Here is a 56511-nt window from a genome sequence, read left to right as displayed (position 1 = left end):
CTCAAAAGAACACCACCCACCTTGAAAAGGATTATCAGTCCTAAAATAACAATAAGAACCAGTATAATTTCCATTAGAATCTTTGATCTCTCCTTTTACAGCTTTTAAACTAATTTAGATCTACTATTCAATAATAAATATTTAAATTTATTTTCAACAAAAATTTTAGTTTCAATAATTTCAATTTCAGTTTTAATTTCACCAGTATCAACGAGAATTATTTCTTAATGAGAATTGTTTTTATTAATCTTACTAATTTAATAAAAAAAGTTTCTAATAAAAATGAAGAAATAATGGGATGATATTTATCTCCCAATCTATTCCTTGTTTATTTAAAGGCTTGTAACCATTATTTCAGTCCTTTTTACAGACTTTCTGGTAGCATGCTGCTTGGAGGCCGTAGTTTTTGACCATTCCTGCCATTTCGCGCTGGTCCATTTCCTTGTCTTCGAAGGATACTGCGTCCTGGCTGTAGAGGCTGCATGGTGATTCCCTTCCAAGGATCCTCATGCCCCCCTTGTGGAGTTTGACCATTACTTTGCCTGTCACACGTGTTTGCATTTTATCTACGATTGCATCAAGATCTTCACGTAATGGTTCGTGCCACAGTCCGTTGTAAACGAGTTCTGCATAGGTCTGTGAGATTGTTTCAGCAAATTTTAGCTCTTCCCTTGTGAGGCTTATCTGTTCAAGGGCCTTGTGGGCTGTGATTATAAGCATTGCTCCTGGTGTTTCGTAGTTCTCCCTGGATTTAAGGCCTATTATCCTGTCCTCCACGATGTCAACCCTTCCGATTCCGTGCATACCTGCGATGCGATTGCACTCCCTGATAAGCTGGACCGGTGTCATTTTTTCACCATCGATGGCCACTGGAACTCCTGCTTCGAATTCCATTTCAATGATCTGGGCGTCATTTGGTGCGTCTTCACTTGAACGTGTCCAACTGAAGGCTTCTTCTGGTGTTTCAACCATTGGGTCTTCGAGGATGTCTCCCTCTATGGATCTGCCCCAGAGGTTTTCATCGATACTGTAGAGCTTGTCTGATGGTGTGGGTATGCCGTGGGACTTTGCATATTCCATCTCTTCTGTTCTTGTGAGGTTTAAATCCCTTACAGGTGCTATTATATCGCAGACAGAACCGGATCTTATGGTTGATTCGAACCTGAACTGATCGTTACCCTTACCTGTGCATCCGTGTGCTATGGCTGCGGCTCCCTCTTTCTCTGCCAGTTCAACGATTTTCATGGCTATTAATGGTCTTGCAAGTGCGGTGCTCAGAGGGTAACCCTCGTAAAGTGCATTGGCCTTAACTGCTTTGAATATGAATTCACTTGCAAATTCGTCCTTTGCATCGATTGTGTAATGCTTTGATGAGCCTATCTTGTTTGCGACCATTCCAGGTCTTTCTATTTCATCTTCAGGTTGGCCAACGTCAACGCAGGCTGTGATAACTTCCATGTCGTACTTTTCTTCCAGTAATTTAACGCACACAGAGGTGTCCAATCCACCGCTGAATGCCAGAACAACTTTCTCCATTCAAAATCACCTTGATTTGGTTTTATATGAACTTAAACGTATATCATTCAGTTATATCCTTTGTTGATCAAGAGTGTAGCATGATCCATCAAAAAATATAATTCAAAAAATCTACCAAATAGTAACTACAATAATAGTAACTATAAGAATATTGGAATATTTTATAATTTATAACTTGGCCCTATTCCTGCTGGTGCATTTTATCACATGGTGTAAACATGAAACCTGAAATGATCATACTCTCCTCAGAAACAGGGGGAAACATAACTGAAAACGAACCTCTCACTGAATACATTCCAATGGGATCAACAAGCTCCCGGATTATTCGTGCAGCAAAAAGGGGAACACCTCTCCTTAAGGTCGGGGAAGGTGAACCAAGGGTCATGCTAACGGCAGGAATTCATGGAAACGAGCTTCCACCCCAACTTGCAGCCCTTAAACTTGCAAATGAACTGGAGAACATGGAAATCCATGGGACTGTTTACTTGATACCATTTGCAGTACCCCACTCAACCATGAAAAATTCCAGAAGGTTCAGGGGATTCGACATGAACCGTTCAGCATCCAAGGGGGGTTCAGCTTCAAACGACATACTGATGGCAGTTAAGACCTTTAAAATAGATTCTGTTGCAGATTTCCACGCCACAAAACTCAGGAGTAATCCTGGGGTGGAGAGTGTTTTCTGCTCAAGAAATCCCTGCCCTGAAAGCCGTGATATAGCTGAACACATAACCCATGAAACAAAATCCAAGTTACTCCTTCATGAACATGCTGGAACCCTCTACAGTGGGGCTCTTGAGGATGAGTGCAACCTCATGGGAACGCCTGCTGTGACATGTGAGGTAGTGTCAGAGAACTGTCAGGTTAACCCTGGAAGCCCTGAAAGGTCATACCGGCAGATGTTATCTTATTTAAGGTACTTTAAAATCATTGAATTATGATCCCTTTCATTTAACACTTTTTTTATTTTTAAAATTTTTATTCAATCTTTTATTTAATAAAGAAGATAAAACTGAAATTATTTACTATCATTTTCAGGATCCTTTCATGAAATTTAGGGAAATCCTTTTTTATGAGGTTTTACAGAGTTAAATCTGATAAAAATGCCTTCTTACAAAAAACACGTTTTATTCTCAATATTGATGGCCCTACCATTTTTCCCAGATGTGTTCTACCTCTCACTTGCAGTGCTGGGAGCCTCAATGTTGGATATGGACCACGACGTCAACAGGAAGAACCTGACCATAATGGCCTTAATTGGTATGGTGATAGCTCTAACACTTTATATACTTAAACTACCCTTTTTAATAGGTTTGATACTCATTATCCTAGCTGTGATATTTTATGTGTCCAAACACAGGGGATTCATGCACTCAATCATGGGGATATGTTTAATTTCATGTTTCATGGCGGTATTCGTCATGGGATCCAGCTTGGTGCTTCAGGATCTAAGTCTACCTCTGAAACTATCTCTGATACTTATATCCCTTTTACTTGGTTTCATAATCCTTAACAGGAAGTTAATGCCCATTTTTGCAGTTTTGGTGTCTATAGGAATAATCTTAACCCCAACTTCCCTCTTGAACTCAGTTAATATTTATCAAGTATTTGCTGCGATTCTCCTGGGATGTGCAAGTCATGTGATACTGGACATGTCCACACCTGCAGGGATCAGGCTTTTGTCCCCAATTTCGTCCAGAAAATACCACAAAAAAGCTGCTTTTGGGCTTTTTAGTCTATGGATTGGTTCTGTTTTCATATATTTCTTCTTATTGAATGGATCGTGGCTGAGTCTATTCTGAAATCGTTGGGGATATCATGTTTTTGTTGTTATTTTTGAATTTTAAAATCAAATAATAAATATGAAAAATTAATTTAGTTATATTTATATATCATGTTTTATAATGAAGAATCAGTTAAAGGTGGGTAAGGCAGCCGATGTTATCCGGTTGTCATCTGTTTTAGCAATGCTATTTACCCGTATTTTCAGTTATTATAAATGGAAGGAGTTATTCGAAAATGTTCTTAGTTAGAATATACTATGGAATTGCTTATTTCGTTGTTCTCATCTTTGAAATATTAAAGGCGGAGCTTGATGTTGCTGTAAGGACTGTCAACGGTAAGGTGGAACCCACCGTTGTTGAAATTCCAACGGTGCTCAAGAGGCCAGTTTCACAGGCAATCCTTGCAAACAGCATAACCTTAACTCCGGGAACACTTTCTATTGACTTGGACTCTGAAAATCAAGTTTTGAAAGTTGCAACAATATATCCAAGGGCAATTGAAGATGTAATTCCATTTGAACCATACATAAAAGGGATGTTAGAATGAACATACTCGTCTTATCAGAATACATCCTAATGGCGGCCCTGGCAATCTACGCAGTGGCCACCATAAGGATCACAACCAGAAAAACCATAGCAATGGGTCTTGTAGGGCTCTTAGGTCTGAGCATAGCAGTTGTGACCATACTCGTCCTGATCCAGCACATTTACGGACTGGGTTTCTGCAGGGACATAGCAACAGCTTTGGTGTTCCTGGGACCCATTGGAACCATAGCATTCGCAAGAGTTTTGAGGGGTGATTAAGTGCAGGACCTTATAACCTTGATACAGGCAGCAGTACTGATACTAATGGCGGTACTGGTGCTCCTGGCAACATTTGGACTTTTAAGATTCAAGGATGACATCAAACATGTTACCTATGCCAGAATACACATACTGGGAGTTACAGACACAGCATGTATAATAGCACTTCTTGCACTTAACGAACCACTTCTTGCTGTGGCCTACTTCATTCTCGCACCATTTGCAGCTCATGCAATAGCCAATGGCCATTACTACGGGGAGGAAGAAAAATGATAGAGTACATATTCATGGCCGTAACAGTTTTAGGTGCCATAATAACCCTTATGCAGCGCGATCTCCTTAAAGCAGCCATATTAACAGGAATTCCAGGAGTTGGCTTGGCCCTTCTTTACCAGTACCTCCAGGCACCAGACGTTGCACTGACCCAGGCAATTGTGGGCTCAGCCATAGTACCGGTGTTCTTTGCACTGGCAGTTTACAGAACACGCAGGGTGGAGGAATAAAATGATTATGGACACTCAACTAGCATCGCTCTTAACAGCAGGAGCATTAATAGTTATTGGACTATTCGGTACAATTTATCTGGATAACCTTATAAAAAAAGTTATAGCACTTGCATTCATAGGTGACGGTGCCAATCTTTTCCTCATTGCAATGGGGTACAAGGCTGGGGGAATAATTTACATCTTCCTTCCAGGAATGGCAAGTAACTGGTTCTCACAGAATGCATCATACCCACTGCCATACGCACTGGTTCTCACGAGTATCGTTATCGGTGCAAGTACCCTGGCAGTCATGCTGGGAATAATCATCGTGCTTCACAAAAAATACGGATCTATAAGTGCATCAAAGGTCCTTGGAGAGTAATTGAAATGCCTTCAAAAGACTCATCAAACATTACAAGCTTCAAAGGAAGTACAGAAATTAGAACTAACATGAAATTTATGTGCAACATTCAGAACAGTTGTAATTGGGCGTTTATACAAAATGGAGGGATTACATGGATTATATGAATTCATTAATCCCGTTGATGGTTATAATACCAATCACTTGTGCCCTGTTCCTGAACCTGCTGCATGAAAGGGACAGAACCATCAAGGTACTGTCAGTGATCATTGCACTGGCACTGCCAATTGTCCCACTTTTTGCAAACTATGGAACCCATTACTTCGGTGGATACGCACCGCTCATCCAGAATGGGGCCATAGCAACAGGGTTACCTGCATTCATAACAGGTTCAGCACTCAACGTGTTCCACCCTGCAATAACCTACGTATTTGGAAGTGCACAGAAGCTCTTCATATTCATAGTGGGAATTGTGGCATTGTTCTCAATATTCCTATCTCTTTACGAGGTTAAAAGGCCTTCTGGAATGTATGGATACCTTTTATTCATGCTTGCAGCTTCAATAACTGCTTTGATACTCACAGATGACATATTCAACCTTTTCGTTTTCTTTGAGATAGCAGCACTGGCACAGGTTGGTATAATCCTTGTTTCAAAGGTTAAGGGCAGCTATGAAACAGCCCTCAAGTACATGATACTTGGAAGTATAGCTTCTCCAATGATGCTCCTTGGAATAGCATTCCTCCTTGGAGTTACAGGAAACGTTAACATCACAGATATTGTTTATGCGATTAAACATGGACTGGTGGATCCCAAGAGCCCAGTACTTCTAATGGCATGCGGCCTTATAACCTTTGGATGGCTCTACGGTTCAGGACTTCCACCGTTCCACTCAATAAAGTCAGCGGTTTACAGCAAAGCACTCCCAAATGGAGCTGCATTGCTTCAGGCATTTTCGGTTGTGATGTTCGTAGCCCTTGGAGTCATAATATTAAGGATATTTGGTTACCTCCCATTCTCAAAGGTCTTCATAATAGGAATATCCCTCCTTGCAATGGTTCTGGGTATAACCATGGCCCTGAACCAGACCGATTTCAAACGTATCATAGGTTACCTTGCAGTGGGTGAACTTGGATACATTGGAATAGGACTTGGACTTGGAACTGCAATGGGAGTAACAGCAGGACTCTTCCAGGCTGTTAACGAACTTGTAGTAACTGCATTCCTATTCATAGGTTTCGGTACCGTACTCTACAAAACCAGGGAAAGTGATGTGAGAAAACTGGGAGGCATGATGGTACAGTCACCAAAAACAGCCTTTTTGGTTATGATAGCAGGCTTTGCAATGGCAGGAGTCCCTCCATTGAACGTTTTCCAGAGTAAATTAATGCTCTGTCAGGCTGCTGTGGATGCAGGACTACCCGAGCTCGGTATAATAATGATAGTCCTGAGTATCGTGACCTTCATGACCTTCATGAGGGCATACTACGCCATATACCTGAGACCAAAACCAGATGACCTTGAGATCAAAAACGAAAAAATACCAAGGGTAACACTCCTTGCAATGGTGGTGTTCCTGATAATATGCATAGTATTTGGTCTGTTCCCAGGTCTTGCAACCAATTCTCTGCAGGGACTTGCGGTGAACATTGCATAGTAACAGAGGGATTCTATGAGCATCTATGATATTATAGTGAAAAAAATAAAGGATATTCGAATTGAAACAGATGAAGAAGGACCATTAACAAACGTGTCAACTTCATCCATGTTGGCCGGGGAAATAGCCATAGTATCCACCCTTCTCCTGGCAGTTATCATGCTCAGGGTTGTAAGCAAGGTACTGATGATCTTTGCATTCATTATCCTCCTTGTGCTTGTTGTGGTGGCAATGCCTATCATGCCTAAACTCAAACGAGAACAGAACGATTCACTGGCTAACATGACATTTTACGTTGTTGTGGCACTTGGAATTATCATAACATTATTCTATTGGGGGAATCTAAATGTCTGAAGGATTAAGAAACATAATAGCAGGGTTTTCGCTCTTGGTATTTGCAATGGCACTTTTTGAGTCCATATTCCACTTCAGCAGCATGATCTATCCTGGAATAAGCTACATCTACAACTGGGTCGGACCACAGATAGCTCCGAACATGGTAACAAACGTTGTATTTGATTGGAGGGGCTACGACACCCTGGGAGAAGCCCTCATACTTGTAACTGCTGTTGTTGTAACCCTTCTCATATTTGGAAGGGGTAAAGTGGATCTTGGAGGAGATGATTAAATGAGCACAATACTCAAACTCTTCGCACTTCCAGCATCACTCATACTGATGTGTTACGGTATTTTAACCATACTCGGAGGACACATAACTCCTGGAGGAGGATTTCAGGGCGGTGCAATAATAGCAGGAGCATTGATCTTCTGTTTAGTTGTGTACGGTTTAAAGGAAAACCCAATACACTTAACACACAACTTCATGGCATCCCTTGAAAGTGTAGGGGCCATTGCATATGTTTCATTGGGACTTGCAGGACTCTTCACATCAGGATTCTTCCTTTACAACCTTGGTGTTAATCTCTACGGTATCGTACCTCCATTCATACAGCACATATTTGACTACCCTGACCCGATACATGCGGGTATCATTCCCTACCTGAACTTCGTTGTGGGTCTCAAGGTCATGGTGGGACTGACTGCAGTGGTTGTAACCTTCCTCGAGAGTAAGAAACTGCTTGAAAACATGAACGAAGAGGAGATCTAAATGGTGGTTTACGCAGGTCCATTGATACTAGGATTTCTATTGGGATTCATACTTGGAACAAGGATCAAGGAAAATCCCGAAAGCAAGCTGAAATTCGATGCATCGGTTTACATCGTTACATTGATATTTGCAGTGGCCATGGCATATTTCCTCGGTGCATTTCCCTACTACACAGATGCTCCCCTTGCATCAGGATTCGTAGCAGCATTCATAGGAATAATAGTAGGTAAACTACTATTTGGAAGGGAAAGAAGCACTGAAAATGAAGACTGAAACAGCATCAATAGGGATGGAAAAGAAGAAATCCCATTAGAATCCTTTAAATCGATTCATCCTCATGGAATCATTCATTAAAATTAAGGATGGTAATTGAAGCTAAAAATAAATTTAAATACAAGTCAAAATCATGAAATTGAAGATAAAACAGGGGATAAAGGGGATTTAGAATAAATTCATAGAATAATTTCAACATCTAATGGAATGGAAGGTAATATTAATGTTCTTATCGACTAAAAAATGTGAAGGCCTTGGGGAATGTATCAAGGAATGTCCAACAGAGGCAATAAGACTCATAGAAGGCAAAGCATTCAGCTGCATCACCTGCGGAGCATGTGCAGAGGCCTGTCCAAATAGGGCCATATTTAAAAATAGATATGGTGGCTACGTTGTTGACAGGGCAAGGTGCAACGCATGTGGTGTGTGTGAAATGACGTGTCCAGTTAACAGCATACACATCGAAGACGGAGTAGTGAAGGGTATCTGTGCACGATGTGGTATATGTGCCGACGCATGTCCAATAAATGCAAGGGTGGATGCATATGATGTTATTGAGGACAGACAGCTTAAATTCCTTGAAGCACTTAACCTGACAGTTCAACCAACTCTTCCAACCGCCAAGAAAGAGGATGAAAAGGTTCAGAGGACCAACGTCGTCACAGACACTGAGAAGTGTACACTTTGCGGAAGATGCCAGTACTACTGCCCAACAGATGCAATAATGGTTGATGTGAACCTTGAAGGAAAATGCACCCAGTGCCGTGTTTGTGAGGATGTGTGTCCAGTAGGAGCCATAGAAAACGGTGTCATAGACCCTGAGAAATGTACCCTCTGCCTGAAGTGCATGAAGGAATGCCCACAAAACGCAATCTACATCGACGACTTCAAGGTGAACATCCGAAAGCCTGAAGAGGGTGAGGAAATTGAAGGTACCATAGTTTCATGCCTCAACTGCGGACTCTGTGCGGATGCATGCAGCCGTGGGGCACTCAGACAGATCGATGGCAAGATGAGGTACGACCCAACCCTCTGTGAGGACTGCAAAACAATGGAATGCCTTGATGTCTGCCCGGTAGGTACATTGAGACTTTCAGAGGAGCCTGAAAGAACTGTTAAAGGATTCTGTGTATCCTGCGGAAAATGTGTACAGGCCTGCGACTACAACGAGGCAAGAAGCTTCAAAAACATCACATGGAAGGGTGATGTTTCAGAGGATTGTATATCATGTGGTGTATGTGCAGAGGTCTGTCCGAAGGATGCAATAACCCTTAAAAAGGGTTCAATCGAGGTTGACCTTGAAAAATGTGTTCTCTGCGAAAAATGCGCCATACACTGTCCTAAAGATGCTATCAAAAAGACAACCCTGTATAAAAAAGAAATAAAAGATGGTTTCAGCTTTATACAGGACAAACTATGCATGAGATGCAAGCTCTGCACCAAAATATGTCCTGAAGAGGCTATAACCGAAGCAGAGGATGGCAGTATTGTAGTCGATGATTCAAAATGTACCTACTGTGGTGCATGTTCAAATGCATGTCCAGCAAGGGCCATACTATTTGAAAGGGAATTCGAGGTATCACAATGAAAAATTTAATCAGAATATTTCTGGAGGGGGCCTACAGCAACTTTAAACGGATATTATTTGCCTCAGACCGTGTTACAGATATGGAACTTCGAAGCAAAATCCTTGAAGGCAGGATAGTCCCAACCGACAAGGTTGCAGAGGTTCAATGCATAGGATGCGGAGGTTGCAGCAACGCCTGTCCAACAGGAGCAGTTGAAATGGTGGATCTGGATGAACCAGTCCAGCTCATGGAGGGAATGATGAAAACGCAGATTCCAGTTCTTCACACTGAAAAATGTGTTCACTGTTACTACTGCCATGATTTCTGTCCACTTTACGCCCTTTTCGGCGAGGCAGGAACCATACACCCAAACGATGTGGGGCAGCCAGACTCAGACATAGCAACACTCCTTGAAAAACCTGTTAAAATATCTGATGATAAGTTAGCTTTCATATCACAATTCTTATCAGATTCAACTGTATTGAGAAAGAGAAAGGAGTAGAAAACGAAATTTCTGCAGGATGTTGCAGATTACTTAACCTGATCTTACGATTAACCTTAAAAAAACCTTAAAAGAGGAATGATATGAGTTTAAAATCATATTCAAGGGCAAGGGCCGTACATGTCATGCTCGTGTACACTGGAGGATGCAATGGATGCGATATTGAAATAGTCAACTGCATACTCTCACCAAAATACGATGCAGAACAGTACAAGGTCTTTTTAACATGGAATCCCAGGGAAGCAGACGTTCTTGTAGTCACAGGCCCGGTAACAAAACATACGGAACAGCCACTGCGTGAAATATACAAGGCAATACCTGAACCCAAGGCTGTTGTTGCAGCAGGTGCATGTGCACTAATGGGTGGAGTTTATAAGAACATACATGGAGACATACCCTCTGAAGAGATTGCAGGGCCTGTTGAAAACATAATACCTGTTGATGCAAAGGTACCTGGATGTTCTGTACGACCTGAGGATGTTTTATCTGGAGTTGTTGCAGCCCTTCCAAAACTGTTGGATGCAAAATAGAAAAGTAACTGATTAAACAATTTATTTAATAAAATAAAGATTAAAAATCAATATTCAAATGATCAAAATCAAATTTTAACAAATAACATGAATTAATGGGATCAAAGGTTTTTAAAACCAAATGTGCTTAAAAAGGTGTATTTATGGATGAGGATAACAAGGGAAACAGGAATGTAAGCAGTGAAAATTCCAAACAGACTGTTATAGAAACAGAAATAGCAATGGGAACTGTGCACCCTGCAGCCCTTGAACCATACAGGGTACGGTTGTTCGTTGAAGACGAGATTGTGAAGGATGCTGAAATAACAATAGGAATCAACCACAGGGGAATAGAACGTATAATGGAAGGACTGCCCGTTGAAAAAGCAAACAGTCTGACTGAGAAGGTCTGTGGAATATGTTCCAACAGCCACATCTGGAACTCTTGCATGGTTGCAGAGAAGGCCCTTGACATAGAGGTACCAGAAAGGGCAAACTACATACGAATCATAATGGAAGAACTTGAAAGACTCCACAGCCACCTTCTCTACCTTGCCCATGGAAATGAGGTTCTGGGACATGAAACCTTCTCAATGAGGCTGTTCTACATCAGGGAAACAGTCATGGAACTCCTCAGGATGATAGGGGGTAACAGGGTTCAGTACGGAGCATCAGTCATCGGAGGGGTCAGACCAAGATGCGAACTGGACGAAATGAGAATACAGAAGATCCTTGAGGGAATGGATACTGTTGAAGAGAAATTAACAGCATTCGCAGACAGATTCGTATCGGATCCAATGATCATGTCCCGTATCACAGGTGTGGGAGTACTCACCCAGAAGGAAGCCCTGGAATTGGGTGCAACAGGACCAACCCTCAGGGCAACAGGATACGAACAGGATTTAAGACGTGAAATGTCTGTTTACGACCCATTCGAATTTGATATCATAACCCAGGATGGTGGAGATGTTAAATCCAACCTCCTCATGAGGGTTTTTGAATGTTTTGAATCCATAAAGATAATAAGACAGGCAATTGCAGGTCTTCCAGATGGTAAAATAACCAACAGGACATGGGAGATGCACGATGCCCCAATAACCAGGAGCTACATAGAGGTGCCAAGGGGTACATTGTACCACTCCTACGCACTGGAAGACGGCAGAGTCCGGGGTTCAATCATAAGAACCCCTTCCATTGCAAACATAGGGGCGATGCAGCATGCATGCATAGGCCACCACATAACAGATGCCCAGCTTGCAATTGTACAGTGCGATCCCTGTTTCACATGCACGGATCGTGCAATCAAGATAATTAGATTAGATGAATAGTGAAAAATCCGCAGATTAAAACGTTAAGTCATGATAAAAATCATAGAAATATAGGGATTAGGAGAAGTGCAGATGACTGTTATAAATTCAATAATTGCAGTAATAGGAACACTGATACTGGCTTTTCTGGTGAGCTTATGGCTTCCAGGAATTGAGAGGAAGTTTGTGCATGCAAGGATCCAGCAGAGGGTAGGTCCACCAATCTCAAGTCCGGGACTTATGGCTCCGATCAAATTTTTCTTCAAGGAAACCATAAAACCCGCATCCCCAATGCCAAGACTCTACAACGCCCTGCCAATCATAAGTTTACTATCAGTGGTGTTCATACTAATCGTTATAATGCCTCAAATGTACCCATTAGCAGCGTTTGCAAGTATGGTGGCAGTCATAGGTCTTTTGAAGATAGAAGAAGTACTCTACATGTTCATGGGATCCCTTTCCAAATCAGTTCTCTCCCTCAGAATGCCCTTCCCAGATATTGTTAAGGGTGCAAAGCATCCTGAAGTAAAGAGATCATTCCTTGAAGAACTCAGTACAGTAAGGGCTTTTCGTTTAATAGCATTCGGTTCATTCCCACTTTACATAGCCTTATTTGTGCCTGTTACAATGGCCCGGAGTATTTACCTTCAGGACATAGTTGCCTACCAACACATACACGGACCAATACTCTTCACAGTTGCAGGGGTACTGGGAGCGATAGTGTTCTTCATAGGATTCATGGTGCTTTTGAATGAATACCCCTTCTCTATACTCAAGGCCAAGGCAGATGTTATAGAGGGACCCTTACTTGAATATGCATCAAAATACAGGGCATATGTTTACATAAGCAGAGGATTCCTGATATTTGTACTTGCAACGGTGTTCACAACCCTTTTCCTGGGAATGCCACCGAACATCATGAGTTGGACAATACTGGTGAACATACTGGTTGCAATTATATTACCAATCCTAATGGCTGTACTCAGTGCATTCTCCCCAATATTCACCAACAAACAGTTCTACCCTGTTGTTGCAGGAGCATCCATACTTGGAGTTGTTGCAATAGTCGCAACATTCCTTTAAACTGCCAAGTGTTCAATAAGATTAATTGAAGGATAATTGGTTTGATTCAGTATGATGGTGTGTTTATCACGCCCTGAAATCCAATTCTTATTCTTCATTCCTTTAAAGAGATAAAGATTCTAAATTTAAAAATAAACAGAAAATATCCGTCTGGTGATCAAATGAAGTTCGTTGTAAGGCCACAGCATATAATCAGTCTTGGAGGTTACATACGTGAGACTAGATTCCCATACAGGAACCTTATCGTTGTAAATCCCACAGAAGAACCCATAAAAATAGATATTCCTGTATTTGAAGAGGAATGGATAGAAGAGCACAGAAAATTGGGCCTGGAAATCACACCGGTTACCGAGGAAGAATCCTTCTTAACAGCCTTCAAAAAGGCCAAGGCCAAACTCGATGCTCAGATCAGTAAAAGCTCTTAATTCCTAATATTTATTTTTAAGATACCTGAATCATTCAAGTCTTATTTTTCTATATTTAATTTCTATATTTAATTTTTAAAAGTTATTCTCAGTATATTTTTTCCCTATATTTTCAGTTCTAAAAACTATTTAACATGGTTTTAAATTAATTTTAAAGGTTTATATTTGGTTGATAAGAATCTACAATTTTTAAAACGTCCTTCATGAAAAGATAAGTGTATATAAGACATGATTTTGCATCTTCCAGATTGAAACTTATCTCCCTGTGCCCTCCCCTCTGCATGAACTCGTTCAAACCATCCAAGTAGTTCAAAATGTAATCTAACTTTACTGATAAGAGTTCACCATGTTCATCATGTTTCCCAACACCTTCTAGAACGTACTGTATCTTAAGTTTTACCTGTTCCCGTTTCGGTGTTTCATTAACATCCATGGAATTAACGTACTCATTGAAAAGGGCATCTGAAAAATCAAGGAACATTTGCCTGCAGTCGTAGGCAACCCTTGCAAAACCATTTTCATGATTTTCAGAGCTTAAATCTTCGTATATAAAATTTAATCGTGTTAATATTTCTGGATCAAGGGTTTCGAGTTTTGAATCAACGTAAATCTTTGTTTCATCCATTAAATGGGAAATTAAACATGTTTTCCCCTCAGTTTTTTCTATTTCCTCCTCGTGGATTTTCTCTTCCATCTGATTGAGGACATGGATGCCTCTGTTGTTGATCTTCACTATGAAGTCTCCCCCAAGCCGCATCTGCATATCAACAAGATTTGCGTCTTTAAGGTGTTTCAGGTTTCTTTCAAGGTCTGAATCAGGAATTTGACATTCATCAAGTAGTATAACCCTGTTTGCATAGGCTGAAGGTTCCTTATCGTAGGCAAGTTTAAGGTACTTCAAAATACGAAATCTTATCTGGTCGTTGTTCATGGTCACACCTCACACCTCTATTTTTATCAAATAGGTCCTTAATCTATCTTTTTATTCTATCCTTTTTATTAAAAATCTATTTCCATTAAAACTTCTTTTTTTATGTGAATCAGCTATTTCAAAAATAATATTTTAATAATAGTATCCATTGATTCAAACGATTCAATCTTATTTAGCCTCTGCAGGTCCCATATCCTTCATCATGAACAGTGCAAATTTTATCATGAATGATGCAAACCATTTCTTGAATGGATTTATTTTAACCGGATAAAAAAAGTCTTTTTTATCCTTATAAAACTCATTATCTGCAGGTAAATATTCCTTCATCTCAGAACTCATTTTCATGAACCTGAAGTGCATGTACTGGTTAAATCTGGGTGAAGGCAGTTTTTTTCCCTTGAGTTTTTTGTAGAACTCCTCTGCAGATCCAGCTGTCTTCTTATTGTTTTTAATTTTAAGGCCTTCAGATGCTGGCCATGGCGGACAGATGGCACCAAGTTGGACCACAGGTCCAAAACCCCAAACTTCAAGTTTTGACAGATAATCCAATGTTTCTTTTAACCCTGCACCTCCAGTTGTGGCTAAAACCATGGCTTTCTGATTAAAAAAGCGTGGTCTGTGAAATACATAGGAGAACCTGTCTATAAAGTTTTTCATGAGTGCCGATACATTCTGGCAGTAACAGGGACTTACAAATATTATACCATCTGATTTAAGCATTTTTTCCTCAATTTCAGCTCTTTCATCTTTAATAGGGCAGAAATTTTCCCCTTTGATGACGCAGGCAAAACATCCCCTGCACATTTGCAGATCAGCATCCTTGAGGAAGAGGTATTCAAAGGTCACATCATCTATGTCTTTCATTTTTTCCTCAACCTGTTTTGTAACATTGTAACTGTTACCCTTACCCTTTGGACTTCCAATTATTGCCAATACCTTCATTTAAATCTCCATTTATAGTCCGTAAATCTAATGCTCTTTATTTTTTAAGTTTTTTAGTCAATTACTCCACAATTTTCCTTGCAACCCTCAAAGCCAGGGCGGAAGTCAGTAGTATGGTTGGCAGTCCCTGTGAGCGGGGAGCAAGTGAAAGGTCAGCAACCCAAAGCCCATCTGGTAGCCAGGAAGGTTTCATTGAATTTACATCCTCTTTTTTCAGGGGAACTGTCCCGCCAAAATGGCCTCCATTGTACATTCCTGTTACAAATGGGCCTGAAACACCAGAATCTTCCATTATGTCCTTTGCATGGGAAACTGCTCTGTCTATTTTTGTCCGATCCTTGGGAGAAATGTCTTTGTGCACGCTTCCATCTGCACAAACGGTTCCATCTGCTATATCTGCCATTTTTACCATTATTCCAACCCTGTCTTCCAGTGAAACATTTCGCCATGGTTTGTGGAACCAGTGGGATAACACATCCAGGTATGGAGATAATATGTAATCCTCATGCTCTGTGTACCATAACATGGGAGGTTCTTTAAGCTGTTTAGCTCCTTTATAAACGCCTCCAAGCGTAAGAACGATATCAACCCAGAGATGGTCTTCAGCAGGCAAATCAGAATTCTTAAGTATCTGGGCCGTTCCAATTCCTCCGGCAGCCAGCACCACCACATCCCCCTCTACAACCTTAGTTGATAACCCTGATTTAACAACAACACCTTTCACACGTCCATTCCCAATTAAAACCCTCTGAACCTGGGATGATGTGTGAAGTATAGCCCCCATTTTCAGTGCATCGTCTAAAAACCGCCTGGAATCCCAACGTGCCCCAGTGGAACATCCCATTTCACAAAGTCCACATGAGGTACACAAACTGGGTTCAACAGCCTTGGGAGTTGGATGTGGGTTCAGACCCAATCTTTTGGCGGATTCAAACATATCCTGGGTTAAGGGTCTCCACCTTTTCTTTGGAAAGGGTTTCACACCCATGATCTTTTCAAGTTCTTCAAATTCAGGTGTGAGATCAAGTCCAATCTCTTTCAGACCATGATCAGCCCGTACAATGTTACCGCAAGATAGGGTTGTGCAGCCACCGGTACCAATACCTCTAACGAGTACCAGATCCCTTTCAGAACGCATCACATCCATGTAGGAGAATATACGCCCGATGGTTTTTTCACCTCCTAGAAGACCTGCCTTTCTGAGGGGTTCAGTCATTGTTAAACGCCTGGTGAATGGCTTAAATGCTTTTCCTGATTCAAATATTGTGACATCAAATCCATTCATGGCTAATTCACGTGCAGCAGTTGCTCCTCCTGCACCAGATCCCACAACTATTGCTTTCATATTTTTTGCCCCATATCCAAAACTTTTCTTGAATTTTTTTTGAATTTCAAATTAATTTCTTTTATCGAAGTTTAAAACATTTCACTCAATTTATATCAAAGTTTATGCAGGCTTCACACTCTTTAGCACCCTCAGTTATCCTTTTTTTGAATAACATATTCATATTTTCATTTAAACCGTGAACAACTCCTTCATCTGCAGCGCTCATCATTCTGCATGTTTCAGGGGAGTAGTGATCCGCCAGTGCACATCTTTTAACCCTTAAAACCATATTTTTCCCCAGATTTTTAACTTCGAAATCTATTCCAAGCACTCTGTACATTAGTTCTGCTGCTTTAACAGTGTCCTGGAGGTTCTCCCCCTTTAAACCAAGAAGTTTCCGTGTTTCCAATCCCAGCTTGTAACCCTCCTCGAAGAGTGCCTTTCTTCCCACGTCCATAGCTTTTTCATAGCCAAGGGATTCAATAAGTGCATTCACTTGGATATTGTGGTGTTCAGCCATTAAAGCTCTTCTATCCTCAATATTTCCCTCCATAACCAGGTTTTCCAGTTGATTCAAAGATTCTGGCGAGTACTCCTTCATGAGTTCATCCAGGCATTTGATTGTTGCCTCTGCAACTTTATCCAGCTCCCTCTTCAACAGGAGATGAGGTGTCCAGATGGATAGTAGTTTCATTTTAATGTTCATAATGGTTTCCTGCACTTCCTAAACCTATCGTGCCAAGTTTTAAGATATTTTCGGGGATTTTTTTCACATCCATATGTAAATCTGTGGTTTCCACATTGTAATCATGCCAATCTGCGTACATGAAATCTATGAGATCCTGGTAGTGTTCCATGATATTTTTTCTCTTAAGCTTGAGGTTGGCTGTTAGGTCACCACCCTCTATGGACAGATCGTTGTTTAAAACTGCCCACCTCTTTATCTTTTCTGGATGAGAAAGATTAAAATTCACTTCCCTAATGGATTCACCAATTTTATCCATATTTACACCTTCATCTGCCCATATCATGGAAATACAGTAGGGTTTTTCATCTCCAAACACCATGACATCAGATACACAGTCTAAATCCTTTAGCATTGACTCGATCTTCATGGGGCTGATAGTTTTTCCGTAGGAGTTGACTATCATCTCTTTTTTGCGTCCTGTTATCACAAGACTTCCTTCAGGAGTCAGATGGCCATAGTCACCTGTAAGAAGCCATCCCTCTTCAAATAAAAAATCGTCACGTGTTTTATCGTTGAAGTAACCCGGTGTTACTTGTGGCCCACGTACCATCACTTCACAGTCATTTTTCAATTTCAAATCTGTTCCTGGAAGGGGTTCACCTACGGTTCCTATTCTGTTGGTTCCCAGACGATTTATTGTAACAAGTGGTGCTTCAGTTAGACCATAGGCATTGTGGACTTCAATACCTAACTCTTTGTAACCCCTGAGGAGATCTTCACTTACAGGTGCAGAACCCACAATCAATTGGGCACATGCATCAAGACCTGCCCTTTTAAGGAGGGATCTTCTCAATATTCTTCGAAGTATCTTCTTTTTGAATCCATCATCCTCAGCCAGGTATACCCTTCCCATCCTACTTTGGGTGAAACTGGACCAGACCTTCTCATAGAATCTGGGTACCGAGAAAAATATGCTGGGCTTTACCTGGGGTAGGGTGGCTTTCAGATCCTGGAAGTCCTCAAGGAAGTAAAGTTTCAAGGGTGCTGGAGCATAGTAAGGAGCATAGGTTCCGAGAATACCTTCAACAACATGGTTCATGGGTAAAAATGATAGATAAGAAACTTCATGGGTTCTGTCTAGCCATGGAGGCATTGAAGCAATGAATTCAGCCATCCACCTCAGATTTCCATGGGTGAATGTGACGCCTGATGGTTTACCAGTGGTTCCTGAGGTGTATCGAATGGTGGCAATACTATTGAAATCAACAGGAGCCACAGGGGTCACAGGAAAATTCATGACTTCATCCTCACTTCCGAGGTCAAGAAACTCGTCCCAGGAAATGATGTCCCATGGAATTTCCACAGACTCCCTGCAAAATGAAACAATTTTTGTTCCAGTTTCTTCAAATTTCCCAATTTTATCCAGGATGTTGGGGGTACCTGCGAAAAGTACAGATGCTTCACAGTCATCTAAAATTTCTTTAATTTCCTCTAATGGGCTAGTATAATACAATGGAACACTCACAGCCCCAATTAATCCAATGGCAACATCCAGTATCAGGTAACGTGTGCTGTTAAATCCAACCACTGCCACCCTATCTCCGGGCCCCACTCCCAAGGAACTGAGTGCTACTGCAGCCCGGACCATGTCATTCCTGACTTCAGAGGAGGATCGTTTTTCAAATCTGCCCTCAACAACATCGTAATATTCAACAGGCCTGCTCTGACTTTTAAGTCGGAATAAAACCTGTTCATGAATGGTTCGATCTGAACGGTGAAAAAATCCCATATAAACTGCATAATCCAATATTTTAGGTAAAAGAGATTTCCAGCTAATTTCATAGGGTCCCATCAGTCTATCAATGTTTTTCCTGGAAAATTCCCTTCTTTCATTGAAGTAGGGTGAAAGCAGGGCAATTGTATTGATCGTTCCACCTTTAAAACCCGTTAAACTCTGTAATTTTGATAAATGGGGAGTCATTGAGGATAAAGGTAAAAATATAGGATTTGGAAGTTTTAAATCCATATTATCCTGTGCCCAGGTTTTTATGAAATCAACGAGTTCTCTAACACTTGGAAGGGAATCATGTGGTGCGGTTAAATGGAAATTTTGGCCTTCTGCATTGGGATCAAAGGTTAAATCACTAACTGCATCTGCAACGTAGTCCACAGGTACCAGATTGATCTTTAGGGATGGAGAAACCGGCACGATCCTCATTTTTCCATTTAGGTAAAGCCTTAGAATAGTGTAAACTGTGTTGAAGGTTTTTACATAACCTGTACGTGAATCACCAACCACCATACCTGGTCTGAATACAGATACTGGTAGATTGGACTTTTTTACCTCAAGCTCTCCTTCAAACTTACTTCTTTCGTAGTTACTCAAAAATCCATACTCATCTGTGAGTGAACCCTCATCAACATGACCTTCCCGTCCGCCTGCAACGTAAGCCGTGGATACGTGGGAAAAACGTTGAATTCCATGGTTAAGATGGGCATCTTGGCCCAGTTTAAGAACGTTAAGATTTCCCTGAACATTGATCTTTCTGAGTTCCTCCATTGGGGCATTGAGCCTGAGATCTGCAGCTGTATGAATTATATGGGTGATCTTTCCCACCAGATCTTCATACAAATCTTTTTCAATGCCGAGTTTTTCCTTTGAAATATCTCCCCTAACGAACTGAATCTTTTTATCCTTCAATCCCTGCACTTCAGTCGTTGGTGTGTTTTTTAGGTTATCTGCTCCTTTAGCCACTTCCTTATCATCTTCAATCAATTCTAAAAGCTCAGGCCACTCCCACCAGGCACGGGCAAGATGTCTTTTGGCGTACTCATCATCAGAACCACGTACCAGGACGATAATCGAGCAATTTTCCATTTTAACCAATCTACGGGCTATCTGTGTTCCCAGAAAACCCGTTGCCCCTGTGAGGAAAACAACCTTCATCACCGCACCTCCCATCCTCTTTCAATGAGAAAATCCCTCAATAACTCCTTGTTTTTCTTTGCACATATTAAATGCTCTTTGTAGCCCTGTTTTAACTTTTTATGAATTTTGTCTGGATTTTCAATAAGCTCATTTATGTTTTTTTCGATTTCATCCCATTTTTTATCTGATTTTTCAGTTCTGTAATCGAAAAGATAGCTATCCATCTCAAGTTCCCTGTAAAGCCCAATCAGTCTGGGGTCATGTGCAACTGCTATCTGGGGAACTGCTGCTTCAAGGGATAAAACAGCTGCATGGTAACGTGATGTAACCAGTAATTCAAGGCTCTGGAGTATTCCAGTCATCTTGGAGGTGTTAAACTCCCTTGAACTGAATATATGGGCATTCTTGGAGTTCTGCATTTTACCCAGGACACTGCGTGCGAAGGGTTCGTCCAACTCTTCCATGCAGAGGAGTGCAACGTTCTTCCCGTACTTTTCTACCACCCTATCAGCTGCTGCAGCCCATCTCCCGGCCAGTTCGTCACTTTCTCGGGATCTCTTTTTGGAACGTGAGAAGTAGTATGGCCATTTGTAAAGATCTCTGCTTCTGCCCCAGGGCATTATAACAACAGGCCAGAGGTAAAAATCAACCACTGCAAATCCAACAACCCCTGCCCCACTTTGGTGAAGGGATTTCTTTGCCCAGACATCTTTGAGAACATTCTCGTCCTCCACATCTTTTTGGAAGATAAATGCGTTGTCTGCTGTATGTTTTATTGGAGCAGTAACCCCTAACTTTTTCAGCCTATCTGCAGCCAATTCAGTCCTGGCTATGATCAGATCTGTCTTGCTGGCTTCTCTTTTAACAAGAAACTTATTTAAAAATGATAAATCTCCAGCATCCACTGAATAAGCAATGCATGGTTTTTTAAATGAACTGGCGCATCTTGTTGCCCATAAAAAAGCCCAGAGGAGAGCAGAAGTCCATGTGTCCATGTAACAGCTTCCTTCAACAAGTAAAACCAGATCGTGCTCTTTCACGAGCTTTTTAACTGCAAAGAAGAAAATTGATGAAATTGGAACGATTTTAAGGTTGGTTTCCTCCTTGATGTAACGGCGCAGATTTTTTTCGTTGAGGGTGGGAATGGTTATAAAAACGTCTGGACCTAAAACATTCCGAACATCATTTACTATGGAGATTAACCGGGCTTCAGAGCCTGTATTGTTGGCTCCATTGTAACCAACCAGAAGAACCTTAACGTTCTGCTTTAAATCTGGTTTTATCCGGTTTTTAGAGAATTTTGGCCCATTATCAACAGTATTTGATCCTTTTTCACGCTTTGAACTGTCTGTTACCTTGAATAAATCCATTCATCCACCTTTAAATAATTGAAAATTTTTTCATCAATAGTTATGTCTCTAGTTTGAGAAGCATAATTTTGGTGTTAAATAATATGGTGCACGATATGTTCTGTTTTAAATTCTGTTTTACATATTTTTAACATAAATCACATTGTTAAAACAGTTTTATGTCCATGGGAGTGGCTTGCACATGGCACGCCTTTCTCAAATGTTTTATTATAATTGTCCAGAAGCTTCATAAGCTGATCTTCATTGATGTCTGAGGGTTCACTAGGATCCATCCAGTGCAGGCATCCACAGCTTTCAAGAAGAACACACTGGGCTGGAATACCTATAGATTCTGATTTCCAGCCTCCAGATATTAGGTTCATGATGCATGCAACACCAATTATTCCCAACTCTTTCCGGTCATTCTGTGTGCTCCGGGATAATGCAGAGGATTCATGGGAAACAACGTAAACCTCAAATCCTTTCATTTCGCCATGTTTCATTAGGGCGTAGACCCTGCAACCTGGATTGCAGCCTGCACACTTCATTCCAAGGTTGGTGTCCGAAGCCACGCACTCAGAATCAGTTAGTGAACGCATGCATCCTGGAAGCAGAAGAGCCTTTCTGGGTCTGCTCTTAAAGGATTCCCTGAATTCTCTGCTCATAACCTCAGCACCAAACATGTTCAGATGGTACTCAGACCTTTTCCTGGTGAATAATATTATATCTTCATTCCAGAGGTGTTTTTCACGGTTCTCATCTATGAAAACTTCGAGGTTGTGTGTGTACTTGCCGAGTGCATCGGTACTGACATCTTCAAACCAGTCTGCAAACATGAAAATATTGGTAAGGTGTGAAGAGGATCTTTGAGGACTTAAACTGCCTAAAAAATCACCCCAGTTTCTTAGATGTTTCAATTCCTCCTGAAATTCTCCTGTTGCTTCAAGCCATTTGAACAGTTTATCAAGATTTTCCACAGTCAGTTCAGGAATTTCTTCGGAGTCAGGATCCTCAGGAAGCAGAACAGAAGTTGCAAGGACACCCCTTAGGGGATCTACAATGGGTTTCAGGTTCTCATTCTCACTTCTCTTCCTTGAAAGATCTGCAAGGAGTTTCTGGGACTCCGGGTCCAGTTTAAGTGCTCTTTTAATGTAATTCATCCATAAAATGCCTATCATGAGGGCTTCAAAGACCATCATATTTTTGGAAAATAATTTTTCTACATCTTTTGATTCAAAATCCTCAAAATCCTCAATAACATCATTTATATGAAATTCTGATTCAGATAAGACTTGATCCGTGAAGTTTGAAACATCCTTGTAGTATCCATTGGAATTGTTGGATCCATTTTTGAGTGAATAAGGAGTGCTGGTCTTCATTTTTCTACCTCAAGAGTTATAGAAGATAAAAGAAAATCTATATGTTCCATTAACCTGTCTTTTGCAGTATCAATAAAGGATTCCTCTGTATCGGGGTACCTTAAAACGAAGTGTTCAAAGAAGAGGTATACTCCAAAGAAGAAGTACTCCCTTGCAAGAATTTTTGGATCAAAGGGTTTTATTAGTTTGTTTTCGATCAACTGGGTGAAAATTGACTCCCAGAACTTCAAAGGTTCTTCAAGCATACTTTCAAGGAATATATGTCTTATATTCTCATTTTGGTACATCTCTATGGATATTATCCTCCAGATCTTGTTCATGGTTGGGGTGTTGATCTGGTCCATGTACATGGATGCACCACATTTTAGGAATGCTTCAGGGCTCTGGGTGAGCAGATCTACTCCCACATCTTCTTGGGGGCCTGAAGATCCCATAATCTCCATGAAGTACTCTATTATGGTGTCCAGTATTGCATCCTTGTTTTTGTAGTGGTTGTAAATTGAACTTTCTCTTATACCCACTTCACGTGCTATTTCCCTGATTGAAACTGCATTGAAGCCTTTTTCTGAGAAAAGGTCTATGGATACTTGGAATATTTTATCTTTGGTTGATACTTTGCCTTCTTCATTTGGTGTTTTGTTCATAACCATCAACTTTACTAACTAACGTTTGTTAGTTTAAACTTCGCTGACCCCATATATAAAACTAACGTTCGTTAGCATAATCTTGTTAAATTTCAAAAAACAGATCAAAGGATCATGAAGATGAGAAGAAGTGACAGGGAAATAACCGACCCTGAGGAAATCTCAGAAATACTGGAAAAGGCCCAGGTATGCAGGGTAGCGTTAGCTTGCAATAATGAGCCTTACATAGTTCCAATGAACTTTGGATTTAAGGACAAACACCTTTACCTCCATTCTGCACCCGAGGGAAGGAAGATCAGCATTCTTCACAGGAACAACAGGGTATGTTTCGAGGTGGACATTGAAACGGAACTTATTAAGTCTGATAAGCCCTGCAACTGGGGTATGGAGTACAGAAGTGTGATTGGATCCGGTGCAGCCGTTTTTATTGAGGATACATCAGAAAAAAAGAGAATTTTAAACATCATAATGAAGAAGTACTCCCATGAAAAGCATCATGAATACGATGAAAACATTTTGAAGAATGTGACAATTATTAAGGTACATATAGAAGAGATTAAGGCCAAGGGACGTATTTGATCAGGTTTATATAAAAAGAGATTCCACTCAATTTTTTTAAAGAAGTTTCTCAAGGATTTATTATCTAGTTCAGTTAAAATGATAGATGAAAAACAACGGAAATAACAAGAAATACCGAAGATAAAAAATAGATTTAAACTTTGATTGAGATTATTTTGTTTTATAAGGGGTAACAATGAAGGAAATTGCAATAAACATAAGGGCCCAGAACAAACCGGGAGTTTTAAGGGATATAACTGATATGATGGCACGTTGCGGAGTTAACATCACCTACACATATCTGTTCATGGAAGATCCGAACTCTGCATCCATATACATGGAACTGGAAGACGTTAAAAACGCTGAGAAGTTTGTTGGGCAGATAAAGAACTTCAGAGAAGTGATATCTGTGGACATGCACCGTTCAATGGGTGAAATCTACGGTAAAAGAATCATAATAATCGGTGGAGGGGCACAGGTTGCCCAAGTTGCATTGGGTGCCATAACTGAGGCAGACAGGCACAACATTCGTGGTGAAAGGATAAGTATTGATACTATACCTCTTGTAGGTGAAAAAGAACTTGCAGAAGCAGTTTCAGCAGTTGGAAGGCTTCCAAGGGTGGGAGCGCTGGTGCTTGCAGGATCCCTTATGGGCGGCAAAATATCAGATTCCATAGAAAAAATAAAAAAAGAACACGATGTGGTGGTTATAAGTCTCAACATGCCTGGAAGTGTAGCAAGCAAGGCAGATTTGGTTGTAACGGACCCTGTTCAGGCAGGGGTCATGGCTGTAATGGCCATAGCTGACACTGCAGTCTTTGATATAAAGCGACTTCGGGACATGAAATTTTAAAAGGGAGTTCTTTAAAAGGAAGTTCCATAGTTTCAACTACTACGGACTTTTTTAAATTTTTTTCAGGATATGAACCTTCAAAAACTTAAAATTTATCCAATGACTCTTATAAGGCGTTCAGCAGCATTTTTAACTTCTACGTCCTTTACTTTACCACTTTTAGCTACTTTCATAGCCATTTCAAGGATCTTCGGCACGTCTGCTGGTGCAATATTCTGGGCCATCTCAAGGTAATTCTGCTCAGGCTCTTCTGGAATTTCCTTCTTTTTCTCCTCAAAGGTTTCCAGCATAACCTGACATGCGCCCATAACTTCAGGTTTGTCCGCCATTTCCTTACATTTTTCCAGTAGTTCCTGGGATTTTTTATCGAGTTCCATAAAAACACCATTTATTATTATGATTTACACAGAACTTATAATTTTTCATAATAAAAGAAAACTTTAATTCAATTCAATTGGAGTATGGACTTCTTAAAATAAATAATCCTTAAAAATAATAATTTTAAGCATGTATTTTAAAATTTGTACTTCAAATTTGTCTTCAGTACTGGAATGCATAAAAAAAACCCTGTAATTAGAAAAATTGAAAAGTTTAAAAGTAAAATTTAAAGGGAGTTTAACTCATTTCAATAGCTCTTATAAGCACACTTGCTGCATTTTTAAGTTCAGTGTCTTTTATATCTCCACTTTCCCTTACTTTAAGGGCTATTTGGAGTACTTTGGACACATCCTTTGGCTTCAAGTTTTCAGCCATCTGAAGATAGGTTTGATCCATATCTTCCTTGACTTCAACCTTTTTCTGGTCCATAAGTTCTAATAATACTCTGCATGAACCCATGACGCTAGAATCATCCATTTTTTCACATTTTTCCATCAGTTCTTTGGCCTTTTTATCCATGGTATCACCACCTATATTATGATGATACTAGAATTTATAATTTGGCTTATATCTGTGGGGTAAATGGGAAGTCCCACAACAAGAGTCAAATTGGGTTACAGTTACTTTAAAACCAAAATGAGTAATCCTACGATCTTTAATTTTTTAAATAATATAAAGGGTTTTTAAAAATATGAATGGGATCTAATCCTTATTGGCTACTGTTTTTTATTTATCAAAATCTCCAGAAACTCTTTTTAACCTTTCAACAATTTTTTTAGCTATTTTAAAAGTAATTTCCAAATTCTAAAGACCCAATCCAACAACAAAAATTTTATTATTAGCTGTGTTTATATTAATAAATCATTGGAACTGTTGGTCGCTTAGAAAACGTGAATTTTTTTTATGTTATTCAAAATTCACAGGATTTGGGTTAAAATGGTTAAAAAAACTCTTAAAGATACCAATCCACGAATCACAGCAACTAAAATAACTGCTATTTATCTAATTTTGAGTTTAATATGGATAATATTCTCAGACATGTTCCTGGGGACTTTATACAAAAATTCAGAAATGTTAACATGGATGCAGAGTCTCAAGGGGATTTTTTTTGTTGTAATAACTGCCTTTGTTATTTACATTCTTGTGTATCGGGATATCAAATCCTTGAAACTTTCAGAAGATGCCCTAATCCGAAGTGAGAAAAATTACAGGCACCTGGTTGAGAATGCTCAGGAAGGTATATGGAACGTTGATCCATTGGGTAAAACCATCTTCGTCAATGGTAGAATGGCTGAGATGTTGGGTTATACAATCGATGAAATGATGGGAGCTTCAATATTCTCTTTTTTAGATGATGATGGCATTTCAACTGCTAAAAAGCATATGGATCTCCTTGAACAGGGTAAAACTGAACAGCACGGTCTCGAGTTCATCAGGAAGAACGGGGATAAAATTTATGGTCTGGTTGAAACATCACCTCTTAGGGATGATATGGGAAATTATAAAGGAATTAATGGATTTATTACAGATATAACTGGGCGTAAAAAGGCTGAACTAAGGGCAAACTACTTCAACAGACTTTATGCGTTTTTGAGTCAGGTAAATCAGTCCATTGTACGTATAAAAGATAAAAATGAACTTTTCAGGGCCATATGTCAAACTGCAGTGGATTTTGGAAACTTTAGGATGGCTTGGATAGGTTTGATTGATGAAGATACAGGGTGGATACATGCAGAAGAATGGGCTGGACATGAGGAAGGATTTCTTCAGCACGTTAAAATAAATGTAAAACGTAAAATCAATTTACAGGGCCCCATTGGAACTTCAATAGGAAATGGGAAGCTTTCAACCAGATCGAACATTCAAACCCTCAATTCTCTCCCATGGGATGAAGAATCATTTAAAAGGGGTTACAGATCATCTGCAGCACTTCCACTCTTTGAGAGGTGTAAACCAGTGGGGGTGCTGGTTTTATATGCATCAGAGGTTGATTTTTTTTCAGAGGATGAAAAAGCACTTCTTGAGGAAATTGGCGGGGACATATCCTTTGCACTTGATGCCATTGCATCAGAAAAGGAACGTGAAATCGCAGAAAATAATTTAAAGAGGAGTGAGGAGAAATACAGAACACTTTATGCCTCAATGAACGAGGGACTGGCTGTTCACAGGGTTCTTTACACTGAAACTGGAGAAGCTGAGGATTATGTTGTTATGGATGTTAATCCTGCCTATGAAAAACTATTGAACCTAATCCGTAAGGATATAATTGGAAAAAAAGCTACAGAGGTTTATAAAACCAAGGAAGCTCCTTACCTTGAAATATACGCAGGTGTGGCAGATGATGGGGAACCCCAGAGTTTCGAAAGCTACTTCGAACCCATGAACAAATATTTTCGCATATCAGTTTTTTCACCTAAGAAAGGGGAATTTGCAACGGTATTTGAGGATATTACCCTTAAAAAGAGGGCTGAAGAAGAGATCAAAAAGCTCAATGAAGAACTGGAGTTCAGGGTTCGTAAGCGTACTGCTGAGCTCGAAGCTGCAAACCATGACATGGAATCATTTTCATATTCAGTTTCCCATGATTTAAGAGCGCCGCTACGTGTTATACGCAGTTTTTCCAGTATATTGGCCCGAAAATATGTGGATAATCTGGATGATGATGGAATCCATTACTTGCACAACATAGTGGACGCAACAGAGCGTATGGGCACTTTAATAGATGATATACTGCTTTACTCACGAACAGGACGCAAATCAGTTCAAAAAAAACCAATATCAATTAGAAACGTACTTGAAGAAGTTTTAGATGATTTAAATGAGAACATAAAGGCAAAAAATGCGGTTGTAAATATTCCCAATGATCTGCCAACTATAACTTCAGATAGAACCCTTTTGAATCAAATATTCATCAACATCATTGGAAATGCATTGACATATCAGGAACCTGATAAAAAACCAGAAATAGATATTTTCTGGCAAAAAAACGAAGACACTATAAAGATTTGCATGAGAGACAATGGAATAGGTATTCCTGAAAAGTATCATGGTCATGTTTTCAAAATATTTCAGCGCCTTCACGGTGAATCTACATATTCAGGAACAGGTATAGGGCTGGCGATTGCAAGAAAAGCTGCTGAACTGATGGAAGGATCCCTATGGATAGAATCGTCCCAAAAAGGCCAGGGAACAACCTTTTGTCTCGAACTTCCATTGAAATAATGAAGATCTTAAATTGACACTTAATTGTGCATGAAGGAGGAGTTAACATGGAAAATTGTGGAGATGAAGATAAAGCATTTGAAGCAGAGTTAAAGGGTAAGATGGGATGGAAATGTGCGTGTTCCCTTGATATTGTGGATAAAAAATCATCCCTCAGAAGGGTAACATGCAGGGGATGTGGAAAAACCTTCAAAACAGATAGGGACACAGAACTGTGCTTTGACTGTGAGAAGAAATTAAAATGAAGTCACTCGGGATCAGCTCAACTGGATTTTCATTTTTTGACGATCTTCAGTAACGATCCTTTAAAAAATATTCCTGGATCCGGATGTAAGTTCCAGGATGTAATTCGCACTAAAAAGAATAAAAAAAAGCATTGAATTAAAAGAGGTGATAATATGGCACCACACTGTGATACAATGGATGGCCCTGTTGTTAAAGCTGCTGAACTGGCCATTGAAATGGAAAATATAAATTACATACTGCCCTTCGTGGCACTGGAGTATGATGAAGAGTTGAGAAAGGCATTCAGAAAAACTTTAAGGGTTAGGGAAGAAAGTGCAGATGCAGCTGAACTTGCAGATCGCTGGTTCTTTGAAACGGCTGTAAGACTACATAGAATGGGTGAGGGCAAACCCTACACAGGACTCAAACCAGCTGGGCTTGACTGGGGGCCTGTTGTTCCCAGGGCAGAAAATGCACTAAAGACAGGAGATCTGGACGACCTCAAAAATTTCGTACTCAAAGCAGTTTCTGAAGCTTTAGAATGGCGTTTCAAATCTGCAGTGTCCCAGAAGGATTACAAGTTGAATGATGTGGATGCTGCAAGGGCCTATGTGAATGCAATGCTGAACTTCGTACTATTCTCAAACGAACTCTACATATACGTTGAAGGAGTAAGTGAAGAGGAAGAGGATGTTGAGTAATTTGAGAAAATGAAAATAAATGCTGTGCTCTACAAACTTGATTATACAGTTACAATTATGTAAATAAAGAGGTGTTTAAATGACAGATGAACTTAAGGCAAAAACTTTGAAAGTTGAAGATTTGATAGAATATCAGGAAGGCTCTGTTGTAAGCAGGGAAATCATAAGGAAGGACACTGGAACAGTAACCATATTTGCATTTGATAAGGGTGAAGGATTGAGCGAACACACAGCACCCTTTGATGCAATGGTTCAGATCATTGATGGAAAAGCTGAGATAACAATTTCAGGCAATAAAAACGTGCTGGAGAAGGGGGACATGATCATAATGCCTGCAAATGATCCCCACGCTCTAAAAGCTCTTGAAAGATATAAAATGGTCCTGACAATGATACGCTCATGATCCATCTTCTTCAATTAGTTGAGTACTCACAGATTTCAGAGTACTCACATTTACTACATTTTTTAGGATTTTGAACCATTTCAGGAACTACACCCTCATGGAACATCATCCTCATCTCCTCTAGAACATTCAAAACTTCCTCTCGCAGGTTAACCTCCATGAAGACAGGCCTTCGCTGACAGGAACCCATGTAATCAATGAAACCTACTGAGACCTCTCTGTTGAATTCTTCCTCCATTAAAAGGGCGTAAGCTGCTATTTGGAGTGAATCAGACTTCCAAACTCCTTTAACTGGGGGTAAACCACTTTTAACCTCAACTGGATAGTAGTAACCATCCATTATTTCAATGCGATCGATCTTTCCCCGTAAATTCAGTTCGTTATTTTCTATTGTAAATTCAAGGAGTACCGGTGGAAAGAACATATCTGCAATATCTGAACCTGATTTAGGCCTGTTTGAAATTATCTTCCAGACTTTAACTGCCATCAACCATGATTCAACTTCGAAATCATCTTTAAGTTTTCTTGAAATGGTTTCAGCACTTTTAGGATCCATACTCTCCTTTTCACAGTACTTGAGCAAGGTTTTATCCACAAATTCTGCTACATCCTCCATAAGAATTTCAAATATGGTTTTAGCGTTCATTTCTTCATTGATGGACCATAAGTTTCGCTTCAGAAGCTCTTCAAACCCCCTTCTCACTTCATGTACCATTCTGCCCCTTAGCATTGCAGGGGTCTGAATGTTATGACCTTCACTTTGCCTTAGATAAACTTTCAAGGGGCAGTAAACATACTCTGAGATTGAAGACACATTCAACATCATTTTTTAACACCAACCAATTTTACAAGCAGTTTTCTATTCATTCGATTTTTTGATTCTCCATATGAATATTAATAATTATAATATTATTATTATTTTATATAAATTTTGCAGGATATTTTTTGCAGGGTTCATAGAAGTTGCAGGGTGCATGAAAAAAATTTGAAAAAAAGAGTAGCTTCATGGAGGGCTATCCTCAAAGAATAAAAAGAATAAAAAGTTTGTTTTAAAGTTTTTTTTTTAACTATGGAATTTTATAAAAGCCTTATAAACATAGGTTCCGATTCAACAAACTTCAACTGGCTGATCTTTTCTGCTGCGGTGGTCATGTTCCTCTCAAGGGCTGTGTGGGTCACGATGAAGATCTGAACCTCACCTTTGTTGGTTGTTGGTTTCTGATTGACAGATTCAAGGCTTATATCGTAGTCACGGAATATTCCCGCGATTTCATGGAGGACTCCAGCTTTGTCTTCAGTTGTGAGTCTGATGTAGTACTTGGTTTCAACGTCTGACATTTCCTTAACACTCTGAACCCTGGTGTTCTTTGGCCCGTATGCAACTGGTTTTGTCATGTTTTGAATTATGTCTATGCAGTCACCTACAACTGCACTTGCAGTGGGCATCATACCTGCACCCTGTCCGTACATCATCACAGGCCCAACAACGTCACCAATCAGGTATGCACCGTTGAAAACACCGTTAACAGATGATAAGAGATGCTCCTCAGGCACGAGGGTTGGATGAACACGGACCTCCAGCTCACCATCAACGAGTTTGGATATTGCAAGGAGTTTGATACAGCATCCCATTTCATCCCGTGCAAAGGCTATGTCATCAGGGGTTACACGGGTTATTCCCTCAACATGGAAACGTTCCTGTTTAACGTAAACTCCAAAGCCAAGTATGGTTAAGATGATGAGCTTTTGGGCAGTGTCATGACCCTCAATATCGAAGGTTGGATCAGCCTCTGCGTATCCCTTCTCCTGAGCCTCCTTCAGAACATCACCAAATTCACGTCCCTCTTCAGTCATCTTGGTCAGTATGTAGTTGGCTGTACCATTTATTATCCCGTATACTGATTCTATGTTGTTGGATGCCAGGCCCTCGTTGAGCGGCTGGAGCAGAGGTATACCTCCACCCACACTCGCCTCAAAACAGACCCTGACGTTGTTTTTCTTGGCAGTTGAGATCACTTCCTCCCAGTGCTTTGCAAGCAAGGCTTTGTTGGCAGTTACCACGTGCTTACCATTTTCAAGGGCCTGAAGAATGAACTTGAGTGCAGGTTGGTAACCTCCCATGAGCTCTATGACTATGTCTATCTCAGGATCGTTGAAAATATCGTTGACATCGGTTGAAAGGGCTTCAGGATCCACTTCAACGCCCCTGTCAGTTGTTACGTCCAGATCAACGATCCTCTTGAGCTTGACCTTCTTACCCACCTTGTCTTCTATGAGGGGGGTGTTCATGTTGAAGGTTTCAACAACACCACTTCCAATGGTTCCAAATCCAATAAGTCCAATATTCACAGTATCTTTCATTAAATTTCCTCCAATCCTATTTCATTTTTTTATCCAAAGATTATCTCCAATGATCATTTTTAATATCATGTTCGTTCTTATTTCTTTAAATTCTTTAATCCTACAAATTTTAGTTTAAAACCTTTTTGGCACGTTTTAAATTAATCATTTTAATTAATTAACTGTTGATGACCTTTGATCTCCATTTTATTTCATCAGCACTCATTACTGGATTAAAAACTATACCTTACATCTTATGAATATCTACAATCATAAAACTTCAAATGAATCAGATCAGGGTACAAATTGGAGTTTTTAGGCTTTGTCATGGATATCATAACTTCAGATCCTTCAATTTAATGTACTCCCCAATGGACTCCCTTGTTGTTCCCACAACGATTCTGTATCCACTTTTGGGCCCTGTGAATCTTTCAAGTTTTCCCCTGGCAAGAACGCGTTCTCCCTCAACTGCCTGACCTGCGTAGGTGTGTGTGAATGAAGCCACCTCATCCAGGGGCACATCGGGACCCTCCAGAATCTTAACATCTTTTACCTCATAAACAGATGGATTGTCGAAGGCAGCAATGGCATTTTTCACTGTGCACTCCACTTCAAGGGTTCCCATGGGCTCGAAGGTTGTATCTGCGTAGCTTCCATGGATCTCATCCCAGTCACGGGTTGCAAGGATGTCGAATAAGCTGTCGTCAACAACTCCTCTGTTGTGTTTACGGTTCTCGTACCACATGAACTCCTCGTAACTCAGGGAACCATCCTTTATCCTCTTCTCGTAAAGCTTCCTCCAGTAATCAGGACCAATTCCCTTAAGAGCACCATTTTCATCCTTTTTTATCTCTTCAAATGCCTTCATGGCTTTTCTGTGATTCTGAAGTCCGTAAACAACGAAATCAACATCGGACTGGGCAGTTTTGTACAGGCCTGGAAGTGTTGATCCTGATATTCCCATTTTATCGTAGGGAATTCCTGCATGTTCATGGAAGGTATCTGCAACCTTAATGACCTTCTTAAGGAGTTCATCAGGATCTGCCATGTTCATTATTTCCTCAAGGCGTTCTTCAGGGTGTAAAATTGTTTCAACCCTGTCAATGGGCACCCCCATCATCTGAACCTTTGTTATGTCACAGTCGAAGAGGTAATCTGGAAAATTCTGGCTTAAAAATTCGTAGGCTTGTTTTGAATCAACCTTGGAATATCTCTTACCATTCAATGACCGATCCCCATTTGGATCAGGAATATACCTTAAAAATGAGAGTATCCTATCTTCAGGATGGAGGTAAGTCGTTGTTGCAAAGAAAAGATCATCCGTGGTGTGTATAAAATCTCTGGGTCTGGCTCTCATGGATTAATTTAATTGTAGGCAACACTATTAAATATGATAGTTTCAAGACTTAGACCCGGGCAAGACCTTAAAAAAGGTATAGAAAGTATGGTAAAAGAAGGGGATCTAAACTCCGGAGTGCTGCTCTGCATAGTTGGAAGCCTCAATGCAGCAACTTTAAGGATGTCCAATGAAAATAAAAGGGTTTTCAAGGGCCCATTTGAAATAGTCTCTGCTGAGGGAACGTTATCTTCAGAGGGAATCCATGTTCACCTGGCGGTTTCCGACCATGAAGGCATGGTTTTTGGAGGACACCTCCTTGATGGATGTGAGGTACACACAACAGCTGAGATATGTGTTCTGGAAACTCCAAAACCATTGAAAAGAGTTTTTGACCCTGAAACAGGTTACAGAGAACTTTCAGTTGGGTGATTCAATTAGAGCATTCGATCATATAAATTTTAGAATCACGCTCACAACAAATTAAATCAAATTATAATTAATTTTATTAATTTTTATATCAGGTTGAATTATAATTATATATTAAAAGTTTGTTTTTATTCATTAAAATCGTAAAAAATAAGATCATAAAAAATTTGTTTATTATAAAAGCATAGCATTAAAAAATCATGGATAGATGAAGTGATAACATGAAGCACCTGAAACTCCCAGACGGTACGAAATATGATGGAAGCCAGATAGAACCTATGTGGGCATTTAGACAGTTCAAAGTAAAGGATTCAAGTATTGTGAGCTGGACAGGTCCTGTTGAGATTGAGCCAGATAACCTCATTGACTACGAGGATGTGGGTCTGGAGATAAAGGGAGGACTTATGCTCAACTTCATAATAGAACACTTCGACTGTCAACCTGCAGATATGAGGCTCTGCTACCACAGGCAGCGCCTTTTCGTCATGATCGTTAGGGACCTCCTTGAGAAGAGAGGTATAGAAACCCGCCGTGAAGGGGATGACATCTACGTGGGTGATGGGAAGCTCAGTATATCCATAGCAACGGGTTCAATAAGCAGTATGAAGATACACTTCGCCCTCAACATTACAACAGTTGGAACACCTGAAGCAGTTGAAACTGCAGGGCTTCTTGAAGGGGATAATGGTTTGAAGAGGGAGGATGTTCAGGATCTTGCAGATGAAGCCTGTAGTGCCTACATGGATGAAATTTCATCAATAGAATCTGATATAACTAAAACAAGGGTTTTTTAAGTTTTTTTCAGTTCTTATCTTTTACAATACTTTCTTATTTTACAACAATAATGACCATAAAAAAATAAGTCAGAACGACATATATCCAATCGTTGAACTAACTCCAGATCATGGAGTTCATGATCAGCTGATCACAGATAACCTACTAATAAAGATTGATTTTATGAAATAAAACCAGAACAGAGGATTAAAAATGAAAATAGTTATAAATGGGATACATGCTAATTTAAGGTTCTCAGCAGCCCATATGATACCAAAACATGAATCATGTGGTGTTATACATGGCCACTCATACATAGTTGACGTGGTAGTTGAGGGAGAACGATCAGGTGAATTTGGATTCGTTGTTGACTTCAAAAAGGTCAAATCCATAGTCCGGGGCATATGCAAGGAACTGGATCACAAACTTCTAATACCATTAAAAAACCCTGAAATGCAATTTAAAAGTACTGAAGGATCTGTTGAGTTTTCAATAGGTAAAAAGGAATACAAATTGCCTGCTGAGGACTGCTGCCTCCTGGATCTTCCATCAACCTCTGCAGAGGACCTTTCAGAGTACTTCGCTGAGAAACTTTACAGGGAGCTTGAGGCTTTAAATGGAGAAATATCCAGCGTCCAGATATGTGTGAATGAAGGAATAGGTCAAGGCGCCTATTTCACAAAAAATAGGGACTAAAAGGGGTTAAAGCAGGTTTTAAAATGAAATCCCGTATAAGTGAGGTTTTTTCAAGCATTCAGGGCGAAGGGACTCTAATAGGCCGAAGACAGGTTTTTGTAAGGTTCTCCGGATGCAACTTAAGCTGCAACTACTGTGACACCTCAAAAAGCCGAGATCCCATCTATGGTGAGGAAATTTCAACAGAAGAACTATATAAAAAAGTAAACGGATTATTGACTCCGGATTTTCATTCTATATCCTTCACGGGTGGAGAACCCTTGCTACATGCAGATTTTATAAAGGATTTTCTCCAAGAACATGATTTCAAATCTTTAATCGAAACCAATGGTTCGTTGCCTGATGAATTAGCTAAAATAGTTAAATTAATAAACTATGCATCTGTAGATATAAAATTACCAGAACACGAAGCTTCTTCCGACTGGGAGGATCTCCTGGATTCGGAAATAAAATCGATAAAACTATTAAGCCATGAGGGGATAAATACCTACAGCAAAGTTGTTGTGATGCCCTCAACCAGTGTTGATCTGGTGGGATCGATAGCCTCGAGGATAGAATCTGAGGTGGAAGACACCTCAAAACTGTCCATGGTTATTCAACCCGTAAGTCCACTGGATATGTGGGAAGATAGGACATCTGAATTGTTCAAATTCTCTGAAAGGGCAGGAGAACATTTAGATGTGCTAACGATACCTCAAGTTCACAAACTTCTAAAGGTGAGATAGGAGGTTTTAAAATGGAGATGGACAAATTCACAGTACACGATGCAATGACATCACACGTAGTTACAGCGGATCCCAAGACCACAGTTGCTGACGCAGCAGTTTTAATGACCAGATACAAGATAGGCTGCATCATAGTCAAGAGCAACACTGAACCTGAAGGATTGATCACAGAAAGTGATGTAATTGCGAAGGTTGTTTCAAAGGATATCAAGGCCAGTGAAATAACCATCGGTGAAATAATGACCAAAAACCTCATAGTGATCGATCCAGGAAGTGAACTGAATCAAGCCGCAAGGCTCATGGCAAAAAATGATATAAGAAGGCTTCCAGTTGTCAACAAAGGAGTTCTCGTAGGTATTCTGACATCAACGGATGTTGTCATGGTCTCACCTGAACTCACTGAGATACTGGTTGAAAGCGCTAAAATGACAAACCCCGTTGAATACGGAGATGCAGAGAAATCCGTACCTGGAGTATGTGAGGTATGTGGGAATTATATAGAATATCTTGATGAAATTGATGGAAAATTTGTTTGTGAGGAGTGTAAAGAAGAGTTAGAAGGTGAGTAACTTGAGCCAAGTTAAAGATGTTATGACATCGGATCCTGTAACTGTTTCAATAGATGCCCATGCAACAAAGGTAAGATCAATATTTAGAGAAGGATGGTTCCGTTCAGTACCTGTTGTTTCAGGTAACCATCTTGAGGGAATGATAACCCGCGGAGACATGATGAGCATATCTGCAACTAAATCAAATGTGGAAGCCAAGGGAATAATGGGAAAACCCCTGGTTGTTGCAACACCCGAAATGGACATAACCGAACTGAGCCGCGATTTAATAAAATCTAATACTTTACAAGCCCCAGTTATTGAATCAGAGGGAAGTATGCAACTTGTTGGAATTGTAACCGTTGGAGATTTGATCAAAAAATTTCTTTACAATGGTGAGGCTCCCAGGGGCAGCATCAGTGATGTGATTCAGAGGAAGGTTGTCACCTGTAACCACGATGATACCATATCCAATGTTTGGAACCAGATGGATGAAACAGGGTTTTCAGGACTTCCAGTTATGAAGAAGGAAAAGATCATAGGTATAATAACACGTAAAGACATAATAGATTCAGGGCATTTTATGTGGGGTAAATCTGGTGAAACCAGATCCATCCGTGTTGAGAGGGTCATGAAGACACCCCCAATCGTTGCAACACTCGAAACTGGAATCAAGGAAGCAGCAGAGATGATCGTTGAACACGATATAGGTCGCATTCCAATAGTTGAAAATCCAGTGTACGTTAAAAAAGAACCCAAAAGAGCAAAAGAAGCAGATTTAGTTGGCATAGTTTCACGAGAAGATATATTATGCTCATACCTGAACTGATCCTACGTTCACAGCATCCATTTTCACTCCCGAGACGGGATAATGGACCAAAGACAGAATTATTTTTCAGATTACTTTTCAGATTATTTTTTAGATTCCATACCCTAAACAATCATTTCTTTAAATTTTTCTATTCGTTACATTCTTTTCATAGATCTAAGCCTTGTATTAAATGATTATATTAAAAGTCAATTAATTAATCCATGATTCATTGATTCAATCATTAAATGTCAAGTTCATCTTTCACAAGAGGTGTATTGATGAGAAGAAAAGAAACTATAAATTTAGTAAAAGCTATGGATCGAGGTCCTGTGGAATTTGAAACACATGCCTCAGAGCACGAAGGCGATGTAATGAGCATCGCAAAGAAAACGGTGGTTACAGCACCCCAGACTGCCACCATAAAAGAAGCCGCTGAAATAATGGTGAAAAACAAGTTCAGAAGACTTCCAATAACTGATCCAGGAACAGGTAAACTTCTTGGAATAGTAACTTCCATGGACATGTTGGACTTCCTTGGTGGAGGCGACAAGTACAGGATCATGGAGGATAAATACGAAGGAAACTTCCTGGCAGCCATAAATGAATCCGTTAAGAAGATAATGGCTCGAGATGTTGAAACCATAAGTCATAAGGATTCTTTGGCTCATGCAGTCAACAAGATGATTGAAAAAGAAGTTGGAGGATTACCTGTTGTGGATTCCAACCAGAAAATCGTTGGAATTGTTTCAGAAAGGGACTTTGTAAGTTTACTTGCAGGTGTGCTCACAGACGAACTTGTTGAAGACTTCATGACCGAAGACGTTATAACAACAACCCCCGGTACAAGGATTGAAGGCGCATCCAAGATAATGGTTAGAAACAAGCTTCGAAGGATTCCTGTGGTTGGAGAGGAACGTAAAACCCCCCACCCTGAGGTCGATAAGATCGTGGGCATCCTAACCGCCACAGATATACTTGGATTCCTTGGGAAAAACAGTCTCTTTGGAAGACTCGTTACCAACAGTGCCGAGGATATTCTGAACACAACCATAGTTGACATAATGGAAACCAAGGTTGTGGCAACAACTCCAAACACAAGACTGGGAGATCTCTGCAGTTCAATGGAACTCGAAGGAATAGGAGGACTTCCAGTGATTCAAAACGATGAACTGGTGGGAATAATAACTGAAAGTGATATTCTAAAGGCTATAAAGGTTTGATCAGGTTACGGTTTGCAAAAATTGGGCCTTAAAAAAGCCCAGTTTTTTGTAATTGAATAAGCATGATACTTGGATTAAAATCCATAGAACTTCAAAAAAAACTTCAAAAAAAATCGTTTAAAAATTTAAGAAGATATTCAAAGCCAGTTTGGAGGATATCATGAAAATTGAAGATGTGATGAACGATAAAGTTATTGTAGTCGGTGAAAACGAGCATGTGGAACATGCAAGAAAACTCATGCTCAAAAATGGATTCAGCAGAATAATCGTTGTTGACGGGGAAGAAAAACCTGTTGGCATGGTCACAGAAAAAGATCTAACCAGAAAAATGAGGGGTAAAGGTCCAAAATGGAAAATGAGACCAATAGACAAGATCTCAATAAGGAGGGTCATGACCCCAAACCCTGTGACCGTGGCACCTCAAGACGATGTAAAAACTGCCGTTGAAATCATGATAAAACAGGGTATAAGCTCCATCCCAGTGGCTGATGAAGATGGACTTGCAGGGCTCGTAACCAAAACAGACATCATGAAATTTTACAGCAAAAAATTCCAGGGCAGATGGAAGGTTTCAAAACTAATGACTCCAGAAGTCATAACCGTAAACGAAAATCACAGCATAGCACATGTTATAGGCGTAATGGAAGAAAACAACATAGGAAAGGTTGTTGTGATCAGGGACAATGAGCCCGTTGGAATGATCACTCCTGAAAATATATCCTTTGCATACGTGGAGGATCCTGAAACCGGGGTTAACGTTGAGAAGATATACTTCCTGAGAAATTCCGAGGAGGGAAAAAGTAAGAAAAACGTTAGAATGGTTTCAATGCTAACTGCAGGAGACATAATGCAAAACGATATGATAAAAATTTCTGGGGATGAGGATGCAGCTAAAGCTGCAGATACAATGATCCGTGAAGATATAGGAGGTCTTCCAGTCGTGGAAGGAGATGATCTTACAGGAATAATCACAAAAACAGACATAATTAAAGGAATACAGTGATTGTAAGGTAAGTTCAAGAATCGATTGGATAATAAAAAGGGATGTAAAAACTTAGCGGGGAAAAAAGATGCATGTAAAAGATATAATGAAAGAAGGCGCTGTTGTAATAGACAAAGATCAGAACATCCAAGATGCACTGAAACTCCTTAAAAAACACAGAATATCACGTCTCCCAGTTGTAAACACAAACACAGAACATGTAAAAGAACTCGTGGGAATGGTAACTGAAAAGGACATAGCCACAAGTTTAGGATCATCGAAGTACGGAAACATGGCACCTTCACACTTCCATGTTTCAACCGTCATGACCCCAGCCCCAATCACAGTTGAAAGTACAAGGAGCATAGGAAACGCAGCAAAAACCATGATAGAAAACAAGATCGGGGGAATGCCAGTTGTGGATGATGGTGAAATCATTGGTATGCTCACAAAAACCGACTTCATAGAGATCTGTCAGGGAAAACCCTTCAACAACACCCTGGTTGAAGGTAAAATGAAACAGGATCTCGTGACCATAAGTCCAACAGACAGACTGGTGCATGCAAGACGATGCATAATAGATAAGGAAATAGGAAGACTGCCAGTTGTGGAGGAAAATGAACTCGTGGGAATTATAACTGCAAAGGACATAGCAAAAGCTGTAACCTCATTCAGAAAAGTGGTTCCAGATAAGTACAAACCTGCAAGGATAAGAAACCTCCTGGTTGAGGATGTGATGACACAGAACGTTAAAACCATAGCACAGGATGAAACAGTTGATGACCTTTCAAAGCTCATGCTTCAGGAAAACTTCAGTGGAGTGCCTGTCAGAGGCCCTGAAAACCAGCTTGCGGGAATAATCACCAAAACAGATCTGTTAGAATTCATAGTGGAGCTTGAGGAGGTTCACTGAATTTCACCAGAAATAAAGTGTTCAAAGTGTAATTCCAGCATGGAAATAAATATTGGGAAGCAAAATTCCCATAAAATCTTTTTTTTTAAATGTCCATCATGTGGACTTAGCTACAGCACTGCCTTACCCTCCTTCATAAAAAAAGAACTACCAAAAATCGTTGATATAAACTCAAAAAAATTAGAAGGAGCTTTCAAGAGGGGAAACCTGAAGTACTACGATTCTCAGGGTGTGGAAGCTATCCAGTTCCGGAAGAGGATTGGGAAAATTGAATCAGGGACGATGATCTGTTTTGGAGATAAAATAGAAATAATAAGAGGATTTCCAAAGATAAGAAGGACCTTGATGCTCAACCCTGCCCTGAAAAACCATTTCGCTGATGAGGTGGCTGTTGAAGAGAAGATGAACGGCTACAACGTTAGAATAGCTCTTGTAAATAATAAAATAACTGCTTTTACACGTGGGGGTTATATATGTCCATACACAACAAAAAAAGCCCCTGAAATCATGGATTTAACTGATTTTTTCACGGACAACCCTGAGATTGTGATATGTGGTGAAATGGTGGGAACTGAAAACCCATACGTAACCCATTACTACCCTGAGATTGGAAGCCTGGGATTCCGTATATTCGACCTCAGGGAAAAGGTTTCAAACAAGCCCCTTACAATAGATGAGAAATTTGAAACCCTTGAAAGATATGGACTGCCTCCTGTGAAGCTTCTAGGTATTTTTGATGTTGAAGATGCTCCAGAAAAGATTATGGGCATTGTTAAAAAACTTGGAGAAGCAGACAGGGAGGGTGTGGTCATGAAGGACCCTGGGATGAAGATAACACCCCTTAAGTACACATCATCCAAGGCCCATGCAGATGAACTGGAGTACGCCTTCAGTTATCCCTTTGAATTTGGAAGATCCTTCTTCTTCAGCAGGGTTATAAGGGAAGGATTCCAGGCCTACGAGTTAGAGGAATCCTGGGAGGAACTGGAGGAGCGAGCCCAGAGACTTGGAGAATCCATACTCTACCCAATGCTGGACATGATAAAACATGTTTCAGGTGGAGAAGTGGCTTCAGAGGACCTTGTGATCCACGTGGACAGCTACGAGGATGCTGCAGAATTCGTTAGACACCTCAGGGATCTTGGGGTGGTTGCAACCCTCCTTGAATTTGACCATGGGAAAGCAGTTATAAGAAGGATACATCAATCTACAAGTGACAGGATCACAAACTATCTCAGGGGTGGCTTATACTGAACAAAAATTACGATGATTACAAAGGCAAAAAAATAGGATTCTTCGGACCCTCAGGAACCTTCACAGAGAAGGCTGCATCAAGACTTGGAGGAGAACTCGTTGGGTTTGAATCCATACTGGAGGTGCTTGAGGCGGTTGAGAAGGGAGAGGTTTACGCTGGAGTTGTGCCAATTGAAAACTCCATAGAGGGTCCGGTCTGCGTGACCTTGGATCTTCTGGTCCATGAGTACGACCTCAAGATACGCAATGAGATAATGATTCCCATAAGTCAAAACCTCCTTTTAAATCCTGAAGCAAAAATTGAGGACATAAAGGTTATATATTCTCATATACAGGCTCTTTCACAGTGCAGAAAGTTCACAGAGGATATGGGTGTTGCCGTGCACACCGCACCCAGCACGTCTGCAGCTGCCAAACTCGTTGCCGGGGAAAAGAATGCAGGGGCAATTGGAACGAATAAAGCTGCAGAACTCTACGGTTTAAAAATTGCTGCCAGAAACATTCAGGACTATGCTAACAACGTCACAAGATTCGTTGTTGTTGCACTGGAGGATGCTCCAAGAATTGGAAAGGATAAAACATCCATAGTCTTTTCAATGCTTGAGGATAAACCTGGTGATCTTTACGATGTGCTTGGAGAATTTGCAAGGCGAAACATAAACCTAACAAAAATTGAGTCAAGACCATCCAAGGAAAAACTCGGCAGTTACATCTTCTTTGTGGATTTTGAGGGTCACAGAAGCGACCCTGAGATCGAGAATATTTTAAATATCATAAGATCCAATGTAGGTTATATAAAGATTTTAGGTTCATATCCTGCAGAAGGAGATGATTGACATCGTTTCAGATAAGGAAAGATTTACTAATGATTTAAAAAAGCTTGAAGCAGAATTTGCTGAGGGCAAAATTTCTAAAAGACAGTACACCATTAAGAAAAAGGTTATAGAGGACAAATTGGGCACAGTTCTTGCTGTGGACAATATCAAAAGGCTTCAGGGTAAGGAAGAAGTTCTAACCCACGACACTGCTGAGGAAAAAAAGGTAGAACAGTTCAAGCAGAAAGAAGCTGAGGAAAAGGAAGAACTGGTTAAGAAGTACGTTACAATGCCTTCTCCAAAGGCAAGGGCTTCCAAGAAAAAGGCTTCCAGCTTGGCTTACAAGAATCAGAAACCCAAAAAAAGCGGATTGTCCAAGGGTAAAATGGCCCTAATTGGTTTTCTCGTTGTTGCATTTTTCGTTGGAACAACATTGGGAGCGATGTTCCTCAAAGCACCTTCCAACAACACTTCAAGTGCCGTGCTCACGCTCAATGAAAGTGCATTTCCACCAGCAGTTGTAGTCAACACAACCAACACAACCAAGGTATCCAACACAACCAAGGTATCCAACACCACAACGGTGAAGAAGACGACAACGACCACACCTACGAACACGAATACCAACACGAACACTCCTACTACAAATAGTAGTCCACAATCGGGTTAAACCCCATTTTCTTTTATTTTATCATGAATTCTACGTAAGAAGGTGAATAAAAATGAAGAAGTATCCTTTTTTAATACTACTGGCTCTTCTGTGCCTTGTTGTGTCGGTTTCTGGATGCGTTTCAAGCGGGAACGAGACCAACAACACAACCAGCCATTACTCTCAAAACGGCATTTCATTTGATTATCCAGGAACATGGAACACTGCAAACGCGGTATCAAACAACTCACTTGCAGCTGTTGGAGATCCAAAAAGTGTGGACAACACAACTGGAGAACCACAGACCTTCGTCCTGATACAGAAGTCAAATGCAACCAGTTCAGACCTGCAGACTGCTTACAATGCAAACTACGCATCACTCTTTACAAACACAAGCTACCAGCGCGTATCTGAGGGAAACATCACAGTCAACGGTGCAACAGCCCTTGAAAATGTTTACACAGTGAATTCAACAAGCGGCACGGCGATGCAGATGCAGGCTGTGTGGCTCAAGGAGAACAGCGACATCTACGTTATACTCTGCGGTGCAACCCAGTCAGACTTCAACAACCAGCAGGACAACTTCAACATGGTTATAAACAGTTTCAAAGTGCAGTAAACATTTTTTAACTGCACATATTCTTTTATTTTTTTAGAATTATTTATCCCCTAATTTAGAGTTTTTTTTTAAAATAAAGAATAATAGTTCCTTTTTCACTCATTTTTGGTTGAATTCAGTTTAGTTTGGAGGGTTTGCTTTGAACGATCCACCTGCTTTTTCCTAAAAATCCTATGGAAAATCATATAACCTCTCCACCTAAAATCTAAATTGTTAGCTCGAGAGAATCCATACTAAAAATATTTCATTGGGCATCTCTCAGGAGGCATAGAAATGATAAACCATAAACTCGTTGGAAACGCAATGCAAATGCTTGTAACTGAACTTTCACCTGGAGAAGAGGTTTACGGGGTGGCTGGAAAGTTCCTCTGGAAAACTGACAATGTTGACATGGAAACACGTTTAGGTTCAGGTAAAAGAGAAGAGAAAAAGGGCTTCCTTGACCAGGCAATAGGAACAGCCATAGACATGGGAAAAAGGAAACTTGCAGGTGAAAGCCTGGCGTTTGTTTACTTCACACCCATGGGAAGTCAAGGACTGGTTTCATTTGCACAGATGATACCTGGTGAAATAAAACACATAGAACTGGACGGCTCCAAGGATCTCTTCGTCCAGTCTGAGGGGCTTCTCACGGCAGAAAGTACAGTCAACTTCGACATAGCCCTGACAAAAAAGCTGGGAGCAGGAGTCTTTGGAGGAGAGGGCTTCATACTTGAAAGGTTCAGCGACAGGGGTAGCCTGTTTTTAGGAGCCTGTGGAAACCTCATAGAACTCAATCCTGCAGATTACGGTGGCACCATACAGATAGACACTGGATGTTTGGTTGCCTTTGAAGACACCATAGACTACGACATAGAGATGATAGGAGGTCTCAACGAAAAGGGCCTTAAAAACATCATATTTGGTGGTGAGGGAATATTCTTTGCAACCCTCCGTGGAAACGGTAAAGTCTGGATTCAGTCCATGAACCTGACCTCACTCTCAAGAACCATAGTGTCCAAGGCAGGTCAACCAGCAGCACAGGATAGAACTGACTTTGGTGGACTTCTAAGTGGATTTTAATCTTTAAAATAAGATTTTATCCAACAACTCTTATTTTTTTTACAGTTTTTAAGGTTTCAAGGGGCTTTTCAATGTTTTTTATGGATTCATGGGGTTCTTGATGTTCAAAAATCGTGATGAACTTCGGTTATTAACATTAAACCAGTTCCTCCCTACATGCAAAGTTATATATTAGTAGCGGTGATACAATTATATCTGTTACAGTACCATCTTTATATGACTAATAAGAAGCATTAATAGAACCACTAAAATCTGCTTTTATTTTAGCTGCATCTTGCGATGTAGAAAATAGAGAATATTTGAAACTTTAAGAGTTTAAAATAGGTTCTTATACTGCTGTTATCAAATTAATTATTAACTAATTAGATTTATCCAGAAACACGGCTCACGATCAAATTTTACCCGATTAAGCTGTATGTTTTAAAATCAGCATTAATGTTATCTTCTACGTCTATAATCCATGTTACGATCATCAAATAATCAAAAGGAGGAATGTAAATGGTATTGCCAGTATGCGATGTCTGTTTAAAAAGTGGAATGTTATGTCAGGGGTGTGAGAACAAGCTGAAGAAGGGTGAAATAACCCAGCTTGACTTGGACATTGCAAAGATACTCTTCAGGGTCGGTGAAGGAAAGATAGGCTTTAAAAGGACCATCGAAATTGGAGATATTGTTATAATCGTCACAGAGAAGGACCAGGTTGGAAAGCTCATAGGAAAGAGTGGAAAAATCGTTAGGGAAATCTCAAGGACGGTTGGCAAGAAGATAAGGGTTGTAGGAGAAAATTCAGACTTCAAGGAAGTTGCAAAGGACATACTCGCACCTGCAAGGATATCTGGAATAAACATACTCTATGGAACCGACGGAAATGAGAAGTTCAAGATAAGGGTTGTCAGGGAAGACTCCAGAAAGATTCCAGGAAGACTTGATGCTCTAAATGACGTGATAAAACAGTTAACCGGGGAAGAAACTGTTCTCGTCATAGACAGGGATGATTTCTAATAAATTATAAATATTCTGGAGAACAAACCAGAATACAACAACCTTCATGTTGATACTATGGAAATCGTACTATGTGTTACAGGGAGTATAGCTGCAATAGAAGCTGTGAAACTTGCAAGGGAACTCAGGAGGCAGGGAGCAACTGTAAAGTGCTTCATGAGTGACGATGCATGCAACCTCATCCACCCCAATGCAATGGAATTTGCAACGGGTCAAAAGGTGGTGGTTGATCTCACAGGGGAAATAGAGCACGTTAAATACGCTCAAACAGACCTTGTACTTGTTGCACCGGCCACAGCCAACGTCATAAGCAAGTTCGCATATAAAATAGCAGACAACCCCATAAACACTCTTCTTATAACTGCATTTGGGCATGAAACCCCAATAGTATTTGTTCCATCCATGCACGATTCCATGTACAACGCAGTTGAAGGTAACATCCAGAAACTCAAGGATGAGGGAATCACCTTCCTTGAACCCAAACTCGAGGAGGGAAAGGCCAAGTTCCCTGACATCCATGACATAGCACTTCAGGCCATGAGGGAACTCTACCTGAACTCCCCCGAAGGCCAGAAATCCAACTTACTGGGTAAAAACGTTCTGGTAAGTGCAGGTTCAACCTACGAGGCAATAGACAAGGTACGGGGAATAACCAACCGCAGCTCCGGTAAGATGGGAGTTGAAATTGCCAAGGAAGCCTTCAGAAGAGGTGCAGAAGTCACAATGCTCTGTGGAAAGATAGAAACACGTATTCCAAAACTATTCCATGTGGTTGAAGCAGAATCCACAGATAAAATGGAAGAATCACTTCAAAAACTTGTCCCTGGAAATGATGTGTTTGTATCTGCTGCAGCAGTTTCAGACTTCACAGTGCATTCTCAAGGCCAGGATAAAATCTCATCAGATTCGGATCTAACGCTCAAACTCAAACGTGCACCTAAAATAATAAGCTCTGTGAAGGACATCAACCCAGATATATTTCTTGTGGGCTTCAAGGCAGAGTACCAGGTTTCAGATGAGGAACTTGTAGAATCTGCACGCAGAAGAATGGAAGAATCCCATGCAAACCTCATGGTTGCAAACGATGTTGCAGTTGAGGGTGCAGGATTCGGTTCCGACCAGAACGAGGTCATAATTCTTGATGGAGATCTTTGGACAGTTCCGTTAACCTCAAAAGCTGAAATTGCCAAGAGGGTGCTTGACAAGATCCTTGAGAAGCTTTAATTCTTATTAAAAACTTTTCTGTATTAATTGAACTTTAATGTATTTTTTAAATAACTCATTTTTGAATCAGTTTCAACGATGCACAATTTTTTCTTGATTTAATATTTCTCCTTATTTAATAAATTTAATCCAATTTTTCATTAATTCAATAACATTCCAAATTTTAATCAGCATACCTGTAATCATGTATTAATGTAATCATAGTAATTATTAAATACTTGTTTTTAAGATAGTATCATTGAGTAAATAAGGTGAAAAAATATGAACAGTGATAATACAGTTTTTTGCCCGGAATGTGGTGAAGAAATTGAAAAAGATGCGGATAAATGTAAACATTGTGGATCATGGTTTGAAAAACCCATACTAGAAATTAAAACAGAGCTCAATCCACAAAATAGTGAAAACAATGGCCACAATAAAATTGAATACTCAAATTATCAGTCCACAACCAAATTGGCAATTTTTATCGTTATAACTGGAGGACTTTATCAACTTTACTGGTTCTACCGTAACTGGAGAGATTTTAAGGCCCATAAAAATCTGGATATAAATGTGGGACTTAGAACTCTGGCCCTTTTCATACCTTTAGTCAACCTTTATTTTGTTGGAACCCAGTTCAGGGATATACATGAATATGCTGAGGAAGCAGGTGTTAAAAACTATTCTCTCTGGGTTGTGATAATAACGTGGGTTCTTTTCGTATACTTACAAGGAAGGTTGGCGCTTAACGGTAACCCTCTCCTGGATATTGTTTCATGGATATTCATAATAGCTCTAATCATTCCATTTTTAATGGTTCAGAAAACCCTTAACAGTTACTGGCTAAAGGAACAGGGAGATCTACCACTGAAGAAGGTGTCGGGTGGAGAAGTACTTGTGCTGATCATAGGAATTCTTTTCGTAATTCTTGACATAATACTAATTTTAATGCTTTAATCCCTTAGGGGATTATTTCTTATTTTTAATGGATTTATTCCTCTTCTATTTCGTTGCAACTTCTAAGAATCCTTCAGGATTTTTCAAAGGGATTTTACAAATAGTAAAATTAGTTTATGATTATAAAAATTTCAATTTAATTGAATTAATAATAAAAAAAAAGTTAAATGAAATAAAAAAAAGAATATAAAATACATTTAAAACGCAAATTCACAAACAAAGGCCATATGGTCTTTCTCGTAGGGTTCAAGCTTTATCCTTTCAAGTACGCGGAATCCTCCAGTCTTCAATTTGGATTCCTCTGCACGGAACACTTTCTTGGGGTTCTGAGTCACGTCTATGCTCCTTGCCTTGACGGTTATGATCCCGATGCCCTCAGGTTTCAGGAAGAGGCGCATGTTGTCCATGAAGAGCTCTGACTGTTTGGCCTGGGCCACGTCGCAGTAAAGCACATCCACCTTCTCCACCAGGTTAAGGTAGCTTCTGGGTTTGGTTGCATCCCCGAGTATCGGGATCATATTTTTCCTCAGCTTGCAAAGCTCCACCAGTTCGCGCATCATACGTGGTGAGAACTCCACACAGTAAACCATACCATTTCTGGTGATGTCTGAGATGTGGGATGGTGTTGTACCTGCAGATGCACCGAGGTAGAGCACCTTTGAACCCTCGTTGAATGGAAACCGTTTAAGGCCATTAAAAACTGCAGCTGCAAGTTTTGAACGCCTTGGGTCCCATATCCTGTATTCTTTTCCTTCGAAGTCCACCAGTTTTTCACCGTAAACCTTCTGGGTTGGGTTCAGGTTTTCCGTTGCTATATGATCGTTGATTATGTAAAGGCCCTTGAACTTCTCTTCAATATCCATTTTTTCCCTCTAAATTAGTTGTTAATCAAGTTTAACTAATTAAATTTAAACCATTATTTGTCAGTTATATTACATTTTTCCATTATTTCATCAAGGGTTTCACGCAGTTCTCTTTGAGATTCGTACACAGTCTTTTTAATATCCTCTGCTTCGTTATCTATGTTCTGGAGAACTTCCTTGGTGCGGTCATGGTTTTCATCCATCACTCCCTTGAGCCTCTGGAAGTTTTTCTTCAAACGTTCCTCAACCCTTCTTGAAAACCAGATGGCAGAAACTGCAAGAATAATTGAAATAACACTTGATATAATTGATAGTACAGCAACAATCTCAATCAATACAATCACCTGCCGTTCATTATATTCGAGGAATACATGAGTATGGTATTGAGAACCTCTAATGTATATACCGTGCTATATTCCAATCAAATTTTTTATACTTTGGCGTATCTGTAGAAGTCATCTGTAGAAATTCTCCACCCAATTCGAGGGATAAACCTCAACCACAAATCAATACTTTTCTTAAAACCATTTTAACGTATTCAAGTCTTTAAAAAGGATTCAAATCAATAATAATCACTTATCTTCTTTTTATACTTGTCTTTTTTCTTCCTTTTCTTTTTATCTTTCTTTTTATCGGGTTTACTACTTGCAGTACTCCTTTTTGGGAAGGGATTGTCCTTTTCTATCTCTTTAACCTTGATTTCAAAGCCTTCCCCTATTGAAGGGTCGTACTCTCCTGAAAAAACATCCTTACGTGCTGCAAGTGATATCTTAGCTGCCAGTGCTCTGGCTATTTTACCCCTGATCCACCATTTGGCCCCACGCACATCTGGGTGCTGGTAGATAAGCCCATGCTTTGGAGGGTTTTCACCTGTCTTCAAATGCCTGAAGAGTGCCTTTTCAGCACCTATGATCTGCACAGTACTTGATGGGAGCATGGCAAGTCTTTTCATACTACCAACGTGGGCTATCAACTTGGCTCCGAGGGAGTAACCACAGAGGTCCCTGAGGTTAGGTGCGATTTCACCCATTTTCATGTCAACGTATTCAGTTATGGATTTCCTGGATTCCTGAAGCGATTTCAGGGATCTTGCAAAACCAACGATGATTGCAAGGTCAGATTCTCCTATATCTGCCCCAATACTCTTATCTATACCTTTTTTTAGTCCCATTTCAGAGTTCAAAAGTCCAGAGTCCATTATTGAGTCTCTGTCCCCGTAATCTGCAACCAGCTTCACGTAGTTCTCATGGTTCCTGACCCTGTCAAGCTCTGGGAAATGCACTGCGTACCATTCCCTTATCCTTTCAACCAGTTTGCCAATGGTTTCATCCAGATCATCTATGGCATTTATGGCCTGTATAAGGAGTAAATCCTCAGCTTCAGAGGAGGCCATAAGCTTCTTTCCAGTTAATTCAATTGAAACGTTATGAGCTGCGAATTCAAATCCCTCATCAAGGTTAAAATCAGTTTTTTCAAGTACGTACTCCAAATTTGACCTTAAAAATTCTCCACCAATACTTGGGGTTTCAAATGAAAATTTAGAACTTTCCTTAAGATTTTTATATCTGGAATGGGGAAGGTTGGTTTCTATCACAACTGAGTCATATTTTTTCACGATTCTCTTCAATAATAACTCTTCTTCACGGGTTAAATTTCCATTCTCTATTTCAAGGAGCCTTTCTGCAAGTTTACTCCTTGGGAAAAGTTCATAATCTATGAGGGTACAATTTTCATCAAGGATGATAAATCCTGCAAAACAACTTGTAAGATAACATTTCATAGAACTACTCTGTATCTTCAAGGTTTATATCTTTTGAGAATCTGTAAAATTCCCGAAAAAAGACTTTATTAAATCATACTAAACTGATCAAGGTGTGTTCATGCTGGAAACAGAATTCTGCAACATCAAAATGAAAAATCCGACCATGCTGGCAGCAGGTGTGCTTGGAAGCACAGCAGCATCTCTTAACTGGGCTGCAAGAAGTGGAGCTGGAGCAGTGGTAACAAAATCATTTGGAAAAGAACCTAACAAGGGCTACGTAAACCCAACAACCGTTGAAGTCACAGGGGGTATCATAAATGCCATAGGCCTCTCGAATCCAGGGGTTGAAAACTTCAGGGGAGAACTGGAAAAACTCGATGGCAGGGTTCCAGGAATAGCATCCATCTACGGTGCAACTCCGCAGGATTTTGCAGATATAGCGTTGCAGATCCAGGACACAGTGGATGCAGTTGAACTCAATGTTTCATGTCCACATGCAATGGGGGGATGCGGAGCTGCAATAGGTCAGGATCCAAATTTAACATCAGATATCGTTACAGCAGTTAAAAAAACAGTTGAAATACCTGTTATTGTCAAGTTAACTCCAAATGTAACGGATATAGTTGAAATAGCAGTTTCTGCAGAGGCAGCAGGGTGTGATGCCCTCACCCTGATAAATTCCCTTGGGCCCGGAATGAAGATAGACCTTGAAACTGGGAAACCAATACTAAGCAATCGTTTTGGTGGAATGTCAGGTCCAGCAGTAAAGCCCATTGCCCTCAGATGTGTTTTTGATGTTTACGAAGCAGTTGAAGTCCCAATAATTGGTGTTGGGGGAGTTAGGGATTACAGGGATGTTGTTGAATTTCTTTATGCAGGTGCAAGGGCTGTTCAGGTAGGCACAGCCGTGATGTACGATGGACTGGATGTTTTCAACAAGATAAACAAGGGGCTTGAGAAGTTCATGATTCAAAGGGGTTACAGATCCATTGGTGAGATGATTGGTAGGTCCCACTGATTGTATTAACATTAAAATAACCTAAAATTAAGATAAACAAATTATAACGAATTTAAAAGGATTATTTACGATTTAAGGAATAAGGAATGAAGGCGGATAGATCATGCATGTTCCAAAGGTTCTTGAAATAAAGAGGATAATAGAAGAAACACCAACGGTCAAGACTTTTATTTTTGACTGGGAAGTGAAGGATGAGGTTCCGGGCCAGTTCGTAATGCTCTGGAATTTTAAGGATGAAAAACCAATGTCAATCTCATTGATAGATCCAGTTAACGATGAAATTGGAGTATCCATCAGGAGTGTTGGAGATTTCACAGAGGATGTTCATTCACTGAAAGTAGGGGATAAACTTGGTATAAGAGGTCCATATGGACGTGGATTTGAAATATCCGGTTCAAAGGTCCTTGCAGTTGGTGGGGGCATTGGAATGGCACCTTTAATGGCATTCACAGAGGAGGCATGCAGGCGAGGTATTGCTGTGGATGTTGTGAGTGCAGCGGCCACAGCAGATGAACTACTCTTCACAGAAAGGATTGAAAAATCAGGTGCAAATCTTTTAACATGCACTGATGATGGCAGTCATGGTTTCTGTGGATTTGGAACCGATCTGGCTGAAAAAGCCATCCTTGAAAATGACTATGACATGGTTGTGACCTGCGGACCTGAGATCATGATGAAGAAGCTTTTCACCATTGTTGATGAACATAAAATCCCGGCACAGTTCTCACTTGAAAGATACATGAAATGTGGGCTGGGCATATGTGGCCAGTGTTGTGTTGATGATGTTGGTTGGAGGGTGTGTGCAGAAGGGCCTGTATTCTGGACTGATGAGGTTAGATTAATCTCAGAATTTGGTGAGTACCATCGTGATGCTTCGGGTGTCAAGCACAAGCTCTAAAAGCTTGGATAACACCAACTTTTTTTTAAATAATAAAATTTTTAATGTATAAACTCAAATAATATTCCCTAGAAATTGATTTTAAAAAATGTTATTGAATCATCCGTTAAAGATATTGAATTATCCACTAAAAAACGTTGATTTGATTTTCAAATGAACTTAAACTTAATATTTAAGGGGATTCGTGTGGTAAAATGCAGGAACTCAGAATTTTGATACTTGAGGATTACCCTCCAGATGCTGAGCTGGCCATGCTGGAACTTGAGGAGAATGGTCTGGAATTCGCTTCAAGGGTGGTGGACAATGAAGAAGATTTTTTAAGGGAACTCAATGAGTTCGAACCCCAGGTGATACTTTCAGATTACAAGCTCCCTACATTTGATGGTATCTCAGCACTCAAACTCGTGAGGGGGAAATTTCCTGAAAAACCATTCATATTCGTCAGTGGAACTTTTAGGGAGGATTTTGCAGTTGAAACACTTAAAAAAGGTGCAACCGACTACGTTCTAAAAGAAAACATTTCAAAACTTCCATTTGCTGTTAAAAGGGCTTTGAAAGAGGTTGAAAAAACTTTGAAACGTGAGCGTGCAGAGAAGGCCCTTAAAAATTCAGAGATGCAGTACCGTACAACCATAAATGCCCTGGATGATATGTTGATAGTTGTTGATTCAAGGATGCACATAATTCTCTTCAACAAAACCTTTGAAAGGAAGAAAAAAGAATTTGGAATGGGAAAAGCTTTGAAGGGCCAGAACATGTTTGAAGCCCTTCCATTTCTTCCTGAAAATTTAAAACAGGAATACCTCAGAATATTTGAAACCGGGGAGTCCCTGATCAACGAGTACTCCTACTCTGTGAATGGTGTTGAGGTGGTTGAAGAAGTAAGAAGGATACCTGTATTTGAAGAGGGAAAAGTTGTAAGGGTATTAACCATAATAAGAGATGTAACTGAACGTAAAAATTCAGAAAATCGTATAAAAGCATCTTTAAATGAAAAAGAGGCACTTTTAAAGGAGATACATCACCGCGTCAAGAACAACATGCAGATCATCTCAAGTCTTCTGAACCTCCAGTCCACCCAGGTGAGGAATGAAGATGATGCCGAACTTTTTAAGGCCAGTCAGGATCGTGTTAGGTCAATGGCACTCATACATTCCAAGTTGTACCAATCTGATGATCTTTCAAGTATAAACTTCTCAGAGTACATCACCAGTTTAGCCTACGGGCTTTTAAGTTCCTACGATGTTAGTTCCAGTGTTAGGTTGAACCTGGATCTTGAGGATCTGTCACTGAACATAGAAACAGCAATTCCATGTGGCTTAATAATAAATGAACTCCTTACAAACTCAATAAAACATGCTTTTCCCAATGATGAAGGGGAAATCTACATAAATTTAAGGGAATTGGAGGGTGATAAATTTCAGCTTATCATAGGGGATACTGGCCAGGGCTTCCCTGAAGATCTGGATTTTCAAAAAACAGATACACTTGGAATGCAGCTTGTAATGTCTTTGATTAATCAGATAGATGGTAAAATAGAATTTGAAAAGGATAAGGGTTCTAAATTTAAAATCATATTTGGAAAACTTGAATATGAAGAAAGAATTTAAACCTTATGTTTAACTAATTTGTAAAGTACAGATCAACACCTTTCAACTAATGGCAGTGATTGATAATGATTCATAAACTAAAAGGGACCTTCACATCTGCTATTTTTATAGTCCTGTTTTTGATGTTAATGTCCCTGGTTGTACTAACGCCCATGCTGAGCATGATAATATTGGGAGCTATTTTTGCCTATGGAATACGTCCGATAGCACGTAAAATAGAACCTTACCTAAAGTTCAGGTCTGTTGCAATTGTTATAGCAATGATAATAGTGATTTTACCATTGATACTCCTTCTGGTCTTTAGTATAAACTCCATTGCACAATCAGCACCTATAATTGCTGCAACTGCTAAAAATATTGATCTGAACAGTTTAAACAGTACCAACATCCAGAGTTCAACCATGGTTCAGCAGTACCTTCCTGCGGAGGTGTATCCCTATATCAACTCCTTCATGAATACTGTCAACGTGGAACTGCTTGACGTTGCTAAAAGTGTTACAGGATATCTTCTAAGCTTTTTAGAGTCCATCCCTATGATTGGACTGGAACTTTTCATCTTCTTCACCTCCACCTTTTACCTTGCACGGGATGGAGACAAGGTATGGAGTTACATCCAGTATGCGGTACCCGAAGAGAGGGAGGAATTCTTTCAAAAACTCTCTGATGAGATCCGGATGGTCATAAAAAGTATATTCTTTGGACACTTTTTAACAGCTATTATAATAGGTTTGATGGCAGGAATAGGTTTTTACCTTCTTGGATACAATTATGCTTTATTTTTAGGAATATTAGCAGGTTTCCTACAACTGATCCCTGTTATAGGCCCATGGCCCACTTACACGGCCCTTGCAATATACGATATCTTAACTGGAAACTACATCCGTGCAGTAATCGTGATTCTTTTTGGAATCTTCCTGAGTGCAAGTGATATCTACATTCGACCAAAAATTTCAGGTAAATACGCAGACATACATCCCCTGATCTTCCTTCTGGGTTTTGTATGCGGTCCCCTGCTTATGGGCTTTGTAGGGTTCATAATAGGTCCCCTGGTACTTGGTGTGACATATGCAGCTATTTTAACTTATAAAAATGAAAATAAGATTATTTCAGAGGAAGATACTCAAGTAAAAGATAATATTCCAGTTGAAACTTCAAAATCTGATAAATAATGAATCTGCTGATTTTCAGTAAAAAAGAAGGAGTTAAACCCAAAGATCAATCTTTTAACGAATCAATTCACTTTTGATCGATCTTCAAGTTTATTTTAAACCCTTAAAGAATTCTAAACCTTTAAAGAAGTTTTATTTCTATGCTGTTTGAGTTCACAGTGTATTTTGAACCTTTTTCATCCTGGAAGGTTACTGCAAATCCTCCGACATAAAATGGGTTTGAAACAGTGGCGTTAGCACCGAAATCCTCCTGAACTTCCTGGTCACTAGGTATGTGGAGTGTGTACTGGAAACTTTGTGTTTCGCCTGCTTTCAGATCTCCGAGAGTTTTGTAGAAATTCTGATCGTGCGCCTTAACATTGTACACAGTTTCTGTACCGTTATTTTTAACAGTATAGTTCAGTGTCACATCACTACCTTTGGATGCTTCAGATGGACCCTTTTGAGTTGCAACAACCGCTACTGTAAGGGCTCCAGTTTCAGATGTATTTTTTGCAGTCTCTGTTGCATTAGAATTTGTGTTATTTGTTGTTGTGTTGTTGGATCCGGTGTTGGTGTAGAGTACCGCAGCTACCCCTGCAACCAAACAGATTAGAACCACCAGAACAACAACTCCTATTTTTTTATCCGTTTAAACACCTCCGTTTGAACTGTTCTAGTATATGGTTGGTTATTTCATATAAATTGATCAGAATTTAACCTGCCTATCTGTGCCTGTGATCTCATCAAATTCAAGACCCTTACTAAAGGCCAGATCCTTGTCTAACCTGTAGTTATCACTTCTGGTTTTGTGAAGGTCGTCCAGTTTGACGAAGCGCCACTTCTGCCTTATGAATTTGGCCCCAACGTAGGGTTCAGCACCAAATATTCCTGAAAATTCTTTTAAACCCTTAATTTTATCTGATGGGATGTATATACGTTCAAG

65 protein-coding genes (2 of these 65 only partly in view) are annotated in these 56511 nt (G+C 40.0%); 45 read left to right on the top strand and 20 right to left on the bottom strand.

Annotation, left to right across the window (positions count from 1 at the left end; all coding sequences use genetic code 11):
• Both MCBB_RS10450 and MCBB_RS10445 read right to left on the bottom strand, forming a co-directional pair.
• Positions 1 to 74 carry the beginning of a pro-sigmaK processing inhibitor BofA family protein gene (locus MCBB_RS10450; RefSeq protein WP_071907707.1) on the bottom strand. The gene continues 163 nt to the left of window position 1, outside the view, so only the first 74 of its 237 coding nucleotides appear in the window; its start codon is at positions 72 to 74; the stop codon falls past the left edge of the window.
• A gap of 280 nt (positions 75 to 354) precedes the next feature.
• Positions 355 to 1536 (bottom strand): argininosuccinate synthase, encoded by a 1182-nt coding sequence (locus MCBB_RS10445; protein ID WP_071907706.1) that lies wholly within the window; start codon positions 1534 to 1536, stop codon positions 355 to 357.
• A 218-nt stretch (positions 1537 to 1754) separates the two neighbouring features.
• Here MCBB_RS10445 and MCBB_RS10440 point away from each other — a divergent pair, with 218 nt between their 5' ends.
• From MCBB_RS10440 to MCBB_RS10355, 18 genes are all read left to right on the top strand, one after another.
• On the top strand, positions 1755 to 2477 hold the full coding sequence (locus tag MCBB_RS10440) for a succinylglutamate desuccinylase/aspartoacylase family protein (RefSeq protein ID WP_071907705.1): 723 nt from the start codon (positions 1755 to 1757) through the stop codon (positions 2475 to 2477).
• Between the two features lie 162 nt (positions 2478 to 2639).
• Positions 2640 to 3338 carry a metal-dependent hydrolase gene (locus MCBB_RS10435; RefSeq protein ID WP_071907704.1) on the top strand — a complete coding sequence of 233 codons (699 nt, stop codon included), beginning with the start codon at positions 2640 to 2642 and terminating at the stop codon, positions 3336 to 3338.
• A gap of 217 nt (positions 3339 to 3555) precedes the next feature.
• Positions 3556 to 3867, top strand: a complete 312-nt coding sequence (locus MCBB_RS10430; RefSeq protein ID WP_071907703.1) for a monovalent cation/H+ antiporter subunit E — start codon at positions 3556 to 3558, stop codon at positions 3865 to 3867.
• Positions 3864 to 4124 (top strand): monovalent cation/H+ antiporter complex subunit F, encoded by a 261-nt coding sequence (locus MCBB_RS10425; protein WP_071907702.1) that lies wholly within the window; start codon positions 3864 to 3866, stop codon positions 4122 to 4124. Before MCBB_RS10430 ends, MCBB_RS10425 begins: the two co-directional genes overlap by 4 nt.
• A complete protein-coding gene (locus MCBB_RS10420; protein ID WP_071907701.1) occupies positions 4125 to 4397 on the top strand; it encodes a cation:proton antiporter in 273 nt (90 codons plus the stop codon).
• Positions 4394 to 4627: a DUF4040 domain-containing protein gene (locus tag MCBB_RS10415; protein ID WP_071907700.1), complete on the top strand. Its 234-nt coding sequence runs from the start codon at positions 4394 to 4396 to the stop codon at positions 4625 to 4627. Before MCBB_RS10420 ends, MCBB_RS10415 begins: the two co-directional genes overlap by 4 nt.
• Position 4628: 1 nt before the next feature.
• Complete coding sequence (locus MCBB_RS10410; RefSeq protein ID WP_071907699.1) at positions 4629 to 4991, top strand: cation:proton antiporter subunit C; 363 nt, start codon at positions 4629 to 4631, stop codon at positions 4989 to 4991.
• Positions 4992 to 5133: 142 nt separating this feature from the next.
• Entirely contained in the window at positions 5134 to 6627 is a 1494-nt protein-coding gene (gene ehbF, locus MCBB_RS10405; RefSeq protein ID WP_071908081.1) for an energy conserving hydrogenase EhbF, read from the top strand.
• Positions 6628 to 6642: 15 nt separating this feature from the next.
• On the top strand, positions 6643 to 6981 hold the full coding sequence (locus MCBB_RS10400) for an energy-converting hydrogenase B subunit G, EhbG (RefSeq protein ID WP_071907698.1): 339 nt from the start codon (positions 6643 to 6645) through the stop codon (positions 6979 to 6981).
• Positions 6974 to 7255 carry an EhbH gene (locus MCBB_RS10395; protein WP_071907697.1) on the top strand — a complete coding sequence of 94 codons (282 nt, stop codon included), beginning with the start codon at positions 6974 to 6976 and terminating at the stop codon, positions 7253 to 7255. Before MCBB_RS10400 ends, MCBB_RS10395 begins: the two co-directional genes overlap by 8 nt.
• Positions 7256 to 7735, top strand: a complete 480-nt coding sequence (locus tag MCBB_RS10390; RefSeq protein ID WP_071907696.1) for an MnhB domain-containing protein — start codon at positions 7256 to 7258, stop codon at positions 7733 to 7735.
• The gene (locus MCBB_RS10385) at positions 7736 to 8008 is read left to right on the top strand and encodes an energy-converting hydrogenase B subunit J (protein ID WP_071907695.1); all 273 of its coding nucleotides are present in this window, start codon (positions 7736 to 7738) and stop codon (positions 8006 to 8008) included. It abuts the gene before it with no gap.
• A 223-nt stretch (positions 8009 to 8231) separates the two neighbouring features.
• Entirely contained in the window at positions 8232 to 9596 is a 1365-nt protein-coding gene (locus tag MCBB_RS10380; RefSeq protein WP_071907694.1) for a 4Fe-4S binding protein, read from the top strand.
• On the top strand, positions 9593 to 10078 hold the full coding sequence (locus MCBB_RS10375) for a 4Fe-4S dicluster domain-containing protein (RefSeq protein ID WP_071907693.1): 486 nt from the start codon (positions 9593 to 9595) through the stop codon (positions 10076 to 10078). Before MCBB_RS10380 ends, MCBB_RS10375 begins: the two co-directional genes overlap by 4 nt.
• A gap of 83 nt (positions 10079 to 10161) precedes the next feature.
• Positions 10162 to 10608, top strand: coding sequence for an NADH-quinone oxidoreductase subunit B family protein (locus MCBB_RS10370; RefSeq protein ID WP_071907692.1), 447 nt, complete (start codon positions 10162 to 10164; stop codon positions 10606 to 10608).
• A 143-nt stretch (positions 10609 to 10751) separates the two neighbouring features.
• Positions 10752 to 11915, top strand: coding sequence for a hydrogenase large subunit (locus tag MCBB_RS10365; protein WP_071907691.1), 1164 nt, complete (start codon positions 10752 to 10754; stop codon positions 11913 to 11915).
• Between the two features lie 72 nt (positions 11916 to 11987).
• Positions 11988 to 12977: a respiratory chain complex I subunit 1 family protein gene (locus MCBB_RS10360; protein WP_071907690.1), complete on the top strand. Its 990-nt coding sequence runs from the start codon at positions 11988 to 11990 to the stop codon at positions 12975 to 12977.
• A 161-nt stretch (positions 12978 to 13138) separates the two neighbouring features.
• Positions 13139 to 13402, top strand: a complete 264-nt coding sequence (locus MCBB_RS10355) for an energy-converting hydrogenase B subunit P (RefSeq protein ID WP_071907689.1) — start codon at positions 13139 to 13141, stop codon at positions 13400 to 13402.
• Between the two features lie 151 nt (positions 13403 to 13553).
• On the opposite strand, the gene MCBB_RS10350 is transcribed toward MCBB_RS10355, so the two are convergent.
• From MCBB_RS10350 to MCBB_RS10315, 8 genes are all read right to left on the bottom strand, one after another.
• Entirely contained in the window at positions 13554 to 14333 is a 780-nt protein-coding gene (locus MCBB_RS10350; RefSeq protein ID WP_071907688.1) for a hypothetical protein, read from the bottom strand.
• A gap of 168 nt (positions 14334 to 14501) precedes the next feature.
• Positions 14502 to 15275 carry a flavodoxin family protein gene (locus tag MCBB_RS10345; protein ID WP_071907687.1) on the bottom strand — a complete coding sequence of 258 codons (774 nt, stop codon included), beginning with the start codon at positions 15273 to 15275 and terminating at the stop codon, positions 14502 to 14504.
• Between the two features lie 61 nt (positions 15276 to 15336).
• Complete coding sequence (locus MCBB_RS10340; protein WP_071907686.1) at positions 15337 to 16620, bottom strand: GMC family oxidoreductase N-terminal domain-containing protein; 1284 nt, start codon at positions 16618 to 16620, stop codon at positions 15337 to 15339.
• 85 nt (positions 16621 to 16705) lie between these two features.
• Positions 16706 to 17296, bottom strand: coding sequence for an L-2-amino-thiazoline-4-carboxylic acid hydrolase (locus tag MCBB_RS10335; protein WP_231916361.1), 591 nt, complete (start codon positions 17294 to 17296; stop codon positions 16706 to 16708).
• A gap of 1 nt (position 17297) precedes the next feature.
• Positions 17298 to 20237: an AMP-binding protein gene (locus MCBB_RS10330; protein WP_071907684.1), complete on the bottom strand. Its 2940-nt coding sequence runs from the start codon at positions 20235 to 20237 to the stop codon at positions 17298 to 17300.
• Positions 20237 to 21589 (bottom strand): polysaccharide pyruvyl transferase family protein, encoded by a 1353-nt coding sequence (locus tag MCBB_RS10325; protein WP_084789954.1) that lies wholly within the window; start codon positions 21587 to 21589, stop codon positions 20237 to 20239. Before MCBB_RS10325 ends, MCBB_RS10330 begins: the two co-directional genes overlap by 1 nt.
• Positions 21590 to 21726: 137 nt before the next feature.
• Positions 21727 to 22947 carry a DUF116 domain-containing protein gene (locus tag MCBB_RS10320; RefSeq protein WP_071907683.1) on the bottom strand — a complete coding sequence of 407 codons (1221 nt, stop codon included), beginning with the start codon at positions 22945 to 22947 and terminating at the stop codon, positions 21727 to 21729.
• Positions 22944 to 23591 carry a TetR/AcrR family transcriptional regulator gene (locus MCBB_RS10315; RefSeq protein ID WP_071908079.1) on the bottom strand — a complete coding sequence of 216 codons (648 nt, stop codon included), beginning with the start codon at positions 23589 to 23591 and terminating at the stop codon, positions 22944 to 22946. The genes MCBB_RS10320 and MCBB_RS10315 overlap by 4 nt, the downstream gene beginning before the upstream one ends.
• 114 nt (positions 23592 to 23705) lie before the next feature.
• Between MCBB_RS10315 and MCBB_RS10310 the strand changes: the two genes are divergently transcribed.
• Positions 23706 to 24170 carry a pyridoxamine 5'-phosphate oxidase family protein gene (locus tag MCBB_RS10310; protein WP_231916360.1) on the top strand — a complete coding sequence of 155 codons (465 nt, stop codon included), beginning with the start codon at positions 23706 to 23708 and terminating at the stop codon, positions 24168 to 24170.
• A gap of 175 nt (positions 24171 to 24345) precedes the next feature.
• A complete protein-coding gene (locus tag MCBB_RS10305) occupies positions 24346 to 25002 on the top strand; it encodes a DUF5612 domain-containing protein (RefSeq protein WP_071907682.1) in 657 nt (218 codons plus the stop codon).
• Positions 25003 to 25094: 92 nt separating this feature from the next.
• On the opposite strand, the gene MCBB_RS10300 is transcribed toward MCBB_RS10305, so the two are convergent.
• Both MCBB_RS10300 and MCBB_RS10295 read right to left on the bottom strand, forming a co-directional pair.
• Positions 25095 to 25379, bottom strand: a complete 285-nt coding sequence (locus MCBB_RS10300) for a hypothetical protein (protein WP_071907681.1) — start codon at positions 25377 to 25379, stop codon at positions 25095 to 25097.
• Positions 25380 to 25617: 238 nt separating this feature from the next.
• Positions 25618 to 25899 carry a hypothetical protein gene (locus MCBB_RS10295; RefSeq protein WP_071907680.1) on the bottom strand — a complete coding sequence of 94 codons (282 nt, stop codon included), beginning with the start codon at positions 25897 to 25899 and terminating at the stop codon, positions 25618 to 25620.
• A gap of 417 nt (positions 25900 to 26316) precedes the next feature.
• Here MCBB_RS10295 and MCBB_RS10290 point away from each other — a divergent pair, with 417 nt between their 5' ends.
• From MCBB_RS10290 to MCBB_RS10275, 4 genes are all read left to right on the top strand, one after another.
• Positions 26317 to 28602, top strand: coding sequence for a PAS domain S-box protein (locus tag MCBB_RS10290; RefSeq protein WP_171899130.1), 2286 nt, complete (start codon positions 26317 to 26319; stop codon positions 28600 to 28602).
• 47 nt (positions 28603 to 28649) lie between these two features.
• Positions 28650 to 28847, top strand: a complete 198-nt coding sequence (locus MCBB_RS10285) for a hypothetical protein (protein WP_071907678.1) — start codon at positions 28650 to 28652, stop codon at positions 28845 to 28847.
• Positions 28848 to 29000: 153 nt separating this feature from the next.
• The gene (locus MCBB_RS10280) at positions 29001 to 29528 is read left to right on the top strand and encodes a DUF6448 family protein (RefSeq protein ID WP_071907677.1); all 528 of its coding nucleotides are present in this window, start codon (positions 29001 to 29003) and stop codon (positions 29526 to 29528) included.
• A gap of 79 nt (positions 29529 to 29607) precedes the next feature.
• Positions 29608 to 29931 carry a cupin domain-containing protein gene (locus MCBB_RS10275; protein WP_071907676.1) on the top strand — a complete coding sequence of 108 codons (324 nt, stop codon included), beginning with the start codon at positions 29608 to 29610 and terminating at the stop codon, positions 29929 to 29931.
• A 10-nt stretch (positions 29932 to 29941) separates the two neighbouring features.
• Here MCBB_RS10275 and cas4 read toward each other — a convergent pair whose 3' ends face one another.
• The 3 genes from cas4 to MCBB_RS10260 form a co-directional block, all read right to left on the bottom strand.
• Positions 29942 to 30754: a CRISPR-associated protein Cas4 gene (cas4, locus tag MCBB_RS10270; RefSeq protein WP_231916359.1), complete on the bottom strand. Its 813-nt coding sequence runs from the start codon at positions 30752 to 30754 to the stop codon at positions 29942 to 29944.
• Between the two features lie 254 nt (positions 30755 to 31008).
• Positions 31009 to 32292 (bottom strand): homoserine dehydrogenase, encoded by a 1284-nt coding sequence (locus tag MCBB_RS10265; RefSeq protein WP_071907674.1) that lies wholly within the window; start codon positions 32290 to 32292, stop codon positions 31009 to 31011.
• Between the two features lie 313 nt (positions 32293 to 32605).
• Complete coding sequence (locus MCBB_RS10260) at positions 32606 to 33628, bottom strand: DNA polymerase subunit beta (protein ID WP_071907673.1); 1023 nt, start codon at positions 33626 to 33628, stop codon at positions 32606 to 32608.
• A gap of 33 nt (positions 33629 to 33661) precedes the next feature.
• On the opposite strand from MCBB_RS10260, the gene MCBB_RS10255 reads away from it, so the two are divergent.
• From MCBB_RS10255 to MCBB_RS10175, 17 genes are all read left to right on the top strand, one after another.
• On the top strand, positions 33662 to 34039 hold the full coding sequence (locus MCBB_RS10255) for a PPC domain-containing DNA-binding protein (protein ID WP_071907672.1): 378 nt from the start codon (positions 33662 to 33664) through the stop codon (positions 34037 to 34039).
• A 218-nt stretch (positions 34040 to 34257) separates the two neighbouring features.
• Positions 34258 to 34830: a DUF366 family protein gene (locus MCBB_RS10250; protein WP_071907671.1), complete on the top strand. Its 573-nt coding sequence runs from the start codon at positions 34258 to 34260 to the stop codon at positions 34828 to 34830.
• Positions 34831 to 35023: 193 nt separating this feature from the next.
• Complete coding sequence (locus MCBB_RS10245; protein WP_071907670.1) at positions 35024 to 35506, top strand: 6-carboxytetrahydropterin synthase; 483 nt, start codon at positions 35024 to 35026, stop codon at positions 35504 to 35506.
• A gap of 23 nt (positions 35507 to 35529) precedes the next feature.
• Positions 35530 to 36231: a 7-carboxy-7-deazaguanine synthase QueE gene (locus tag MCBB_RS10240; RefSeq protein WP_071907669.1), complete on the top strand. Its 702-nt coding sequence runs from the start codon at positions 35530 to 35532 to the stop codon at positions 36229 to 36231.
• A gap of 11 nt (positions 36232 to 36242) precedes the next feature.
• Positions 36243 to 36800, top strand: coding sequence for a CBS domain-containing protein (locus MCBB_RS10235; RefSeq protein WP_071907668.1), 558 nt, complete (start codon positions 36243 to 36245; stop codon positions 36798 to 36800).
• A gap of 1 nt (position 36801) precedes the next feature.
• The gene (locus MCBB_RS10230) at positions 36802 to 37608 is read left to right on the top strand and encodes a CBS domain-containing protein (protein WP_071907667.1); all 807 of its coding nucleotides are present in this window, start codon (positions 36802 to 36804) and stop codon (positions 37606 to 37608) included.
• A 260-nt stretch (positions 37609 to 37868) separates the two neighbouring features.
• Positions 37869 to 38810, top strand: coding sequence for a CBS domain-containing protein (locus MCBB_RS10225; RefSeq protein WP_071907666.1), 942 nt, complete (start codon positions 37869 to 37871; stop codon positions 38808 to 38810).
• A 160-nt stretch (positions 38811 to 38970) separates the two neighbouring features.
• Positions 38971 to 39813 carry a CBS domain-containing protein gene (locus MCBB_RS10220; protein WP_071907665.1) on the top strand — a complete coding sequence of 281 codons (843 nt, stop codon included), beginning with the start codon at positions 38971 to 38973 and terminating at the stop codon, positions 39811 to 39813.
• Between the two features lie 67 nt (positions 39814 to 39880).
• Entirely contained in the window at positions 39881 to 40705 is an 825-nt protein-coding gene (locus tag MCBB_RS10215) for a CBS domain-containing protein (RefSeq protein WP_071907664.1), read from the top strand.
• A gap of 39 nt (positions 40706 to 40744) precedes the next feature.
• Positions 40745 to 41959 carry an RNA ligase gene (locus MCBB_RS10210; protein WP_084789951.1) on the top strand — a complete coding sequence of 405 codons (1215 nt, stop codon included), beginning with the start codon at positions 40745 to 40747 and terminating at the stop codon, positions 41957 to 41959.
• A gap of 32 nt (positions 41960 to 41991) precedes the next feature.
• Positions 41992 to 42795, top strand: coding sequence for a prephenate dehydratase (gene pheA / locus MCBB_RS10205; RefSeq protein ID WP_084789949.1), 804 nt, complete (start codon positions 41992 to 41994; stop codon positions 42793 to 42795).
• The gene (locus tag MCBB_RS10200; protein WP_071907662.1) at positions 42788 to 43444 is read left to right on the top strand and encodes a hypothetical protein; all 657 of its coding nucleotides are present in this window, start codon (positions 42788 to 42790) and stop codon (positions 43442 to 43444) included. The genes pheA and MCBB_RS10200 overlap by 8 nt, the downstream gene beginning before the upstream one ends.
• A 52-nt stretch (positions 43445 to 43496) precedes the next feature.
• Complete coding sequence (locus MCBB_RS10195) at positions 43497 to 44042, top strand: PsbP-related protein (protein WP_071907661.1); 546 nt, start codon at positions 43497 to 43499, stop codon at positions 44040 to 44042.
• A 273-nt stretch (positions 44043 to 44315) separates the two neighbouring features.
• Positions 44316 to 45104, top strand: coding sequence for an AIM24 family protein (locus MCBB_RS10190; RefSeq protein WP_071907660.1), 789 nt, complete (start codon positions 44316 to 44318; stop codon positions 45102 to 45104).
• A gap of 498 nt (positions 45105 to 45602) precedes the next feature.
• Positions 45603 to 46106, top strand: coding sequence for a KH domain-containing protein (locus tag MCBB_RS10185; protein ID WP_071907659.1), 504 nt, complete (start codon positions 45603 to 45605; stop codon positions 46104 to 46106).
• A gap of 57 nt (positions 46107 to 46163) precedes the next feature.
• Complete coding sequence (gene coaBC / locus MCBB_RS10180; protein ID WP_071907658.1) at positions 46164 to 47330, top strand: bifunctional phosphopantothenoylcysteine decarboxylase/phosphopantothenate--cysteine ligase CoaBC; 1167 nt, start codon at positions 46164 to 46166, stop codon at positions 47328 to 47330.
• Between the two features lie 261 nt (positions 47331 to 47591).
• Positions 47592 to 48266: a zinc ribbon domain-containing protein gene (locus tag MCBB_RS10175; RefSeq protein WP_071907657.1), complete on the top strand. Its 675-nt coding sequence runs from the start codon at positions 47592 to 47594 to the stop codon at positions 48264 to 48266.
• Between the two features lie 197 nt (positions 48267 to 48463).
• On the opposite strand, the gene MCBB_RS10170 is transcribed toward MCBB_RS10175, so the two are convergent.
• The 3 genes from MCBB_RS10170 to MCBB_RS10160 form a co-directional block, all read right to left on the bottom strand.
• Complete coding sequence (locus tag MCBB_RS10170; RefSeq protein WP_071907656.1) at positions 48464 to 49129, bottom strand: fibrillarin-like rRNA/tRNA 2'-O-methyltransferase; 666 nt, start codon at positions 49127 to 49129, stop codon at positions 48464 to 48466.
• Positions 49130 to 49182: 53 nt separating this feature from the next.
• Complete coding sequence (locus tag MCBB_RS10165) at positions 49183 to 49473, bottom strand: hypothetical protein (RefSeq protein WP_231916357.1); 291 nt, start codon at positions 49471 to 49473, stop codon at positions 49183 to 49185.
• Positions 49474 to 49691: 218 nt separating this feature from the next.
• Positions 49692 to 50909 (bottom strand): NOP5/NOP56 family protein, encoded by a 1218-nt coding sequence (locus MCBB_RS10160; RefSeq protein ID WP_071907654.1) that lies wholly within the window; start codon positions 50907 to 50909, stop codon positions 49692 to 49694.
• Between the two features lie 100 nt (positions 50910 to 51009).
• On the opposite strand from MCBB_RS10160, the gene MCBB_RS10155 reads away from it, so the two are divergent.
• From MCBB_RS10155 to MCBB_RS10140, 4 genes are all read left to right on the top strand, one after another.
• A complete protein-coding gene (locus MCBB_RS10155; protein ID WP_071907653.1) occupies positions 51010 to 51909 on the top strand; it encodes a dihydroorotate dehydrogenase in 900 nt (299 codons plus the stop codon).
• Positions 51910 to 52012: 103 nt separating this feature from the next.
• Positions 52013 to 52807 (top strand): dihydroorotate dehydrogenase electron transfer subunit, encoded by a 795-nt coding sequence (locus MCBB_RS10150; RefSeq protein WP_071907652.1) that lies wholly within the window; start codon positions 52013 to 52015, stop codon positions 52805 to 52807.
• Positions 52808 to 53001: 194 nt separating this feature from the next.
• Positions 53002 to 54417 carry a sensor histidine kinase gene (locus MCBB_RS10145; RefSeq protein WP_071907651.1) on the top strand — a complete coding sequence of 472 codons (1416 nt, stop codon included), beginning with the start codon at positions 53002 to 53004 and terminating at the stop codon, positions 54415 to 54417.
• A gap of 65 nt (positions 54418 to 54482) precedes the next feature.
• A complete protein-coding gene (locus tag MCBB_RS10140; RefSeq protein WP_071907650.1) occupies positions 54483 to 55586 on the top strand; it encodes an AI-2E family transporter in 1104 nt (367 codons plus the stop codon).
• A 121-nt stretch (positions 55587 to 55707) separates the two neighbouring features.
• On the opposite strand, the gene MCBB_RS10135 is transcribed toward MCBB_RS10140, so the two are convergent.
• Together MCBB_RS10135 and hjc are read right to left on the bottom strand one after the other, a co-directional pair.
• Entirely contained in the window at positions 55708 to 56187 is a 480-nt protein-coding gene (locus MCBB_RS10135; protein WP_231916356.1) for a CARDB domain-containing protein, read from the bottom strand.
• 87 nt (positions 56188 to 56274) lie between these two features.
• On the bottom strand, positions 56275 to 56511 hold the 3' portion of the coding sequence (hjc, locus tag MCBB_RS10130) for a Holliday junction resolvase Hjc (protein ID WP_071908076.1). The gene runs 171 nt beyond the window's last position; 237 of the gene's 408 nt are visible here — the last part of the coding sequence; its start codon lies off the right edge, out of view; the stop codon is at positions 56275 to 56277.

The sequence above is a fragment of the Methanobacterium congolense genome (genome assembly GCF_900095295.1).
Lineage (GTDB): Archaea > Methanobacteriota > Methanobacteria > Methanobacteriales > Methanobacteriaceae > Methanobacterium_C > Methanobacterium_C congolense.
The sequence above is the reverse complement of the archived record's forward strand: the minus strand, read 5'-3'. Positions and strand labels throughout refer to the sequence as shown.

What these genes read in the sequence shown, in the direction of transcription:
- MCBB_RS10445 (WP_071907706.1), bottom strand. Translation starts at nt 1,536, where the DNA reads ATGGAGAAAGTTGTTCTGGCATTCAGCGGTGGATTGGACACCTCTGTG.
- MCBB_RS10440 (WP_071907705.1), top strand. Translation starts at nt 1,755, where the DNA reads ATGAAACCTGAAATGATCATACTCTCCTCAGAAACAGGGGGAAACATA.
- MCBB_RS10435 (WP_071907704.1), top strand. Translation starts at nt 2,640, where the DNA reads ATGCCTTCTTACAAAAAACACGTTTTATTCTCAATATTGATGGCCCTA.
- MCBB_RS10430 (WP_071907703.1), top strand. Translation starts at nt 3,556, where the DNA reads ATGTTCTTAGTTAGAATATACTATGGAATTGCTTATTTCGTTGTTCTC.
- MCBB_RS10425 (WP_071907702.1), top strand. Translation starts at nt 3,864, where the DNA reads ATGAACATACTCGTCTTATCAGAATACATCCTAATGGCGGCCCTGGCA.
- MCBB_RS10415 (WP_071907700.1), top strand. Translation starts at nt 4,394, where the DNA reads ATGATAGAGTACATATTCATGGCCGTAACAGTTTTAGGTGCCATAATA.
- MCBB_RS10410 (WP_071907699.1), top strand. Translation starts at nt 4,629, where the DNA reads ATGATTATGGACACTCAACTAGCATCGCTCTTAACAGCAGGAGCATTA.
- ehbF (WP_071908081.1), top strand. Translation starts at nt 5,134, where the DNA reads ATGAATTCATTAATCCCGTTGATGGTTATAATACCAATCACTTGTGCC.
- MCBB_RS10400 (WP_071907698.1), top strand. Translation starts at nt 6,643, where the DNA reads ATGAGCATCTATGATATTATAGTGAAAAAAATAAAGGATATTCGAATT.
- MCBB_RS10395 (WP_071907697.1), top strand. Translation starts at nt 6,974, where the DNA reads ATGTCTGAAGGATTAAGAAACATAATAGCAGGGTTTTCGCTCTTGGTA.
- MCBB_RS10390 (WP_071907696.1), top strand. Translation starts at nt 7,256, where the DNA reads ATGAGCACAATACTCAAACTCTTCGCACTTCCAGCATCACTCATACTG.
- MCBB_RS10385 (WP_071907695.1), top strand. Translation starts at nt 7,736, where the DNA reads ATGGTGGTTTACGCAGGTCCATTGATACTAGGATTTCTATTGGGATTC.
- MCBB_RS10380 (WP_071907694.1), top strand. Translation starts at nt 8,232, where the DNA reads ATGTTCTTATCGACTAAAAAATGTGAAGGCCTTGGGGAATGTATCAAG.
- MCBB_RS10375 (WP_071907693.1), top strand. Translation starts at nt 9,593, where the DNA reads ATGAAAAATTTAATCAGAATATTTCTGGAGGGGGCCTACAGCAACTTT.
- MCBB_RS10370 (WP_071907692.1), top strand. Translation starts at nt 10,162, where the DNA reads ATGAGTTTAAAATCATATTCAAGGGCAAGGGCCGTACATGTCATGCTC.
- MCBB_RS10365 (WP_071907691.1), top strand. Translation starts at nt 10,752, where the DNA reads ATGGATGAGGATAACAAGGGAAACAGGAATGTAAGCAGTGAAAATTCC.
- MCBB_RS10360 (WP_071907690.1), top strand. Translation starts at nt 11,988, where the DNA reads ATGACTGTTATAAATTCAATAATTGCAGTAATAGGAACACTGATACTG.
- MCBB_RS10355 (WP_071907689.1), top strand. Translation starts at nt 13,139, where the DNA reads ATGAAGTTCGTTGTAAGGCCACAGCATATAATCAGTCTTGGAGGTTAC.
- MCBB_RS10350 (WP_071907688.1), bottom strand. Translation starts at nt 14,333, where the DNA reads ATGAACAACGACCAGATAAGATTTCGTATTTTGAAGTACCTTAAACTT.
- MCBB_RS10345 (WP_071907687.1), bottom strand. Translation starts at nt 15,275, where the DNA reads ATGAAGGTATTGGCAATAATTGGAAGTCCAAAGGGTAAGGGTAACAGT.
- MCBB_RS10340 (WP_071907686.1), bottom strand. Translation starts at nt 16,620, where the DNA reads ATGAAAGCAATAGTTGTGGGATCTGGTGCAGGAGGAGCAACTGCTGCA.
- MCBB_RS10335 (WP_231916361.1), bottom strand. Translation starts at nt 17,296, where the DNA reads ATGAAACTACTATCCATCTGGACACCTCATCTCCTGTTGAAGAGGGAG.
- MCBB_RS10330 (WP_071907684.1), bottom strand. Translation starts at nt 20,237, where the DNA reads ATGAAGGTTGTTTTCCTCACAGGGGCAACGGGTTTTCTGGGAACACAG.
- MCBB_RS10325 (WP_084789954.1), bottom strand. Translation starts at nt 21,589, where the DNA reads ATGGATTTATTCAAGGTAACAGACAGTTCAAAGCGTGAAAAAGGATCA.
- MCBB_RS10320 (WP_071907683.1), bottom strand. Translation starts at nt 22,947, where the DNA reads ATGAAGACCAGCACTCCTTATTCACTCAAAAATGGATCCAACAATTCC.
- MCBB_RS10315 (WP_071908079.1), bottom strand. Translation starts at nt 23,591, where the DNA reads ATGAACAAAACACCAAATGAAGAAGGCAAAGTATCAACCAAAGATAAA.
- MCBB_RS10310 (WP_231916360.1), top strand. Translation starts at nt 23,706, where the DNA reads ATGAAGATGAGAAGAAGTGACAGGGAAATAACCGACCCTGAGGAAATC.
- MCBB_RS10305 (WP_071907682.1), top strand. Translation starts at nt 24,346, where the DNA reads ATGAAGGAAATTGCAATAAACATAAGGGCCCAGAACAAACCGGGAGTT.
- MCBB_RS10300 (WP_071907681.1), bottom strand. Translation starts at nt 25,379, where the DNA reads ATGGAACTCGATAAAAAATCCCAGGAACTACTGGAAAAATGTAAGGAA.
- MCBB_RS10295 (WP_071907680.1), bottom strand. Translation starts at nt 25,899, where the DNA reads ATGGATAAAAAGGCCAAAGAACTGATGGAAAAATGTGAAAAAATGGAT.
- MCBB_RS10290 (WP_171899130.1), top strand. Translation starts at nt 26,317, where the DNA reads ATGGTTAAAAAAACTCTTAAAGATACCAATCCACGAATCACAGCAACT.
- MCBB_RS10285 (WP_071907678.1), top strand. Translation starts at nt 28,650, where the DNA reads ATGGAAAATTGTGGAGATGAAGATAAAGCATTTGAAGCAGAGTTAAAG.
- MCBB_RS10280 (WP_071907677.1), top strand. Translation starts at nt 29,001, where the DNA reads ATGGCACCACACTGTGATACAATGGATGGCCCTGTTGTTAAAGCTGCT.
- MCBB_RS10275 (WP_071907676.1), top strand. Translation starts at nt 29,608, where the DNA reads ATGACAGATGAACTTAAGGCAAAAACTTTGAAAGTTGAAGATTTGATA.
- cas4 (WP_231916359.1), bottom strand. Translation starts at nt 30,754, where the DNA reads ATGTTGAATGTGTCTTCAATCTCAGAGTATGTTTACTGCCCCTTGAAA.
- MCBB_RS10265 (WP_071907674.1), bottom strand. Translation starts at nt 32,292, where the DNA reads ATGAAAGATACTGTGAATATTGGACTTATTGGATTTGGAACCATTGGA.
- MCBB_RS10260 (WP_071907673.1), bottom strand. Translation starts at nt 33,628, where the DNA reads ATGAGAGCCAGACCCAGAGATTTTATACACACCACGGATGATCTTTTC.
- MCBB_RS10255 (WP_071907672.1), top strand. Translation starts at nt 33,662, where the DNA reads ATGATAGTTTCAAGACTTAGACCCGGGCAAGACCTTAAAAAAGGTATA.
- MCBB_RS10250 (WP_071907671.1), top strand. Translation starts at nt 34,258, where the DNA reads ATGAAGCACCTGAAACTCCCAGACGGTACGAAATATGATGGAAGCCAG.
- MCBB_RS10245 (WP_071907670.1), top strand. Translation starts at nt 35,024, where the DNA reads ATGAAAATAGTTATAAATGGGATACATGCTAATTTAAGGTTCTCAGCA.
- MCBB_RS10240 (WP_071907669.1), top strand. Translation starts at nt 35,530, where the DNA reads ATGAAATCCCGTATAAGTGAGGTTTTTTCAAGCATTCAGGGCGAAGGG.
- MCBB_RS10235 (WP_071907668.1), top strand. Translation starts at nt 36,243, where the DNA reads ATGGAGATGGACAAATTCACAGTACACGATGCAATGACATCACACGTA.
- MCBB_RS10225 (WP_071907666.1), top strand. Translation starts at nt 37,869, where the DNA reads ATGAGAAGAAAAGAAACTATAAATTTAGTAAAAGCTATGGATCGAGGT.
- MCBB_RS10220 (WP_071907665.1), top strand. Translation starts at nt 38,971, where the DNA reads ATGAAAATTGAAGATGTGATGAACGATAAAGTTATTGTAGTCGGTGAA.
- MCBB_RS10215 (WP_071907664.1), top strand. Translation starts at nt 39,881, where the DNA reads ATGCATGTAAAAGATATAATGAAAGAAGGCGCTGTTGTAATAGACAAA.
- MCBB_RS10210 (WP_084789951.1), top strand. Translation starts at nt 40,745, where the DNA reads ATGGAAATAAATATTGGGAAGCAAAATTCCCATAAAATCTTTTTTTTT.
- MCBB_RS10200 (WP_071907662.1), top strand. Translation starts at nt 42,788, where the DNA reads ATGATTGACATCGTTTCAGATAAGGAAAGATTTACTAATGATTTAAAA.
- MCBB_RS10195 (WP_071907661.1), top strand. Translation starts at nt 43,497, where the DNA reads ATGAAGAAGTATCCTTTTTTAATACTACTGGCTCTTCTGTGCCTTGTT.
- MCBB_RS10190 (WP_071907660.1), top strand. Translation starts at nt 44,316, where the DNA reads ATGATAAACCATAAACTCGTTGGAAACGCAATGCAAATGCTTGTAACT.
- MCBB_RS10185 (WP_071907659.1), top strand. Translation starts at nt 45,603, where the DNA reads ATGGTATTGCCAGTATGCGATGTCTGTTTAAAAAGTGGAATGTTATGT.
- coaBC (WP_071907658.1), top strand. Translation starts at nt 46,164, where the DNA reads ATGGAAATCGTACTATGTGTTACAGGGAGTATAGCTGCAATAGAAGCT.
- MCBB_RS10175 (WP_071907657.1), top strand. Translation starts at nt 47,592, where the DNA reads ATGAACAGTGATAATACAGTTTTTTGCCCGGAATGTGGTGAAGAAATT.
- MCBB_RS10170 (WP_071907656.1), bottom strand. Translation starts at nt 49,129, where the DNA reads ATGGATATTGAAGAGAAGTTCAAGGGCCTTTACATAATCAACGATCAT.
- MCBB_RS10160 (WP_071907654.1), bottom strand. Translation starts at nt 50,909, where the DNA reads ATGAAATGTTATCTTACAAGTTGTTTTGCAGGATTTATCATCCTTGAT.
- MCBB_RS10155 (WP_071907653.1), top strand. Translation starts at nt 51,010, where the DNA reads ATGCTGGAAACAGAATTCTGCAACATCAAAATGAAAAATCCGACCATG.
- MCBB_RS10150 (WP_071907652.1), top strand. Translation starts at nt 52,013, where the DNA reads ATGCATGTTCCAAAGGTTCTTGAAATAAAGAGGATAATAGAAGAAACA.
- MCBB_RS10145 (WP_071907651.1), top strand. Translation starts at nt 53,002, where the DNA reads ATGCAGGAACTCAGAATTTTGATACTTGAGGATTACCCTCCAGATGCT.
- MCBB_RS10140 (WP_071907650.1), top strand. Translation starts at nt 54,483, where the DNA reads ATGATTCATAAACTAAAAGGGACCTTCACATCTGCTATTTTTATAGTC.